The sequence below is a fragment of the Entomohabitans teleogrylli genome (assembly GCF_001484765.1).
Lineage (GTDB): Bacteria > Pseudomonadota > Gammaproteobacteria > Enterobacterales > Enterobacteriaceae > Entomohabitans > Entomohabitans teleogrylli.
The window spans coordinates 631,044-687,376 of record NZ_KQ947376.1 but is presented as its reverse complement, the minus strand read 5'-3'; the positions used below and the strand labels follow the sequence as shown (position 1 = coordinate 687,376).

Annotated in this window: 55 protein-coding genes, 2 pseudogenes and 1 other annotated feature (2 of these 58 cut by a window edge); of the genes and pseudogenes, 27 read left to right on the top strand and 30 right to left on the bottom strand. The window is 54.8% G+C overall.

The genetic code is table 11. The features are described 5' to 3' along the window. On the bottom strand, positions 1 to 1,106 hold the 5' portion of the coding sequence (locus tag AQ981_RS03145; protein WP_058910281.1) for an anthranilate synthase component 1. It extends 457 nt beyond the left edge of the window; the window shows 1,106 of its 1,563 coding nt (coding positions 1–1,106); its start codon is at positions 1,104 to 1,106; its stop codon lies off the left edge, out of view. Between the two features lie 24 nt (positions 1,107 to 1,130). Further along, positions 1,131 to 1,226: a sequence feature (Trp leader region), on the bottom strand. A 158-nt stretch (positions 1,227 to 1,384) separates the two neighbouring features. Here AQ981_RS03145 and rnm point away from each other — a divergent pair. Genes rnm through AQ981_RS03130 form a run of 3 tightly spaced genes read left to right on the top strand, consistent with a single transcriptional unit; the run spans position 1,385 to position 4,849 of the window. Then, positions 1,385 to 2,266 carry an RNase RNM gene (rnm, locus tag AQ981_RS03140; RefSeq protein WP_058910280.1) on the top strand — a complete coding sequence of 294 codons (882 nt, stop codon included), beginning with the start codon at positions 1,385 to 1,387 and terminating at the stop codon, positions 2,264 to 2,266. Next, entirely contained in the window at positions 2,263 to 2,883 is a 621-nt protein-coding gene (locus AQ981_RS03135; RefSeq protein WP_058910279.1) for an L-threonylcarbamoyladenylate synthase, read from the top strand. Before rnm ends, AQ981_RS03135 begins: the two co-directional genes overlap by 4 nt. Positions 2,884 to 2,926: 43 nt before the next feature. Further along, a complete protein-coding gene (locus tag AQ981_RS03130) occupies positions 2,927 to 4,849 on the top strand; it encodes a DUF2207 domain-containing protein (protein ID WP_058910278.1) in 1,923 nt (640 codons plus the stop codon). Positions 4,850 to 4,890: 41 nt separating this feature from the next. Here the strand turns inward: AQ981_RS03130 and AQ981_RS03125 are convergent, their stop codons facing one another. After that, positions 4,891 to 5,445 carry a GNAT family N-acetyltransferase gene (locus AQ981_RS03125; RefSeq protein ID WP_249226254.1) on the bottom strand — a complete coding sequence of 185 codons (555 nt, stop codon included), beginning with the start codon at positions 5,443 to 5,445 and terminating at the stop codon, positions 4,891 to 4,893. Between the two features lie 230 nt (positions 5,446 to 5,675). Between AQ981_RS03125 and rluB the strand changes: the two genes are divergently transcribed. After that, positions 5,676 to 6,551: a 23S rRNA pseudouridine(2605) synthase RluB gene (gene rluB, locus AQ981_RS03120; RefSeq protein ID WP_058910276.1), complete on the top strand. Its 876-nt coding sequence runs from the start codon at positions 5,676 to 5,678 to the stop codon at positions 6,549 to 6,551. A 128-nt stretch (positions 6,552 to 6,679) separates the two neighbouring features. Here rluB and cobO read toward each other — a convergent pair whose 3' ends face one another. Both cobO and AQ981_RS03110 read right to left on the bottom strand, forming a co-directional pair. After that, entirely contained in the window at positions 6,680 to 7,270 is a 591-nt protein-coding gene (cobO, locus tag AQ981_RS03115) for a cob(I)yrinic acid a,c-diamide adenosyltransferase (protein ID WP_058910275.1), read from the bottom strand. Continuing rightward, on the bottom strand, positions 7,267 to 8,028 hold the full coding sequence (locus AQ981_RS03110) for a YciK family oxidoreductase (protein WP_058910274.1): 762 nt from the start codon (positions 8,026 to 8,028) through the stop codon (positions 7,267 to 7,269). The genes cobO and AQ981_RS03110 overlap by 4 nt, the downstream gene beginning before the upstream one ends. A gap of 262 nt (positions 8,029 to 8,290) precedes the next feature. Here AQ981_RS03110 and sohB point away from each other — a divergent pair, with 262 nt between their 5' ends. Further along, entirely contained in the window at positions 8,291 to 9,340 is a 1,050-nt protein-coding gene (sohB, locus tag AQ981_RS03105; protein ID WP_058910273.1) for a protease SohB, read from the top strand. Positions 9,341 to 9,384: 44 nt separating this feature from the next. On the opposite strand, the gene AQ981_RS03100 is transcribed toward sohB, so the two are convergent. Further along, positions 9,385 to 9,636, bottom strand: coding sequence for a YciN family protein (locus AQ981_RS03100; protein WP_058910272.1), 252 nt, complete (start codon positions 9,634 to 9,636; stop codon positions 9,385 to 9,387). A 400-nt stretch (positions 9,637 to 10,036) separates the two neighbouring features. Between AQ981_RS03100 and topA the strand changes: the two genes are divergently transcribed. The 4 genes from topA (at position 10,037) to acnA (ending at position 17,647) form a co-directional block, all read left to right on the top strand. Continuing rightward, positions 10,037 to 12,634: a type I DNA topoisomerase gene (topA, locus tag AQ981_RS03095; RefSeq protein WP_058910271.1), complete on the top strand. Its 2,598-nt coding sequence runs from the start codon at positions 10,037 to 10,039 to the stop codon at positions 12,632 to 12,634. 503 nt (positions 12,635 to 13,137) lie between these two features. Then, the gene (gene cysB, locus AQ981_RS03090; protein WP_058910270.1) at positions 13,138 to 14,112 is read left to right on the top strand and encodes an HTH-type transcriptional regulator CysB; all 975 of its coding nucleotides are present in this window, start codon (positions 13,138 to 13,140) and stop codon (positions 14,110 to 14,112) included. 281 nt (positions 14,113 to 14,393) lie between these two features. Then, positions 14,394 to 14,564, top strand: a complete 171-nt coding sequence (locus tag AQ981_RS26790; protein WP_082683128.1) for a YmiA family putative membrane protein — start codon at positions 14,394 to 14,396, stop codon at positions 14,562 to 14,564. Between the two features lie 410 nt (positions 14,565 to 14,974). After that, entirely contained in the window at positions 14,975 to 17,647 is a 2,673-nt protein-coding gene (gene acnA, locus AQ981_RS03085; protein ID WP_058910269.1) for an aconitate hydratase AcnA, read from the top strand. A gap of 105 nt (positions 17,648 to 17,752) precedes the next feature. Here acnA and ribA read toward each other — a convergent pair whose 3' ends face one another. Continuing rightward, positions 17,753 to 18,343: a GTP cyclohydrolase II gene (gene ribA / locus AQ981_RS03080; RefSeq protein WP_058910268.1), complete on the bottom strand. Its 591-nt coding sequence runs from the start codon at positions 18,341 to 18,343 to the stop codon at positions 17,753 to 17,755. 201 nt (positions 18,344 to 18,544) lie between these two features. Here ribA and pgpB point away from each other — a divergent pair, with 201 nt between their 5' ends. The 5 genes from pgpB (at position 18,545) to yciH (ending at position 22,196) form a co-directional block, all read left to right on the top strand. Further along, positions 18,545 to 19,312, top strand: coding sequence for a phosphatidylglycerophosphatase B (pgpB, locus tag AQ981_RS03075; RefSeq protein ID WP_058910267.1), 768 nt, complete (start codon positions 18,545 to 18,547; stop codon positions 19,310 to 19,312). A gap of 152 nt (positions 19,313 to 19,464) precedes the next feature. After that, the gene (locus tag AQ981_RS03070; protein WP_058910266.1) at positions 19,465 to 19,770 is read left to right on the top strand and encodes a LapA family protein; all 306 of its coding nucleotides are present in this window, start codon (positions 19,465 to 19,467) and stop codon (positions 19,768 to 19,770) included. Between the two features lie 6 nt (positions 19,771 to 19,776). Further along, positions 19,777 to 20,946, top strand: a complete 1,170-nt coding sequence (gene lapB, locus AQ981_RS03065; RefSeq protein WP_058910265.1) for a lipopolysaccharide assembly protein LapB — start codon at positions 19,777 to 19,779, stop codon at positions 20,944 to 20,946. A 192-nt stretch (positions 20,947 to 21,138) separates the two neighbouring features. Next, positions 21,139 to 21,873 (top strand): orotidine-5'-phosphate decarboxylase, encoded by a 735-nt coding sequence (gene pyrF / locus AQ981_RS03060; RefSeq protein WP_058910264.1) that lies wholly within the window; start codon positions 21,139 to 21,141, stop codon positions 21,871 to 21,873. Next, positions 21,870 to 22,196, top strand: coding sequence for a stress response translation initiation inhibitor YciH (gene yciH, locus AQ981_RS03055; protein WP_058910263.1), 327 nt, complete (start codon positions 21,870 to 21,872; stop codon positions 22,194 to 22,196). The genes pyrF and yciH overlap by 4 nt, the downstream gene beginning before the upstream one ends. 178 nt (positions 22,197 to 22,374) lie before the next feature. On the opposite strand, the gene osmB is transcribed toward yciH, so the two are convergent. From osmB to pspF, 12 genes are all read right to left on the bottom strand, one after another. Further along, positions 22,375 to 22,593, bottom strand: a complete 219-nt coding sequence (gene osmB, locus AQ981_RS03050; RefSeq protein WP_058910262.1) for an osmotically-inducible lipoprotein OsmB — start codon at positions 22,591 to 22,593, stop codon at positions 22,375 to 22,377. Positions 22,594 to 22,829: 236 nt separating this feature from the next. Further along, positions 22,830 to 23,588 carry a DNA-binding transcriptional regulator YciT gene (yciT, locus tag AQ981_RS03045; RefSeq protein WP_058910261.1) on the bottom strand — a complete coding sequence of 253 codons (759 nt, stop codon included), beginning with the start codon at positions 23,586 to 23,588 and terminating at the stop codon, positions 22,830 to 22,832. A 161-nt stretch (positions 23,589 to 23,749) separates the two neighbouring features. Beyond that, positions 23,750 to 23,935, bottom strand: a complete 186-nt coding sequence (locus AQ981_RS03040) for a YciZ family protein (protein ID WP_058910260.1) — start codon at positions 23,933 to 23,935, stop codon at positions 23,750 to 23,752. Positions 23,936 to 24,118: 183 nt separating this feature from the next. Then, the gene (locus AQ981_RS03035) at positions 24,119 to 26,053 is read right to left on the bottom strand and encodes an exoribonuclease II (protein ID WP_058910259.1); all 1,935 of its coding nucleotides are present in this window, start codon (positions 26,051 to 26,053) and stop codon (positions 24,119 to 24,121) included. Between the two features lie 100 nt (positions 26,054 to 26,153). Beyond that, positions 26,154 to 27,311 carry a CMD domain-containing protein gene (locus AQ981_RS03030; RefSeq protein WP_058910258.1) on the bottom strand — a complete coding sequence of 386 codons (1,158 nt, stop codon included), beginning with the start codon at positions 27,309 to 27,311 and terminating at the stop codon, positions 26,154 to 26,156. A 174-nt stretch (positions 27,312 to 27,485) separates the two neighbouring features. After that, the gene (gene fabI, locus AQ981_RS03025) at positions 27,486 to 28,274 is read right to left on the bottom strand and encodes an enoyl-ACP reductase FabI (protein ID WP_058910257.1); all 789 of its coding nucleotides are present in this window, start codon (positions 28,272 to 28,274) and stop codon (positions 27,486 to 27,488) included. A gap of 618 nt (positions 28,275 to 28,892) precedes the next feature. Then, on the bottom strand, positions 28,893 to 29,699 hold the full coding sequence (gene sapF, locus AQ981_RS03020) for a putrescine export ABC transporter ATP-binding protein SapF (protein ID WP_058910256.1): 807 nt from the start codon (positions 29,697 to 29,699) through the stop codon (positions 28,893 to 28,895). Between the two features lie 3 nt (positions 29,700 to 29,702). Continuing rightward, positions 29,703 to 30,695: a putrescine export ABC transporter ATP-binding protein SapD gene (gene sapD / locus AQ981_RS03015; RefSeq protein WP_058910255.1), complete on the bottom strand. Its 993-nt coding sequence runs from the start codon at positions 30,693 to 30,695 to the stop codon at positions 29,703 to 29,705. Next, the gene (sapC, locus tag AQ981_RS03010; protein WP_058910254.1) at positions 30,695 to 31,585 is read right to left on the bottom strand and encodes a putrescine export ABC transporter permease SapC; all 891 of its coding nucleotides are present in this window, start codon (positions 31,583 to 31,585) and stop codon (positions 30,695 to 30,697) included. The genes sapD and sapC overlap by 1 nt, the downstream gene beginning before the upstream one ends. Then, entirely contained in the window at positions 31,572 to 32,537 is a 966-nt protein-coding gene (gene sapB / locus AQ981_RS03005; RefSeq protein ID WP_058910253.1) for a putrescine export ABC transporter permease SapB, read from the bottom strand. The genes sapC and sapB overlap by 14 nt, the downstream gene beginning before the upstream one ends. Further along, a complete protein-coding gene (sapA, locus tag AQ981_RS03000) occupies positions 32,534 to 34,174 on the bottom strand; it encodes an ABC transporter substrate-binding protein SapA (RefSeq protein WP_058910252.1) in 1,641 nt (546 codons plus the stop codon). Before sapA ends, sapB begins: the two co-directional genes overlap by 4 nt. Positions 34,175 to 34,298: 124 nt before the next feature. Further along, positions 34,299 to 35,315: a phage shock protein operon transcriptional activator gene (pspF, locus tag AQ981_RS02995; RefSeq protein ID WP_161969152.1), complete on the bottom strand. Its 1,017-nt coding sequence runs from the start codon at positions 35,313 to 35,315 to the stop codon at positions 34,299 to 34,301. A 155-nt stretch (positions 35,316 to 35,470) separates the two neighbouring features. Between pspF and pspA the strand changes: the two genes are divergently transcribed. From pspA to tyrR, 7 genes are all read left to right on the top strand, one after another. Then, positions 35,471 to 36,139, top strand: coding sequence for a phage shock protein PspA (pspA, locus tag AQ981_RS02990; RefSeq protein ID WP_058910335.1), 669 nt, complete (start codon positions 35,471 to 35,473; stop codon positions 36,137 to 36,139). Positions 36,140 to 36,194: 55 nt separating this feature from the next. Beyond that, positions 36,195 to 36,422, top strand: a complete 228-nt coding sequence (gene pspB, locus AQ981_RS02985; RefSeq protein ID WP_058910250.1) for an envelope stress response membrane protein PspB — start codon at positions 36,195 to 36,197, stop codon at positions 36,420 to 36,422. Beyond that, positions 36,422 to 36,781, top strand: coding sequence for an envelope stress response membrane protein PspC (gene pspC, locus AQ981_RS02980; RefSeq protein ID WP_058910249.1), 360 nt, complete (start codon positions 36,422 to 36,424; stop codon positions 36,779 to 36,781). Before pspB ends, pspC begins: the two co-directional genes overlap by 1 nt. A gap of 23 nt (positions 36,782 to 36,804) precedes the next feature. After that, positions 36,805 to 37,029 carry a phage shock protein PspD gene (pspD, locus tag AQ981_RS02975; protein WP_058910248.1) on the top strand — a complete coding sequence of 75 codons (225 nt, stop codon included), beginning with the start codon at positions 36,805 to 36,807 and terminating at the stop codon, positions 37,027 to 37,029. Between the two features lie 97 nt (positions 37,030 to 37,126). Then, positions 37,127 to 38,524 (top strand): YcjX family GTP-binding protein, encoded by a 1,398-nt coding sequence (locus AQ981_RS02970; protein WP_058910247.1) that lies wholly within the window; start codon positions 37,127 to 37,129, stop codon positions 38,522 to 38,524. Continuing rightward, on the top strand, positions 38,521 to 39,579 hold the full coding sequence (locus tag AQ981_RS02965; RefSeq protein WP_058910246.1) for a YcjF family protein: 1,059 nt from the start codon (positions 38,521 to 38,523) through the stop codon (positions 39,577 to 39,579). The genes AQ981_RS02970 and AQ981_RS02965 overlap by 4 nt, the downstream gene beginning before the upstream one ends. Before the next feature lie 128 nt (positions 39,580 to 39,707). After that, positions 39,708 to 41,273, top strand: a complete 1,566-nt coding sequence (gene tyrR, locus AQ981_RS02960) for a transcriptional regulator TyrR (protein ID WP_058910245.1) — start codon at positions 39,708 to 39,710, stop codon at positions 41,271 to 41,273. A 78-nt stretch (positions 41,274 to 41,351) separates the two neighbouring features. Here tyrR and tpx read toward each other — a convergent pair whose 3' ends face one another. Continuing rightward, positions 41,352 to 41,858 carry a thiol peroxidase gene (tpx, locus tag AQ981_RS02955; protein WP_058910244.1) on the bottom strand — a complete coding sequence of 169 codons (507 nt, stop codon included), beginning with the start codon at positions 41,856 to 41,858 and terminating at the stop codon, positions 41,352 to 41,354. Positions 41,859 to 42,072: 214 nt separating this feature from the next. Between tpx and ycjG the strand changes: the two genes are divergently transcribed. Next, complete coding sequence (gene ycjG / locus AQ981_RS02950) at positions 42,073 to 43,041, top strand: L-Ala-D/L-Glu epimerase (RefSeq protein WP_058910243.1); 969 nt, start codon at positions 42,073 to 42,075, stop codon at positions 43,039 to 43,041. Here the strand turns inward: ycjG and mpaA are convergent. Next, positions 43,029 to 43,742, bottom strand: a complete 714-nt coding sequence (mpaA, locus tag AQ981_RS02945) for a murein tripeptide amidase MpaA (RefSeq protein ID WP_058910242.1) — start codon at positions 43,740 to 43,742, stop codon at positions 43,029 to 43,031. The two genes, ycjG and mpaA, sit on opposite strands and share 13 nt — an antisense overlap. 239 nt (positions 43,743 to 43,981) lie before the next feature. Between mpaA and AQ981_RS02940 the strand changes: the two genes are divergently transcribed. Next, positions 43,982 to 45,604, top strand: coding sequence for a peptide ABC transporter substrate-binding protein (locus AQ981_RS02940; protein WP_058910241.1), 1,623 nt, complete (start codon positions 43,982 to 43,984; stop codon positions 45,602 to 45,604). A 115-nt stretch (positions 45,605 to 45,719) separates the two neighbouring features. On the opposite strand, the pseudogene AQ981_RS25650 reads toward AQ981_RS02940, so the two are convergent. The 6 genes and pseudogenes from AQ981_RS25650 to AQ981_RS02915 all read right to left on the bottom strand — a co-directional run. Then, positions 45,720 to 45,895 (bottom strand): annotated as a pseudogene (locus AQ981_RS25650) (oxidoreductase); the annotation flags it as partial. Between the two features lie 6 nt (positions 45,896 to 45,901). Continuing rightward, a pseudogene (locus tag AQ981_RS02935) lies at positions 45,902 to 46,066 on the bottom strand (LysR family transcriptional regulator); the annotation flags it as partial. Between the two features lie 573 nt (positions 46,067 to 46,639). Beyond that, positions 46,640 to 46,873, bottom strand: coding sequence for a hypothetical protein (locus tag AQ981_RS02930; RefSeq protein ID WP_058910239.1), 234 nt, complete (start codon positions 46,871 to 46,873; stop codon positions 46,640 to 46,642). A gap of 364 nt (positions 46,874 to 47,237) precedes the next feature. Beyond that, positions 47,238 to 48,617, bottom strand: a complete 1,380-nt coding sequence (locus tag AQ981_RS02925) for a DASS family sodium-coupled anion symporter (protein WP_058910238.1) — start codon at positions 48,615 to 48,617, stop codon at positions 47,238 to 47,240. Positions 48,618 to 48,901: 284 nt separating this feature from the next. Next, the gene (locus AQ981_RS02920) at positions 48,902 to 49,783 is read right to left on the bottom strand and encodes an oxygenase MpaB family protein (protein ID WP_058910237.1); all 882 of its coding nucleotides are present in this window, start codon (positions 49,781 to 49,783) and stop codon (positions 48,902 to 48,904) included. 48 nt (positions 49,784 to 49,831) lie between these two features. Beyond that, positions 49,832 to 50,308, bottom strand: coding sequence for an Lrp/AsnC family transcriptional regulator (locus tag AQ981_RS02915; RefSeq protein WP_058910236.1), 477 nt, complete (start codon positions 50,306 to 50,308; stop codon positions 49,832 to 49,834). Positions 50,309 to 50,437: 129 nt separating this feature from the next. On the opposite strand from AQ981_RS02915, the gene AQ981_RS02910 reads away from it, so the two are divergent. From AQ981_RS02910 to AQ981_RS27555, 3 genes are all read left to right on the top strand, one after another. After that, a complete protein-coding gene (locus tag AQ981_RS02910) occupies positions 50,438 to 50,851 on the top strand; it encodes a DUF2000 domain-containing protein (protein ID WP_058910235.1) in 414 nt (137 codons plus the stop codon). A 185-nt stretch (positions 50,852 to 51,036) separates the two neighbouring features. After that, positions 51,037 to 52,020 (top strand): zinc transporter ZntB, encoded by a 984-nt coding sequence (gene zntB / locus AQ981_RS02905; RefSeq protein ID WP_058910234.1) that lies wholly within the window; start codon positions 51,037 to 51,039, stop codon positions 52,018 to 52,020. Between the two features lie 104 nt (positions 52,021 to 52,124). Then, positions 52,125 to 52,361: a hypothetical protein gene (locus tag AQ981_RS27555; protein ID WP_071608785.1), complete on the top strand. Its 237-nt coding sequence runs from the start codon at positions 52,125 to 52,127 to the stop codon at positions 52,359 to 52,361. Positions 52,362 to 52,712: 351 nt separating this feature from the next. Here the strand turns inward: AQ981_RS27555 and ttcA are convergent, their stop codons facing one another. Then, positions 52,713 to 53,648 carry a tRNA 2-thiocytidine(32) synthetase TtcA gene (ttcA, locus tag AQ981_RS02900; protein WP_058910233.1) on the bottom strand — a complete coding sequence of 312 codons (936 nt, stop codon included), beginning with the start codon at positions 53,646 to 53,648 and terminating at the stop codon, positions 52,713 to 52,715. 678 nt (positions 53,649 to 54,326) lie between these two features. On the opposite strand from ttcA, the gene AQ981_RS02895 reads away from it, so the two are divergent. Then, positions 54,327 to 54,992 (top strand): helix-turn-helix domain-containing protein, encoded by a 666-nt coding sequence (locus tag AQ981_RS02895; protein WP_058910232.1) that lies wholly within the window; start codon positions 54,327 to 54,329, stop codon positions 54,990 to 54,992. A gap of 131 nt (positions 54,993 to 55,123) precedes the next feature. On the opposite strand, the gene AQ981_RS02890 is transcribed toward AQ981_RS02895, so the two are convergent. From AQ981_RS02890 to nifJ, 3 genes are all read right to left on the bottom strand, one after another. Next, positions 55,124 to 55,336: a KTSC domain-containing protein gene (locus tag AQ981_RS02890; protein ID WP_058910334.1), complete on the bottom strand. Its 213-nt coding sequence runs from the start codon at positions 55,334 to 55,336 to the stop codon at positions 55,124 to 55,126. Positions 55,337 to 55,422: 86 nt separating this feature from the next. Beyond that, positions 55,423 to 56,028: an NADH:ubiquinone reductase (Na(+)-transporting) subunit E gene (nqrE, locus tag AQ981_RS02885; protein ID WP_058910231.1), complete on the bottom strand. Its 606-nt coding sequence runs from the start codon at positions 56,026 to 56,028 to the stop codon at positions 55,423 to 55,425. Between the two features lie 304 nt (positions 56,029 to 56,332). Beyond that, a protein-coding gene (gene nifJ / locus AQ981_RS02880) for a pyruvate:ferredoxin (flavodoxin) oxidoreductase (RefSeq protein WP_058910230.1) crosses the window boundary here: on the bottom strand, position 56,333 shows a 1-nt sliver of it. 3,530 nt of this gene lie beyond the right edge of the window; only 1 of the gene's 3,531 nt is visible here; its start codon lies beyond the right edge, outside the window; its stop codon straddles the right edge of the window (only 1 of its three bases is visible, at position 56,333).

The window sequence follows — 56,333 nt, the reverse complement described above, 5'->3', positions numbered from 1 at the left end:
GCCAGATCGACCAGCATCAGGTGTTCAGAAAGCTCTTTGTGATCGGTGCGCATTTCCAGTTCGATGCGGCTGTCCAGATCGCGGTCCAGGGAGCCATCGGCGCGGCGGCCGCGCGGACGGGTGCCGGCGATGGGGTAGATTTCAATCTGGCGGCTGGTGGCATCATATTTCAGCGAGCTTTCCGGCGAAGCGCCGAACAGCGTGAAATCCTGATCCTGAATAAAGAACATATACGGGCTGGGATTGCTGTTTTTCAGCACTTCATAAGCGGCCAGCGGTGACGGGCAGGGCAGCGAGAAGCGGCGGGAAGGTACCACCTGGAAAATTTCGCCGGCGCGGATGGCTTTCTGCATATTGCGCACCACGGCGCCGTACTCTTCATCACTCTGGTTGCAGTCGCAGCGCATGGCGGCGATTTTTTGCACCGGCAGCGCAGGCGGTTCGCTCAGCAACTGCTGTTTCAGATGGTCGGCGCGCTGCGCAAGGCGCTGTTTCTCTTGCTCATCGGGGGTAAACAGACTCATCTGGATGCGGGTGATTTTTTTCTGATGGTCAATGACCAGCAGGGTTTCCGCGAGGTAGAAGCAATAATCCGGGCAGCGGGTGGTATGCTCCACCGTCGGCAGGTCTTCGAATCCGGCCACCAGGTCATAGGCGAACAGACCGCCGAAGAACATCGCATCCCGCTCGCTTTGCGGTACGTTTACCACGTTTTGCAGCACCCGAAATACGTCGAATACCGACAGGGAACACAGACGAGCGTCTTCATCGAGCAACGCGCTGACCGCCGGGAAACGCAGTATCCGGGCGTCCGGTTGCGGCTGGTTGTCTACGCCGGCGGGCAGCGCCGCATCCAGTAAAGGCAGCAGCGACGCGCCATTGCGGGAAAGTGCTTTGATGGTGACGGTGTCACCCATGGCGGTAATGCGCAGCGCGCTGTCGACCAGCAACAGGCTTTTCAGATTGTCTTTACTGTCGATATCCGCCGATTCCAGTAGCAGCGTGGCAGGGCGATCGGCACAAACCTGGTGAAATAAGGCCGTGGGATTGTCACGGTATGCGGCGTCGCAGGTGAGCAATTCCAGCGTGGGTTTGAATGTCTGCATCTTTTTGGTTCTCGTTTTTTAGCTACAAAAAAGCCCGCATGATGCGGGCCGGGTATCTTATGCTGCAATTAAGCAGGCGTCATCTCACGGCCCATGTCAGGTCGTGCGCCACCAACGGTTCAGAATCATTGCTGCTGTCATGTCAGATACCCCTCATGTGAACTTGCGTACTAGTTAACTGGTTCGAGGGTGGAAAGTCAATAGACATTTTTGATCTTTATCAACAATCGTTATTATGGAGCGTAAATGCTGAATTTTTTTCGCCCACAGGAGCTATTTTGCATCCACTAACCTCAAGGTGTCGCTACGATTTACACAGTCATACAACGGCTTCCGACGGTCTGTTAACTCCACAGCAACTGGTGCTGCGCGCCGTTGAGATGGGGATTTCCACGCTGGCGATTACCGATCACGACACCACCGCCGGGCTGGGACCCGCTCGCGCGGCGATTGTGGAGAACCAGTTGGCGCTGACGCTGGTAGACGGCGTCGAGATATCAACGCTATGGGAAAACCACGAAATCCATATTGTCGGTTTAGCTATCGATACCCGCCATCCGGCGCTGTGCGCGTTACTTGAAGAGCAGTCAGAACGTCGGATACTGCGGGCGCAGATAATTGCCGAACGACTGGAAAAAGCCCGTATACCGGGTGCCTGGGAAGGGGCAGCGCGCTATGCGAACGGCGGTGCGATCACCCGCGGCCATTTTGCCCGCTTCCTGGTGGAAGATGGCCGGGCATCGACCATCGCCGGGGTATTTAAATCTTATCTGGCGAAGGGGAAAACCGGATATGTTCCCCCGCAGTGGTGTACAATAAAACAAGCTATTGATGCTATTCATCATTCCGGCGGCGTAGCGGTACTGGCGCATCCGGGCAGATACCGGTTGAGCGCAAAATGGCTGAAGCGTCTACTGGCCGATTTCGCCGCTGCCCGGGGGGATGCAATGGAAGTGGCGCAGTGTCAGCAGGCGCCGCATGAACGCAGCCAACTGGCGCAACTGGCCAGACAATATCATTTGCTGGCATCGCAGGGCTCTGATTTTCATCAGTCATGCCCGTGGATTGAGTTAGGGCGTAATTTGCGCCTTCCCGACGATCTGACCCCGGTGTGGTCAGCCTGGGAGTCGTCAGCGTCTGTTGAAGAGAGGGGAGCATGAGTCAGTTTTTTTATATTCATCCGGATAACCCGCAGCCGCGGCTCATTAGCCAGGCGGTGGAGATCCTGCGTAAGGGCGGAGTTATCGTCTACCCGACGGATTCCGGCTATGCCCTTGGCTGTAAAGTTGAGGACAAAGCGGCGATGGACCGTATCCGACATATCCGCCAGTTGCCGGACGGCCACAACTTTACCCTGATGTGCCGCGACCTGTCGGAGCTGTCTAATTATTCTTACGTGGACAACGTGGCATTCCGGTTAATCAAAAACAACACCCCGGGAAATTACACTTTTATCCTGAAGGGAACCAAAGAGTTGCCGCGTCGTTTGTTGCAGGAGAAACGTAAAACCATCGGCCTGCGGGTACCGTCTAACCCGATCGCCCTGGCGCTGCTGGAAGCGCTCAATGAACCAATGCTTTCCACATCGTTGATGTTGCCGGGGAGCGAATTTACTGAATCTGACCCGGATGAGATCAAAGAGCGGCTGGAGAAGCAGGTGGATTTGATTATCCACGGCGGGTATCTCGGCCAGCAGCCGACGACAGTGATTGATCTCACTGATGATGCGCCGGTGGTCGTGCGTGAAGGGGTCGGCGACGTCAAACCTTTCTTATAAACCCTGGCCTGCCTGAGGCCGGTATTCCACGGAAGGAATCGCTATGCTGAATTCTCGCGCGCTGTGGCGTGCCGTCATTCTGCTGTGGGTTATCTCTTTTATCCTTTGCAGCGTTGCCCGGGCTCAGTCCCGGGAGGCAACAGCCAATTCTGCACAAGAAGCCATCACGTTATTTGATGTGCAGGCCACTATGCTGCCTGACGGAATGATGGATGTCGTCGAACGTATCTCTCTACAGGTGCGTAATCGACAGATTAACCACGGTTTCTGGCGTTCATTACCGCTGCGCTGGGTACGTCCGGACCGCAAGAGTGCGTTTCTTCACTACCAGGTTGTTGAGGTGCTGCGCAATGGTCAACCAGAGCCCTGGGCGGTACGCCATCGCGGCGCTCACCTGGAGATTATCATTGGTGATGCCGGGCGCTTGCTGGAATATGGCGACCACCAGTACCAGATTCGCTATCGGATCGGAAATCATTTTCTGCGCGCCAGGGGCAGCGATGTTTTGCTGTGGAACGTGACCGGTAATGATTGGGCGTTTCCCATTTATAAGGCGCGTTTTACGCTGCATCTGCCGGATGCTGTTGCCTGGCGCAATAGCGAGGGGCGGGATACGCGCATCGGTGGGATTGAGTTCTTCACCGGTCGCTACGGAGAAAAAGGCCTCCGCGGGCAGGTGCTGGCCGACGGTCGTGTCGAATCGCAAGCTCCGCTGCGCTACAGGGAAGGACTTACAGTTCTCTACAGTTGGCCATTGTCGGTATTGCCGGCGGCGACGGCACCGAAAACCACTTCATTGTTTGGTCATTTATTGATTCCTTCATCATGGCATTCTCTGTTGCCGTGGCTACCTTGTGGATTACTGGCTCTGCTGTGTGTCGGTTTTGCGACGCGCTGGCCGCGCTATACACCCTGTGAGGCGCCGCGGGTTAAAGGGATTGCGGATGAGTTTTCTCCCGGTTTTTTGCGTCTGGCGCATTTCGGTGTTTATGACGAAAAAGCATTCTGTGCCGATATCGTCAATCTGATAATCAAAAAGGTGATTGAGCTGCGGAAAGTAGCAGGCGATGATCAGAAACAGTACCTGGTGTTGTCGCAATGGCAGCCTGCTGCCCTGACCCTGGAAGAGCGCTATCTGAAGGATTTACTGTTTGGTAAAACGGCGACGTTGGCGTTATACGGTAAACGCAATAAAAGTGTCAGAAAGGCATTTTTGAAGATGGCACAGTATGACGAGCAGCGCAGAAAAGGGGATGTTTATCGCAACGGCTGGTTCATATTACTGGCTGCCGGAGCCTCGCTGGCGGCAATCATTATTGCTTTCTGCACAACTGATGGTTGTGATGGTCGCGATATTCTCAAAGATATTCTGGGGTGGCTCTTTTTTATGTTGCCGCTGGGGTTTTGCGCATTTTTTTTGAGTGTTCGGCGCGATGAGAAAAAATCGCTGTATGGCCCTTTGTTGAGGCTGATTTTTATCCCTCTGGCATCGTTTGTCTTTTATATCCTGCTGAGCAACAAACTGAATGATGGTGATGGCCATTACTGGTATATGTCTGCTGGCTATTATGGCGCGCTGATGCTGAGCGGTTACCTGGGCTCTCTTTTCTATGCCTTGATGCCGTTTTATACCCAACAGGGTCAGGCGCGGGCGGCAAGGGCCCGGGGAGTGGCCCACTGGCTTATCAGTCAGGAAAAACTGGCCCGTAAGGGTAAGACGCTGGATGAGTCTTTACTGCCGTGGGCTGTGGCGATCGATAGCGGCAGCCTGTGGGTGCGACATCTTCAGCGACAGTTAAGCGCGGCGATCAGCGTTCCGGAAATCGTCCGTGCGGGCAGCCTGACGTTGCTGATGCATAATTGCCGCGTTCATGGGTCACTGCCAGCGTCGTTCGGCGGCGGCAGTTCTGTTGGCGGGAGCTTCTCTGGCGGCGGCTCCGGTGGTGGTGGAGGCGGTGGCTGGTGAGGTTGTGGCGCGTCGATACCGTTAAGGTGACGTTGTCACAGTCAGCGCGGCGGAGGCAGCGATCGCGGCGAGGTAAATTCGTGATTCAGCAGGCCAAATATCCAGTCGTCCTGCCAGGCGCCATTCAGGAAATAGTTCTGGCGTAGCGTTCCTTCCTGCTGAAAACCACATTTTTCCAGCAGCGCTTTTGACCCCAGGTTGTCACAGGTGACGCTGGCGGTCAGCTTGCGGAATCCATAATGGCTGAAAGCCAGTTCACAAATCGCCATGAGAGACTCATAACCATAACCGCGCTGCTGGAAGGCCGGGCTGAGCAGGAACCCGGTTTCGGCGATGCCGTCGCCGCGGTCAATAAAGCCGGTAACCCCCACCGGTTTGCCGGACTGTTTTTCTCGTAATACCAGGCATAGCCAGTGCTGGCTACCGGGATACCAGGGCGCAAGGCGGCTGTCGAATGCCTCGCGACGGATGGCGTCCGCCGGGCGCAGATCGGCGACATAGCGCATTACATCAGGGTCGAGATTCAGCGCCAGAAAAAACGGCCAGTCGGTTTCGCAAAGCGGCGCGTAGTGAAGGCGTGGCGAGTCGGGGGACATAGTTATTTCCATAATATTGGTGTATTGCTGTCAGACGACGTCTGTGTTGCGTGATTAGTCGCACATTTGCACTAAAATTAGTGTAGTATGTGCGGCCACAAATCATCACGCATGGCGCGTGGTATGACAAACGAATTGCCATGCTGAATATCTTTGATATCAGTGAGTTGTTTTAACTCGCTTTTTAGAATACATCAGACGCCTGTGAAGGCGACACCCGAGGAAGCTCAATGAGCGAAAAGTTACAGAAAGTGCTGGCTCGTGCCGGCCATGGCTCCCGTCGTGAAATCGAAGCAATCATCTCCGCAGGCCGCGTCAGCGTGGACGGAAAAATCGCCACGCTCGGCGATCGCGTTGAGATTACGCCTGCGTTACGCATCCGTATCGATGGTCATCTGATTTCGATCCGCGAAACGGCCGATCAGATTTGCCGGGTACTGGCCTATTATAAGCCGGAAGGCGAGCTGTGTACCCGCAGCGATCCGGAAGGACGGCCAACGGTTTTTGACCGTCTGCCGAAATTACGCGGGGCGCGCTGGATTGCCGTTGGGCGTCTGGACGTGAATACCTGCGGCCTGCTGCTTTTTACCACCGACGGCGAGCTGGCTAACCGCCTGATGCATCCCAGCCGGGAAGTGGAGCGCGAATATGCGGTGCGCGTTTTTGGTCAGGTCGAAGAGAGTAAGATTCAGGAGCTGACCCGTGGGGTTCAGCTTGAAGATGGCCCGGCGGCGTTTAAAACCATTCGCTTCACTGGCGGCGAAGGTATCAACCAATGGTACAACGTGACGCTGACCGAAGGGCGCAACCGGGAGGTTCGCCGTCTGTGGGAAGCGGCGGGGGTTCAGGTAAGCCGTCTGATCCGCGTACGCTACGGTGATATCACGCTGCCGAAAGGGCTGCCGCGCGGCGGCTGGACGGAACTGGATCTGAAAAACACCAACTACCTGCGCGAGTTGGTGGGGTTGCAACCTGAGACCGACAGCAAGGTTGCGGTGGAAAAAGATCGCCGTCGCCTGAAAGCGAATCAGATTCGCCGGGCCGTGAAGCGACACAGTAAAGTGACCAGTTCACGACGCAGCGGCGGTGGCCGTAGCGGAGCCTGACGATTGCCGGGCAGAGCATTAAAAAAGGATGGCTGTGGCCATCCTTTTTTGTCATTTATCGACGGGTTGGAGAAGGGCTCTTTTTACTTCCACGCCGACTTTCAGCCAGTAAACCCGGTAGTGATTGATCAGTAATCAATCCCTTGCTGCGCTTTGATTCCGGCCTCGAAAGCATGTTTTACCGGCCGCAGTTCGCTGACCGTGTCGGCCAGTTCCAGAATATCCCGGTGGCAGCCGCGCCCGGTAATAATCACCGTCTGGTGAACCGGGCGGGATTGCAGCGCGCTCAGTACTTCATCCAGCGGCAGATAGTCATAAGCCACCATATAGGTCAGCTCATCGAGGATTACCATATCGATAGTGGCGTCCGCCAGCATCCGACGGGCGTGCTGCCACACGGCCAGGCAGGCTTCGGTGTCGGTTTGCCGATTCTGGGTTTCCCAGGTAAATCCTGTCGCCATGACCTGAAATTCAACGCCATGCGGCTCAAGTAACTGGCGTTCGCCGTTAGGCCATTGCCCCTTAATAAACTGAATGACAGCGACTTTCTTGCCATGACCCACGGCGCGGGTCGCGGTGCCGAAAGCCGCTGTGGTTTTGCCTTTGCCGTTGCCGGTAAAAACAATAATAATTCCCCGCTCCTGCTGGGCGGCGGCCACCCGCGCATCGACGTTGTCTTTCATCTTTTGCTGGCGCTCGCGGTAACGTTCATCACTCATTCTGCTATCCCCGGTTTACGATTCGGTTGGGCATCAAAACTCATCCCGGTTTTACGGCGGCTATCATCGCCCATTAACCACAGATAAAGCGGCATTAGATCGGCCGGTGTTTTGAGTTTATTGGGGTCTTCCGTCGGGAAGGCGCTGGCGCGCATTTTCGTCCGCGTTCCTCCCGGATTGATGCAGTTAACCCGCAAATTATGTTGCTTATACTCTTCCGCCAGTACCTGCATCATGCCTTCGGTGGCGAATTTTGAGACCGCATAGGCGCCCCAGTTAGCGCGCCCCTGGCGACCGACGCTGGAACTGGTGAACACCAGAGAGCCAGATTCGGATTTCAGTAATAAAGGAAGCAGCGCCTGGGTCAGAAAGAAGGTGATGTTGACATTAACCTGCATGACTTCCTGCCAGCGACGGGGATCCTGCTCGGCCATAGGCGCCACTTCGCCTAATATGCCGGCATTATGTAATACCCCATCCAGCCGGGGAATAAGGCCGGTAAGCCGGGCGCCGAGTTGCTGGCACTCTTCAGCGCTTGCCGTGGCATAGTCGAGAGTAAACCACGGCGGCATATGGCCGCTTTCATTACAAATCTGCTGTGCTACGGCGCGCAACTTCTCCTCGTTACGTCCCAGCAGAACCAGTTGGGCGCCAAAACGGGCGTAGGTTAATGCCGCTTCCCGACCAATACCGTCGCTGGCGCCGGTGACCAGGATAATCCGCTGCTGCAATAAATCGTTTTTAGGTTGGTAATGCACCTTACTCTCCTCGCGCCTGCGTCAGCGCCGCGCAGGCTCTGCGTCTTTTCACTTTTCTGATTCTGGGTTTATGCCTGAAACCAGGGGTGATTTCAATCAGCCGTCGGGTGATGATAGCCCGGGTTAACATTTTGCAAAGATTTCATTACCCGAAGGAAATTCAGGAAAATGGATCGCAGCGTATATAGTTGATGCAGGACGTGCCCGGTACTGCCGGGTATAATCAGGGACATCTTTAATGCTTTAAAAGCAGGGCGGAAACGTGGATTTATTGTCAAATTATGGACTATTCCTGGCCAAACTGGCCGCCGTAGTGGTGGTGATTGGGATCATTGCCGCGATTGTTATTAACCTTTCGCAGCGCAAGAAACAGCGAACCGGGGAACTGAAAGTCACGCGTCTGAGCGAGCAGTACCAGCACATGCGGGACGAGATGCAGGTTTCGCTGCTCGAGCCTCATCAGCAGAAGCTGTGGCATAAAGGCCATAAAAAGAAACTGAAGCTGGAGGCGAAAGAGGCGAAAGCCCGGGCGCGGCGGGGAGATACCAGCAGCTCGGTGAAGCCAAAACTGTATGTGCTCGATTTTAAAGGCAGTATGGACGCCCACGAGGTGAATTCGCTGCGCGAGGAGATCACGGCGGTACTGGCGGTGGTCGGTACGGAGGATGAAGTCCTGCTGCGTCTGGAAAGCCCGGGCGGCGTAGTACACGGCTATGGGCTGGCGGCATCTCAGCTCCAGCGTCTGCGCGAACGTAATATTCGGTTAACGGTTGCGGTAGATAAAGTGGCAGCCAGCGGTGGCTACATGATGGCCTGCGTGGCGAACACTATCATTGCGGCGCCATTCTCCATTATTGGCTCTATCGGCGTGGTGGCGCAGATCCCGAACTTCAACCGTTTGCTCAAGCGCAATGATATCGATATCGAATTACATACCGCGGGTCAATATAAACGCACCCTGACGCTGTTTGGTGAAAATACTCAGGAAGGGCGTGAAAAATTCCGCGAAGATCTCAACGATACGCATCTGTTGTTTAAGCAATTTGTTCACGCTATGCGACCGGCGCTGGATATCGACGCTGTCGCCACCGGCGAACACTGGTACGGTACTCAGGCTAGTGATAAAGGTCTGGTGGATGAGATTGGCACCAGCGATGACTGGCTGCTGGCTCGGATCCAGAGCCATGAAGCAATCGGCGTTCGCTACATCCCTCGCAAAGGTGTCGTGGATCGCGTTACCGGCAGCGCGGCGAAAAGCGTCGATCGTCTGCTGTTGCGCTGGTGGCAGCGCGGTCAGAATCCGCTGGTCTGAATGTTAATGTGCCGCCCGCGGGCGGCACATTACGTTCAGGTGAACTATTCTTCGAGGTGATATTTCTCGGACAGTACGTGAGCCAGATATTTGAACAAATTAAAGACCTGGGTACTTTTGGGGGTTGGCAGGCCCTGCGCGTCCAGAAAGTATTCGCCGCGGAAAATGAGCACACCGTTTTTTTGCTCCACGCTGGTGGCTTCAATACCTGTCATATAGTCTTCGTGTTCCCGCAGTAACTGGTTGGCTTCCGCCAGCAGGGATTGTCGATCGATAGGTTGGGTTTCTGCGCGCATAAAATTCTCCTTACAAACGGCCATAGTTTACGTGGCGCCGTGCGGTAAGCGCAAATTTTCAAAGGGCTTTGTTTGCGTAGACCATTGTAAACCATGGTGGCGAGAATCACTTTTGCATGCTAATAAAGTTGCGTATCGAATTTTATCAGGTAGAGTGTGACGCTTTCGCAGATCTGGCAACAGAATTGCTTGACATTCAACCGTAAATCGTCGTGTCGTTACGCGTTGTCGTACAATTCGCCGCCCGTCTGTGTGGTGCTGACGCCATCAGCATTCGTCGGGTGGGGCTTGATATCCCTGTGTAGTGCCGCAATTATAAAAGCGGCTCGTCGTCCGAAGGGATTCAGTTCAAACGTGGCGCGACGTATTCCAGGAAGAATTACATTAGGTAAAGGTGAAAATGGGTAAAGCTCTCGTCATTGTTGAGTCCCCGGCAAAAGCCAAAACGATCAACAAATATCTCGGTAGTGACTACGTGGTGAAATCCAGCGTCGGTCATATCCGCGATCTGCCGACCAGTGGGTCGGTACAAAAAAAGAGCGCTGACTCAGCATCCTCAGGTAAAGCCAAAAAGGCTAAAAAAGATGAACGTAGCGCCCTGGTGAATCGCATGGGCATCGACCCATGGCATCACTGGGACGCGCACTATGAAGTACTGCCTGGTAAAGAAAAGGTGGTATCCGAACTCAAAGCATTGGCTGAAAAAGCCGATCACATCTACCTCGCAACCGACCTTGACCGCGAAGGGGAGGCCATTGCCTGGCACCTGCGGGAAGTGATCGGCGGTGATGAGAAACGCTATAGTCGCGTTGTTTTCAACGAAATTACCAAAAATGCCATTCGTCAGGCGTTTGAGCAGCCTGGCGAACTGAATATCGATCGCGTTAACGCGCAGCAGGCGCGCCGTTTTATGGATCGCGTGGTGGGGTACATGGTTTCCCCGCTATTGTGGAAAAAGATTGCCCGCGGCCTGTCCGCTGGCCGGGTGCAGTCGGTTGCTGTTCGCCTGGTGGTTGAGCGCGAGCGTGAAATCAAAGCCTTTGTTCCGGAAGAGTACTGGGAAGTGGGCGCGACGCTGGCTACGCCATCCGGTGATTCGTTACCGGTAGAGGTGACGCATCAGAAAGATAAACCGTTCCGTCCCGGCAATCGCGAAGAGACTATGGCGGCGGTCAGTCTGCTGGAAAAAGCGCGCTATAGCGTTCTTGAACGGGAAGATAAACCGACTTCCAGCAAACCGGGGGCGCCGTTTATCACCTCGACGCTGCAGCAGGCCGCCAGTACCCGCCTGGGCTATGGCGTCAAGAAAACCATGATGCTGGCGCAGCGCCTGTATGAGGCGGGCTACATCACGTATATGCGTACTGACTCCACTAACCTGAGCCAGGATGCCCTGAATATGGTGCGCGGTTATATTGAAGGCCAGTTCGGCGAAAAATATCTGCCGGGCAGCGCGAATCAATACGCCAGTAAAGACAACTCTCAGGAAGCGCATGAGGCGATCCGTCCTTCGGATGTGAGCGTCGAGGCGGAATCCCTGAAAGACATGGAAACCGATGCCCAGAAACTCTATCAGCTTATCTGGCGTCAGTTTGTCGCCTGTCAGATGACGCCGGCGCGTTACGACTCCACCACGCTGACCGTCGAGGCCGGGGATTTTCGCCTCAAGGCGCGCGGGCGTATTCTGCGTTTTGACGGCTGGACCCGGGTCATGCCGGCGCTGCGTAAAGGCGATGAGGATCGTATTCTGCCGTCGGTCAGCCAGGGCGATGAGCTTTCCCTGATTGATCTTATGCCGGAGCAGCATTTCACCAAGCCGGCCGCGCGCTTCAGCGAAGCATCGCTGGTTAAAGAGCTGGAAAAACGTGGTATTGGTCGCCCGTCGACCTATGCGTCGATCATTTCCACCATTCAGGATCGCGGTTATGTGCGGGTCGAAAACCGCCGTTTCTATGCTGAGAAGATGGGGGAAATTGTTACCGATCGCCTGGAAGAAAACTTCCGTGAGTTGATGAATTACGATTTCACCGCGCAGATGGAAGATAGTCTGGATCAGGTTGCCAGCCACGAGAAAGAGTGGAAAGGGGTACTGGATAACTTCTTCAGCGATTTTGTCCGCCAACTGGAAACCGCAGAGAAAGATCCGGATGAAGGCGGGATGCGTCCGAATCAGATGGTGTTGACCAGTATTGATTGCCCGACCTGCGGGCGCAAGATGGGCATCCGCACCGCCAGCACCGGGGTATTCCTCGGCTGCTCCGGATATGCGCTGTCGCCGAAGGAGCGCTGCAAGACCACCATCAATCTGGTGCCGGAAAATGAAGTCCTCAATGTACTTGAAGGGGATGATGCGGAAACCAACGCGCTGCGCGCCAAACGTCGTTGTCCGAAGTGCGGCACGGCGATGGACAGTTACCTGATCGATCCGAAGCGTAAACTGCACGTCTGCGGTAATAACCCGAGCTGTGATGGTTATGAAATCGAAGAAGGTGAGTTCCGCATTAAAGGGTATGACGGTCCGGTGGTTGAGTGTGAGAAATGTGGTTCGGAAATGCACCTCAAAATGGGGCGTTTTGGTAAATACATGGCTTGTACCAACGACGAGTGTAAAAACACCCGCAAAATTCTGCGCAATGGCGAAGTAGCGCCGCCGAAAGAGGATCCGGTTCCGCTGCCTGAACTGCCTTGCGAGAAATCTGACGCCTATTTCGTTCTGCGTGATGGTGCGGCCGGGGTATTCCTGGCGGCGAACACTTTCCCGAAATCCCGCGAGACCCGTGCGCCGCTGGTGGAGGAATTGCAGCGTTTCCGGGATCGTTTACCGGAGAAGTTGCGTTACCTGGCGGATGCACCGGCGGCAGATCCGCAGGGTAATAAGGCCATGGTACGCTTTAGCCGCAAAACGAAGCAGCAGTATGTGGCGTCTGAATCGAACGGTAAAGCCACTGGCTGGTCGATGTTTTACATTGACGGCAAATGGGTTGAAGCCAAAAAGTAAGCCTTTCCTTCCTCTCTTCAGGGCCGGTTAACGCCGGCCTCAGATGCAGACGAAGGAGGAAAAGCGTGGTTTTTCCTCCTTTGTGGTCATGAGCCGAAAATCGGTCGATTGCGCGCGTTTGTTATCGGGTGAAAGCGGCAAGTTCGGCGATAAGATATGTCATCAATCACAGGCCGGTTAACACCGGCCTTTTACCGTTTATAACAATAATATTATTTTTTCTTCCCACCTATACTTATAAGCTATAAGTGATATAGTGACTATCGTCGCTATCGTAATAAGCATAATCATTTAGCTAAAACCGCGGCGGCACACATCGTATGCCGGGCGTTCGTCCTTCAGGGATGAATCGCTTGCCGGTTACGGTTTGCTGTTCATATAGCCCTGTTACAGGCTGTGTGCCGGGACGTCGGCCAGGACGTCGTCCGACAGGTTAAACCGTATATTATTCAATCGCCTTAGATCCGGTTCTCTGGCTGATTTTTCACCCCGGATGGTATGTCATGAAACTACAGCAGTTGCGCTATATCGTTGAAGTGGTCAACCACAATCTGAACGTTTCTTCCACGGCGGAAGGGTTGTATACCTCTCAGCCTGGCATCAGTAAACAGGTTCGAATGCTGGAGGACGAACTGGGGATCCAGATCTTCGCCCGCAGCGGCAAGCATCTCACCCAGGTGACGCCCGCCGGCCAGGAAATCATCCGTATCGCCCGGGAAGTGCTTTCAAAAGTTGATGCCATCAAATCGGTGGCCGGAGAGCACACCTGGCCAGATCGCGGATCGCTGTATGTCGCGACCACGCATACTCAGGCGCGTTATGCGCTACCGGGGGTAATTAAAGGGTTCATTGAACGCTACCCGCGGGTGTCATTGCATATGCATCAGGGCTCGCCGACGCAGATTGCCGAGGCGGTCTCAAAAGGGAATGCCGACTTTGCGATTGCTACAGAAGCCCTGCATCTGTATGACGACCTGGTCATGCTTCCTTGTTACCACTGGAATCGCTCAGTCGTGGTAACGCCGGATCACCCGCTGGCGTCAAAAAACTCACTGACGATTGAAGAGTTGGCCCAGTATCCGCTGGTGACCTACACCTTTGGCTTTACCGGCCGCTCAGAACTGGATACCGCGTTTAATCGGGCGGGCCTGACGCCGCGCATTGTCTTTACGGCTACCGACGCTGATGTCATCAAGACCTATGTGCGTCTCGGGTTGGGGGTAGGTGTGATAGCCAGTATGGCGGTGGATCCAGTGTCCGATCCCGACCTGGTACGCATTGATACTAATGATATCTTCAGCCACAGCACCACGAAAATCGGTTTCCGGCGTAGTACCTTCCTGCGTAGCTATATGTATGACTTTATTCAGCGTTTTGCGCCGCATCTGACCCGTGATGTGGTGGACACTGCGGTGGCCCTGCGCTCGAATGAAGACATTGAGGCAATGTTTAAAGACATTAAGTTACCCGCCAAATAATTCAGCCCGATATCGGCGTGCTGCGCCGATATCATTCATGCAATGAATTTCATATTATTATTTAATGTACATTTGTATGTGTCTTGTCTATTAATAGATAAGTTACTCTCTTATTGCTGATTATTTTTCTGGATTATCGATTTCTGAGGTATAGTATATATTCCTGATCAGGCACGTCTGCCGGAGACTATTTAAGCGATAGCATCCGTTAACTGACTTATTGCCAGGCAGATCGGGGATGGAAAGACCAGGTCATAAGCAAAAGAAATCGGTGGGCTCTCATGAGTGATAAGATTAATCTTGGTATTTATATTTCCGCGAATAAGTCTGAGAACGCGGGTAGCGGTGAGCCAGACTATGCGCTGCGTCGTAAGGCGTGGATCGGTGTCTTCGTGATTTCTGGCCTGTTCTGGTGCGCGGTTGCTTTGGTTCTGTGGAGTATTTTTAGCTGAGCCCGGTGTTTTATGACAACTGATACCTTCAGTCATCAGGAAATATCAACTCTTTACTAAGTTACTTTTACCCTTAATAACATAATGGTTATCATTGATGCTGGATGTTAATACAACAAATTCTTCGCCAGCAAATATTATGTTTCCTGGTCACGTATATTTACATCCAGTCGATAATTTATACATCAGTTAATAATTAAACAAATCTATTTACCTGAATTATTATTCATTCAGCTCCTGCATATTTCTCCTCGCCATAGACATAATAGTCATTTAAAAAAACTGTGAATTTATCATTTTGAGTTGTTACCGAAATGTTGTGTTAATTTTATGTTATCTTTAAAGGTAACCATGAGATCGATCGGGAAAAGTCTCTGCCCGAAAAAGTTTGTCATTTGGAAGGAGGAGCTATGTCATTGACCTTACACGAGCTCAGCAAGGATACCCTGCAGGCTCATCACCAGACCTGGCATTTTTACAGTCTACCGAAAGCGTCCCGTCAACTGGGAGATATCGCCAGGCTGCCGAAGTCACTTAAGGTGCTGATGGAAAACTTGCTGCGCTGGCAGGATGGCGAGTCTGTAACCGAAGAGGACATCCAGGCGCTGGCAGGATGGTTGCATACCGCCCATGCCGACAAAGAGATAGCCTACCGTCCGGCCAGAGTTCTGATGCAGGATTTTACCGGGGTGCCCGCCGTGGTGGACCTGGCGGCAATGCGCGAAGCGGTGAAGCGACTCGGTGGCGAAGTGGCGAAGGTCAACCCGCTTTCTCCCGTCGACCTGGTCATTGACCACTCGGTGACGGTCGATCATTTCGGCGATGATGACGCCTTTGAGGAGAACGTCAGGCTGGAGATGGAGCGTAACCACGAGCGCTATGTTTTTTTACGCTGGGGCCAGCAGGCGTTCAGTCAGTTCCGGGTAGTTCCCCCGGGAACCGGGATCTGCCACCAGGTAAACCTCGAATATCTGGGCAAGGCGGTATGGAGTGAGGAGGTTAACGGCGAGTTGACCGCCTGGCCGGATACGCTGGTCGGTACCGACTCCCATACCACGATGATCAACGGCCTGGGCGTACTGGGGTGGGGTGTTGGCGGTATCGAGGCGGAAGCGGCCATGCTGGGTCAACCGGTATCCATGCTGATCCCGGATGTAGTGGGTTTTAAACTGACCGGGAAATTACGTGAAGGGATCACCGCCACCGACCTGGTGCTGACGGTGACGCAAATGCTGCGGAAACATGGCGTAGTGGGTAAATTTGTCGAGTTTTATGGTGATGGTCTGGATTCCCTGCCGCTGGCCGATCGCGCCACCATTGCCAATATGGCGCCGGAATATGGCGCGACCTGCGGGTTCTTCCCGGTGGATGCGGTCACCCTCGACTATATGCGCCTCAGCGGGCGCAGCGAACAGCAGATTGCGCTGGTGGAGGCCTATACCAAAGCGCAGGGGATGTGGCGTCATCCGGGGGATGAGCCGGTATTTACCAGTACGCTGGCGCTGGATATGGGGGAGGTCGGGGCCAGTCTGGCCGGGCCGAAGCGCCCCCAGGACCGCGTGGCGCTGGGCAATGTGCCGCAGGCGTTTGCAGCCAGTAATGCGCTGGAACTTAATCACGCGCAGAAAGACCGCAAACCTGTAGGTTATGATCTCAACGGCCAGCATGAAGAGCTGCCGGATGGCGCCGTGGTGATTGCGGCGATAACCTCCTGTACTAATACCTCGAATCCCAGCGTGTTGATGGCAGCGGGTTTGCTGGCGAAAAAAGCGGTCACGCTGGGCCTGCGCCCGGCGCCGTGGGTGAAAGCGTCTCTGGCGCCGGGCTCGAAAGTGGTCTCTGACTATCTGGCGAAGGCGGGGTTAACGCCATACCTCGATGAACTGGGTTTTAATCTGGTCGGTTACGGCTGTACCACGTGTATCGGTAATTCAGGCCCGCTGCCGGAGCCGATTGAAAACGCTATCCGTCAGGGCGATTTGACTGTCGGGGCGGTGTTATCCGGCAACCGTAATTTTGAAGGGCGCATTCACCCGCTGGTTAAAACTAACTGGCTGGCTTCTCCGCCGCTGGTGGTGGCCTACGCGCTGGCGGGAAACATGAATATCGATCTCACCCGCGAACCGCTGGGCCATGACCGTCAGGGGAACCCGGTGTATTTGAAGGATATCTGGCCCTCAACGGCGGAAATCAGCGCTGCGGTTGCCCAGGTCTCGACGGCAATGTTTGATAAGGAGTACGCGGAAGTCTTTACCGGTACCCCAGAGTGGCAGGCGATTGAAGTCAACCGCTCTGCCACTTATGACTGGCAGGATGACTCCACTTACATCCGGCTATCGCCGTTTTTTGATGAGATGGGGAAAAACCCCGATCCGGTGGTAGATATTCACGGCGCCCGGGTGCTGGCGATGCTCGGGGATTCAGTCACAACCGACCATATCTCCCCGGCGGGCAGTATTAAAGCGGAAAGCCCGGCGGGGCGCTATTTGCAAAATCACGGCGTTGAGCGCAAAGATTTCAACTCTTATGGTTCGCGTCGCGGTAATCACGAAGTGATGATGCGCGGTACCTTTGCCAACATCCGCATTCGTAATGAGATGGTGCCCGGAGTGGAAGGGGGGATGACTCGCCTGCTGCCGGGGGATGAAGTGATGTCTATTTACGATGCGGCAATGCGCTATAAAGAGCAGCAAACGCCGCTGGCGGTCATTGCCGGCAAAGAGTACGGATCGGGCTCCAGCCGCGACTGGGCGGCGAAAGGACCGCGTCTGCTTGGGGTTCGGGTGGTGATTGCCGAGTCGTTCGAGCGTATACACCGCTCCAACCTGATCGGTATGGGGATTTTACCGCTGGAGTTCCCGCAAGGCGCCAGCCGTAAAACTCTGAACCTGACCGGTGAAGAGACCATTGATATCAGCGGCCTGCAGGCGCTTCAGCCGGGGGGAACGGTGGATGTTACATTTACTCGCCCGGATGGTCGTCAGGAGGTCGTCGGTTGTCGCTGCCGGATTGATACGGCAACAGAGCTGACCTACTACCGTAACGACGGCATTTTGCACTATGTGATCCGCAACATGCTGTGATATCTGGACGGCGCAACAGCAAACGCCCCGCGATTGGGGCGTTTTGCCTGATTGTCTATGTAGTCTGTTAAGGGCCGCGGTTTGCGGCAGGGAATTCGCAGCAGATTATTTCGCCAGCAGATGGCCCATTTTAGCCGCTTTGGTGTCCAGATAGTGCTCGTTGTTTGGGTTACGTCCGACAATCAGCGGCACGCGTTCGACAATGTTAATTCCCGCCTCGCTGAGAATTTCAACTTTCTTCGGGTTATTGGTCAGCAGGCGAACGGCGTCAATATCCAGCAATTTGAACATATCCGCGCACAGAGTGAAATCTCGTTCATCGGCGGCGAAGCCGAGCTGGTGATTGGCTTCCACTGTGTCGTAGCCCTGATCCTGTAGCGCATAAGCGCGTATTTTATTCAAAAGCCCAATGTTGCGGCCTTCCTGACGGTGATACAGCAATACGCCGCGGCCTTCTTCCGCGATATGCGTCAGGGCGGCTTCAAGCTGAAATCCGCAGTCGCAGCGCAGGCTGAACAGCGCATCGCCGGTCAGACATTCAGAATGTACGCGCGCCAGAACCGGTGCTGCTCCCGTAATATCGCCAAATATCAGCGCGACATGATCCTGTCCGGTTGCCAGTTCTTCAAACCCCACCATCAGGAAATCGCCCCATGGGGTTGGCAGTTTGGCTTCTGCCACACGTTTTAGCTGCATGTGATTCTCCAGGTACTGATTTTTTGTAGCCAGCATTTTCTGGCTTTATGTCATATGATTATGCGCCATTTTGCCACAAGGCGGCGAATAACGCCTAATTGGTCAGGCGGATTGATGTGTTTTACGGCACTTATCAGGCTCTCGTCGTGAAATTCGCGGCGTTTGGGTTATGCTTAACGGTCCATTTCTACAGGAGTTATCATGGTTGCCATTGCCAGGCGTACGCTGTTCGGCGCGCTGTTACTGCTCATTATGCCGTTTATGGTCTGGTTTTCCGGCTGGCAGTGGCAGCCGGGCGAAAATCCGTGGTGGCTCAGAGCGATGTTCTGGGTCACAGAGACGGTCACCACCCCGTGGGGACTCATTACCCATATTATCCTTTTTGCCTGGTTTTTATGGTGCCTGCGCTTTCGTCTTAAACCGGCGTTGGGGCTGTTTGCCATTCTGGCGCTGGCGATCCTTGCCGGGCAGGGGGTGAAATCTGTCATCAAAGATACCGTACAGGAACCGCGCCCCTATGTTGTCTGGCTGGAAGAAGAGCACCATATTCCGGTGGAGGCGTTCTATAGTTTAAAGCGCCAGGCGCGAGCGGAACTGGTAAAAAAACAGCTTGCCGAACAGCAGAATATTGCCGGCTGGCTTAAACAACACTGGCAAATGGAGACGGGCTTTGCGTTTCCTTCCGGGCACACCATGTTTGCCGCCAGTTGGGCCTTACTCGGCGTTGGGCTGTTGTGGCCGCGCCGCCGTACGGTGACCATCGTTGTGCTGCTGGCGTGGGCCGTTGGGGTGATGGGGAGTCGCCTGGTGCTGGGGATGCACTGGCCGCAGGATTTAATTGTCGCTACCGGTATCTCCTGGCTGCTGGTGACGCTGGCCTGCTGGCTGGCACAGAAATGGTGTGGTCCACTGGCACCACCACCGTCGGAAGAGCGCGAGATCGAACAGCGCGAGGAAAACCAGGGGTAAGGCGCTTGTATTCAGACAAAGTTAGCCCCATTACTGGAGGATTGTTGGCGCTTTCTCGTTTCCCGATTGCCGGGGAAGTGGTAATTTATAAGACCGGAAACAACGTGTCGAACATCCATTAATTCGCCTGAAACCACATAACGGGAAGTAATGTGAAATATTTACTCATTTTCATACTGGTACTCGCAATTTTTGTCATTTCAGTGACGCTGGGAGCGCAAAACGATCAGGTGGTGAATTTTAACTATCTGTTGGCCCAGGGCGAATACCGGGTATCCACCCTGCTGGCGGTGCTGTTTGGCGCCGGTTTTATCCTGGGCTGGCTGATTTGCGGCCTGTTCTGGCTGCGGGTGCGTGTGTCGCTCGCCCGTTCCGAGCGCCGCGTAAAACGCCTTGAACAGCAACTGCTGCCTGAGCCTTCGGCAATGGCGCCAGGTGTCCCGGCGACGAGGGAATAATCCTTTATGCTGGAGTTGTTGTTTCTGCTGTTACCCGTAGCCGCTGCTTATGGCTGGTATATGGGGCGCAGAAGTGCTCATCAGGATAAGCAGCAGGAAGCGAATCGCCTCTCCAGGGACTATGTCGCTGGGGTTAACTTTTTGCTGTCTAACCAGCAGGATAAAGCCGTCGATCTGTTTCTGGATATGCTCAAAGAGGATACCGGTACCGTCGAGGCGCACCTGACGCTGGGTAATCTGTTCCGTTCCCGGGGGGAGGTGGATCGCGCGATTCGTATTCACCAGTCGCTGATGGAAAGCGCCTCCCTGACCTGGGATCAGAAGCTGTTAGCCATACAACAACTGGGCCGTGACTATATGGCCGCCGGGCTTTACGATCGGGCGGAAGACATGTTCAGCCAACTGGTGGATGAAACGGACTTCCGGCTCGGCGCGTTGCAGCAATTGTTGTTAATTCACCAGGCCACCAGTGACTGGCAAAAAGCCATCGACGTAGCGGAAAAGCTGGTCAAACTCGGCAAAGAAAAACAGCGCGTCGAGATCGCCCATTTTTACTGCGAACTGGCGCTGCAGGCGATGGGCAATGACGATCCTGATAAAGCGATGACGCTACTGAAGAAAGGGGCGGCGGCGGATCGCAACAGCGCCCGCGTCTCCATTATGATGGGGCGTATCTTTATCGAGAAAGGCGAATTCGCCAGAGCGCAAGAAACCCTCGAACGGGTCATTGAGCAGGATAGTGAGCTGGTCGGTGAAACCCTGGAAATGCTCCACAGCTGTTACCAGCAACTGAACAAACCTGACGAATGGGCCGCGTTTTTACAGCGCTGTGTGGAAGAAAATGCCGGCGCTACCGCGGAATTGATGCTGGCGGAAATCATTGAGAAACGTGAGGGCCAGGAGGCGGCGCAGGTGTATGTGACCCGGCAGTTGCAGCGTCACCCGACCATGCGGGTATTCCATCGCCTGATCGATTACCATCTGCAGGAAGCAGAGGCCGGGCGCGCGAAAGACAGCCTGATGGCGTTACGGGATATGGTTGGCGAACAGATGCGAACTAAACCGCGCTACCGCTGCCAGAAGTGTGGTTTTACGGCCTTCACCCTGTACTGGCATTGTCCGTCGTGCCGCGCCTGGTCGACGATTAAACCGATCCGCGGGTTGGATGGGCAATAATCGCGGTATTTTTAAAAAAAACTGATTTTAGTTACAACATACTTAATGAATTTTGACATTAAAACGTTAGCCCCGACGCCGGACGGGTCACTCAGGGGAGGATTGCGCCTGTTCATTTCTCCGGGAGGCAGGTAGAATGCCTGCCGTTTGCCTGACGCGCCGCCAGGTCCCACCCGTATAGAAGGAAGAGCCATGAAGCCTGCCGAGAATTGCCATACCGCTGTCACTGATTCCCCGGTTATTGTTGCGCTGGATTATGACAACAGGGATAAGGCGCTGGCCTTTGTGGATCTTATTGACCCGCGCGACTGTCGCCTGAAAGTCGGCAAAGAGATGTTTACTCTGTTTGGCCCGCAGTTGGTTCGTGATTTGCAGCAGCGCGGCTTTGAGGTTTTTCTTGACCTAAAATTTCACGATATCCCGAACACCGCGGCCCGCGCGGTTGCCGCAGCGGCGGAGCTGGGAGTATGGATGGTTAACGTCCATGCCAGCGGCGGGGCACGTATGATGTCTGCGGCGCGGGCCGCGCTGGACTGTTTTGGCCGTGATGCGCCGCTGCTGATTGCCGTCACGGTGCTGACCAGTATGGAAGCCAGCGATCTGCAAGGGTTGGGTATTAGCGCCACGCCGGCAGAGTACGCTGAGCGCCTGGCGCGATTGACACAGTCCTGCGGTCTGGATGGCGTGGTCTGTTCCGCTCAGGAAGCGGTGAGCTTTAAAAGCGCTCTTGGGCAGGATTTTAAACTGGTCACCCCGGGGATTCGCCCGGCAGGGGCCGACGCCGGCGATCAGCGCCGCATCATGACGCCGCAGCAGGCGCAGGCCGCGGGTGTCGATTATATGGTGATTGGCCGACCGATCACTCAGGCAGACAATCCGGCGCAAACGCTGCGCGACATTCGCGCCTCACTTCGGGAGGCATCATGAACGATAATAACAGCCGTCTGGTCTATTCCACCGACAGCGGCAGAATTAAGCCCGCAGAAGAACAGCCTCAGCGCCCGAAAGGCGATGGCATTGTGCGCATTCAGCGCCAGACCAGCGGGCGTAAAGGTAAGGGTGTATGCCTGATTACCGGTATTGATCTGGATGATGCGGCGCTGGTAGCGCTGGCAGCCGAACTGAAGAAGAAATGTGGTTGCGGTGGTTCGCTCAAGGATGGCGTGATTGAGATTCAGGGGGATAAGCGGGAATTGTTGAAAACGCTGCTGGAAGCCAAAGGAATGAAAGTAAAACTGGCTGGTGGCTGACCGGTCGGTAATTTTGCTCGTGGCTGAAGGCCCTCATTGCCGACCGACATTTTTCTGCCCGCCATTAAAAAGCCCAAAAACAGTGTTTTTGGGCTTTTTAACAATCTGCGGCCACATGCGGGTATGGCCTTTTATTGGGTGAACTGCCGTAGTCAGACCTGTTTTTTAACGTGTTATATTATTTTCCAACCTGGTGGCCGATGATACCACCGACCGCGGCCCCACCCAGGGTACCCAGGGTACTTCCATCGGTCAGTACGGCGCCGCCGATGGCGCCGGCACCAGCGCCGATAGCTGTGTTACGGTCGCGTTTTGACCAGTTTGAACAGGCGCTCAGCGATGTTGCCAGTATGACAGCCATTACCGCGGCCGCTATTTTTTTGTTATTCATCTTCATAGTACTTTCTCCTGAATTATTGATTCACAGAAAGACATTTCTCGTTAAGTATAGAAGGTTATCTGCTACTTCTCGTGAAATTCCGTGAAACGACGCTACGATATAAGACACATCAAATCACGCAGGTGATAGTCACTTCCTGTTATATCGCTATTAATAATTTTAAATACTTGGCAAAAGGGTGACAGGTAAATAGTCTGAATTGGATGCTGAGAAAACTCTGAAGAATAAACCCCTCAGGCGAGGGGCCAGGACGGAACGATATTAACCTGCACGCCCTGGGATTCGAGGGTGCGGCGGGCGCTGTCTTCCAGACCGTCATCGGTAATCACCCGGCTGAAAGCGGAGACCGGCCCCAGCGTGTAGGGGTGCATCGCGCCAAACTTACTGCTGTCGGTCAGGACAATCGCCTGGCTGCCTTTTTCAAGAATGGCGTTGGCGACATCGGTGCGCATCATATCACGCCCGGTAAATCCGGTTTCCGGCTGCCAGCCATCAATACCGATAAACGCCTTGCTGAAATGGACCTGCTGAATGTACTGGCGGGTCAACGGACCGACCATACTTTCGCTCTTTTTCTGGTAGATCCCCCCCAACAGAATGACTTCGCACCGGGTATCTTTTAACTGATGGGCGATATAGCTGCTGACGGTGATGAGCGTGACATTCTTTTGCTCCGCGAGGGTACGCGCCAGCAGGGCGTTACAACTGCCATTTTCAATAAATACCGTTTCGTCATCATCAACCAGCGAAGCAGCAAATTCAGCGAGCTGGCGCTTCACGGCGTAGTTATTCATCATCCGCGTTTCGACGTCGTCACTGTCGAGCGGTACGGCATAACCGTGGGTCCGTTTCAGAAAATGGCGTTTTTCGAGTTGATTGAGATCCTGTCGGATAGTGACTTCGGAGACCCCGGTCAGTTTCGCGAGTTCAACCACGCTCATGCGGCCCCGATCAATGACCATCTGCAGAATTATTTGTTGTCTGGAATTCATATCGACTCGTTTTGGGCGGTAATCATTAATGCCTTGCGGGTTAATCCGCAATTTACAGCGCCCAATAGTAACATTTTGCGAGGGCGTTTTACCAGGCGACGGCGGGCAAATGGGATTTAGCATTCCTGCGCCGCACGATACCGGGTAAAACGCCGGAGTGACTAAATTTCCCAGGGCGATTTCTGCTGGTCGTTGCCATTAGCCGTAGCATCATTGCCGGCAAGGGCCAGAAGTTCGGATTTAAGAATTTCCAGATTATTAATGGCGGAGGGATAATCTCCGGCAACCAGAATATCCAGGACGGTATCAATCCGGCTGGCGAGCTGCTGAGCGTCCAGAGTTGGCATCGTTTTTCCTTTCAGGTTGTACAGTTAATACATAATGCAAGAAATTCCGCTAAAAGAGAATTATCCGCTGCGTGAGAATATCGCTTCCCGATCAACAAATTGGTACTAGCACATAAACAAATATTCTATCGGCGGTGGCGCGGGGGTGAGAAAAGACGGCGCGTAATGCGCCGTCGAAAAGGATTATTCAACCGGACGGGCAATGATGCTGCGGGTTTCCATACGTACTTCGGCAATGGTGACATCAATGACGTCTGTGACCTTGTAACGGACTTCGCCTTTAATCTGCACAGTGCCATTTTCCTGGCTGCAGACCAGCTCATCGCGTACCGCGTGAATAAACGGCGCCGGGATAAACGCGACGGCGCCGTTATCCACCAGGCGAACGCGCATCCCGCCGCGGCTGACATCAATAATCTCTGCCGCGAAGCGGGTGTCGGTGCCGGCTTTGTCCTTCAGGAAGCGGGCATACAGCCAGTCGCCGACATCGCGTTCCGCCATACGGTTCAGGCGGCGGCGTTCCGCCATCTGCACGGTGACCTCGTCCGCCGGACGGGTGGTGGCGGCAGATTTGACAATCGCTTTCAGTAAACGGTGGTTAATCATGTCGCCGTATTTACGGATGGGCGATGTCCAGGTGGCATAGGCCTCAAGGCCAAGGCCGAAATGGGCGCCGGGTTCGGTGCTGATTTCCGCAAAAGACTGGAAGCGGCGAATCCGGCTGTCGAGGAACTCCGTCGGTTGGGCGTCCAGTTCGCGGCGCAGTTTACAGAAGCCAGGCAGGGTCAGGACTTCCTGTGCGTCAATGTGCATGCCATGAGTCTGCAGCAGATTAGCCAGTTGTTCGATGTTGGCGGGATCGAAGCCGGTGTGGACATTGTAGATGCCAAAGCCGAGTTTATCGCGCAACACCCGGGCCGCACAGACGTTTGCGGCGATCATTGACTCTTCGACAATGCGGTTTGCGATACGCCGCGGTTCGGCGATGATATCGAGGACTTCACCTTTGTCGCCGAGAATAAACCGATAGTCCGGGCGGTCTTTAAATACCAGCGCATGTTTCTGACGCCATTCACCGCGCAACTGGCAGACACGTTGCAGCAGGCGAATCTGGCGGGCGATTTGCTCGCTATCCGGTTGCCACTGGCCTTTCTGCTCCAGCCAGTCGGAAACGTCGTCATAAGCCAGTTTGGCTTTGGACTCAATGATCGCGGTAAAGAAATGAATCTCGTCGCTAATATTGCCATCCTGCGCGATGGTCATGCGGCAGGCCAGAACCGGACGCTGCTCATGAGGACGCAGAGAACACAGATCGTCGGACAGCTCGCGCGGCAGCATCGGGATGTTGAAGCCGGGCAGGTAGTTGGTAAAGGCGCGCACCCGGGCAATATTGTCCAGTTTGCTGCCCTCAGCAATCCAGGCGGTGGGATCGGCGATCGCCACGGTCAACAGCAGGCTGCCGTCTGCGGCTTCTTCAACATACAGCGCATCATCCATATCTTTGGTGCTGGCGCTGTCTATGGTGACGAAATCCAGGGCGGTTAAATCTTCGCGCGTCAGCCCCTCATCCAGCATCTCGGTGGCCACGCCGTCCGGCGCTTCACGCTCCAGATTGTGGCGCGCCAGGGTGACCCACCAGGGTGCTAAATGATCGTCGCCAAAGGTAATAAACTGAGTTAATTCAGCAAAGAAGCCGCGATCGCCTTTCAGCGGATGGCGGCGCATCTCTGCCACAGCCCAGTCGCCATCGTTAAATTCATGGGTCAGGCTACGAACCGGGCGGCAGGGGATAGCCTCTTTCAGTAGCGGATGGTCCGGCACAATGGAGAGGCGATCGTCTTTTTTGTGTACGCGGCCAACAAAGCGGGTAAGAAACGGCTCAACAAGCTCTTCGGGCTCTGCGCTCTCGCGATCTTTTTCGCTATGGATGACGGCAACGATCTTATCGCCGTGCATCACTTTCTTCATCTGCGGAGGGGGAATGAAATAGCTTTTATTGGCATCCACCTCCAGAAAACCAAAACCTTTCTCGGTGCCTTTAACGACCCCCTCAGCACGGGGAGTCTGGGAATGTAATTGCTGTTTAAGCTGCGCAAGCAGCGGATTATCCTGGAACATATCGTTGAGTTTTCGTGGCCTAAGAGCGGCTGACAGTTTTACGCGAATCCGCCGGTTGCAGCAAGCTCTCTTTGCCTGGCGGCGGCGGACAGCGAGGAGGTTATGCGCAATATCCCAGACCGCTCTTCAATCGGTTTATCCAGCCAGTCAGCGCGCTACAGGCCAGTAATGACAGCGTCGTGTCGGCGTCTATCCCCTGTTCGCTAAAGGGTTTTAACTGTGGCGGCCCGAAGCGATCGGGGGTACGAATAAATATCTGTAGCGCTGGTATCAGCGCCTGTTCCCGGGGGGAGTGGTGGCACCATGCCATCAGGGCGCGCTCGCCGTTGCGCATCGCCTCCGGCAACCCAGGGTCTCCCGGCCATGCCCTGGTCAACTGGTAAAAACAATCGGCGCTGCCGTTGATACGGCTGGTGAGTAACATTACCGTCTGATGCAGCGTCCCATGAGGGGCACTGAATTGACTTTGGGTCAGGAGATCGGCGAACAGAGTTAGCGCTGGCGCATTCAGCGCCAGTAAGTCGCTTAATGGACTCAGCAGAGGATGGCCATCGGTCTGGCGAATTGCCGCCAGTTGCGCGTCACTGAGGTAGCCGGGGGCGGGTTTCTCCAGCGTCGGCGTCCAGTGTGGAACGGGGGCGGCAAAGCATTCTGCCGATGCATCCTGCCGGGTCTCCATACCCGGTAACCAACGGGCCGGCTGGTCGGAGAGCGCCTGAGCAACCGCCACCAGCCGCGCCTGAAAGCCAATAAAACCGATAATCTGGTGAAATGTGACAATATCTTCATCGGACAGCCCAACCTCAACCAGTTGCTGCGTTGCGCCCGGCGTTATCAGGGTTGGCTGACTGGCAAGCTGACGCGCGTACTGGGTGATTTGCGTCAGCCGCCGGTTGCTTTCGCGGGACGAATCAGGGCCGGGCTCCGGCGCCAGCCGGGCGGCATAATGATTACACAGCCGCTGAACGCCATAAACCTGAGCGACGGTTAACGCGGTACTCAGGCGGTCGTAGCTGCTCAGTGTATGCAGGCGATCGGTGGTAACCCGGGCCGGGAAAAACTGTTCGGCTAACGAACGGGCGCAGGCCAGCCAGTGGCGATGTGCCGAGGCAAGCGGCGCGGGAAATGCGCTATCCAGCATTAAGCGATCTTCAACCAGAGCCGCTTCGGGAGCTAACGGGAGGACTTCTGCGTGGCAAAGACTGGACTGGGTTTCGTGGTACCAGTGGCCTTTACCGGCAACGCGGCGTTGTTCCATAGGCATTCTCCGGGCATAAAAAAGACCCGTGTTTCAGCGGATCGGGACAGTAGAGCTATCCTGGCGTATGGGGCGGCGTAAGTGAAAGAATGGGCGGTGATAATAAAGATCGGAAAGCTATAACGCAGCAAAGAAAGGTATTCCCCGGGGCCAGATACCCCGGGGAGGGGGAGATTATTTCAGTTCCAGCTCGTTCATCGCCGCGATATTGAAACCGCCGTCGACGTGTACGACTTCGCCGCAGATACCGGCGGAAAGATCGGAGCACAGGAAAGCGGCTGTGTTACCCACATCCTCAATGGTCACGGTACGGCGAATCGGCGTAACCGCTTCGCAGTGGGCCAGCATTTTACGGAAATCTTTAATACCAGAGGCCGCCAGTGTGCGGATCGGACCGGCAGAGATGGCGTTAACGCGTACGCCTTCCGGACCCATGGCATTGGCCATATAGCGTACGTTGGCTTCCAGAGAGGCTTTGGCTAATCCCATTACGTTGTAGTTGGGGATTGCACGCTCGGCGCCCAGGTAGGAGAGCGTCAGCAGCGCGGAGTTCGGGTTGAGCATCGCGCGACAGGCTTTCGCCATGGCGACAAAGCTATAGGAGCTGATATCGTGGGCAATTTTGAAGCCTTCACGAGTCACGGCATTAACATAGTCGCCGTCCAGTTGGTCGCCAGGCGCGAAGCCAATGGAGTGAACGAAACCGTCAAATTTCGGCCAGACTTTTGCCAGTTCAGCAAACATGTTTTCAATACTGGCATCTTCCGCAACATCGCACGGCAATATAATGCTGGAATCCAGCTCAGCGGCAAACTCATCGACGCGGCCTTTCAGTTTTTCGGTCTGATAGGTGAATGCCAGCTCGGCGCCTTCGCGGCGCATCGCCTGCGCAATGCCGAAGGCGATGGAGCGGTTGCTGGCAACGCCAGTTACCAGAATGCGCTTACCGGTAAGAAAACCCATAGCTTTAATCCTTATTAGTTGGTACTGATTTACGCCCGTCATTCCAGGCGCAGACGCCCTGGCATGTTACCTTTCAGCAAGGCGGGCCGGGCGGACATAGCGTAATTTGAAGTCATTCAAAACCAATTGAAAATTATATCCCACCCGACCAGGGGAGTGTCACGTTATTTTTCGGCTTGCCGCGCGCCGGCGCGAGTGACTGGCGCGGAATTAAACGACATGACTGGTTGGGGATAATAAAAGGTTTCCGGCGGCAGGGAAAGGCTTTCAACCGTCATCGCAGGACTGACCAGAGTGCCGGCAAACGAAGAAAACCCGGCTAAGCGCCGGGCCACCAAAGTGCTATCATCATTTATGTTATTGGTGTTACCTGACGGGTGTTGGAGTGTTGGCGTTGTCAGGCCTCCCGGAGACGGGAGAAAACAAGGCATATATACACCTCATCATTCAGACAGTATTGCCGTCCGGCAATGAGGTGCTGCAAGCGGTTGAGCTATAGGGTTATTCTCCACCGTGCCAGATGACGTTATCCGCTTCCTGAATGGTTATCAAGAGGGAAAAGGGAGCAATCTCTCGGCTTCGCGACTATTGTCACAAAGCCAGTTGGTGGCTTTCGCGTTAGCGGTCTTTGCGCCACGCGTCGGCGGTCAGGGCTTCGCCAAAATGGCCGGCGATCAGGCGCTTTGTTAGCTCGTGCAACGGTGAAGCGAGGACATCCGCAGTGCTGCCGCGCTCCACCACTTCCCCCTGGTGCATCACCAGCACCTGATCGCTGATATGCTTCATCATACCGATGTGCTGGGTAACGTAGATGTAGGCAATTCCCTGTTTTTCCTGGAGCTCCAGCATCAGATTGACCAGTTGCGAGCGCATCGACATATCCAGCGAGGCCAGCGCTTCATCGGCAATGATCACCTGGGGACGTAAAATCAGCGCCCGGGCCAGTCCAAGACGCTGTTTTTGCCCCGGCGCCAGCATATGCGGGTAATAACTGGCGTGATCCGGCAACAGGCCGACCAGGCGCAGGGTTTCGAGGATGCGCGTTTTACGCGCCGCGGCGTCCAGCTCGGTATTGAGGCGCAGCGGGAAATCGAGGATTTGCGATACCCGCTGGCGTGGGTTCAGGGAGGTGCTGGGATCCTGAAAGATCATACGGATGCGCTGGCTGCGAAACGAATAATCCCCGAAATGCAGAGGATGATCGTCTATCGCCAGTTCCCCGGTGGTGGGTTCTATCATCCCGGCGAGCATTTTGGCCAGCGTTGATTTCCCGGAGCCATTCTCGCCAATGATGGCCAGCGTTTGCCCCTCCCGCAAGGTAAAACTCAGCGGTTTTACCGCCTCCAGCGTCTGGCGGTGAAACCAGCCGGTCCGGTAACGAAAGGTTTTGCTCAGATTGCGGACCTCAAGCAGCGTTTCCACCATGATTTACTCTCTCTCGATATTCAGCGGAAAGTGGCAGGCATACAGGTGATTTTTTGCGCCAGTCAGCCGGGGAGTCTCAATACATTTCCGCTGCGCATACGGGCAGCGTGGACCAAGCCGGCAACCTATAGGTAACTGCTCCAGTAGTGGAATAGCGCCAGGCAGCGTGTTTAAGCGGCTCTTGTGCGGCATCGCGCTGCCAAAATCCGGTATTGCCCTGATCAGTGCCTGGGTGTAAGGGTGATGCGGCGAGACGATCAGCTCTTCGCTGGGGCCGGTTTCCACGGTCTGTCCGCAGTACATAACGTTAATACGATCCGCCCACTGGGTGAGCATCTGCAGGTCGTGACTGATCAGCAGAATTGTGGTGCTGTTATTCTGGTTCAGGCGGCTCAATAGCCGGAAAATCTGCGCCTGGGTGGTTGGCTCCATGGCGTTGGTCGGCTCATCGGCAATTAACAGGCGCGGTTGGTTGGCCAGGGCGATGGCGATCATCACTTTCTGGCATTCGCCTTCGGTTAGCTCATAGGGAAAACTGCGCATGGTGTCTTTATGATCTTTGATGCCTACCCGATGCAGCAGCTCAATAGCCCGCCGACGCCGCCAGCCGAAACGCTGCCACCAGCGGCCTTTCCAGGTCCAGCGTGGGATGTTCTGCATTAACTGGCGGCCAATGGTTTCCGAAGGATCCAGACAGGACTGCGGCTCCTGGAAAATCATTGAGACGTTGTGGCCCATTAACCGGCGCCGCTCCCGGGCGGTTAAGCGCAGTATGTCGATATCGTCAAAACGCATACGGTCCGCGGTGACGCGCCAGTTATCTTTGCGCACGCCGCAAATGGCCTTTGCTATCAGGCTTTTACCGGAGCCGGACTCGCCGACCAGCCCGCGAATTTCGCCTTCATTCAGGGTCAGACTGACCCGGTCGACGGCTTTCACCCAGCCTTCGGCGGTCATAAACTCGATAGTCAGATTACGAATGTCGAGTAACGGCATTATTCCACCCCCGCCACGATGGCGCGGCGGATCCCGTCGCCGAGCAGGTTAACCAGCAACACGCTAACCATAATAGCCACTCCCGGTAGCATGACGGTCCACGGCGCGACGTAAATCAGCTCCAGCGCGTCGCCGAGCATTGAGCCCCATTCCGGCGAAGGTAACTGAGCGCCGAGATCGAGAAACCCCAGCGCGGCGATATCAAGGATAGCCATTGACAGGGCGCGGGTGATCTCGGTGACCAGCACGGAGGTGGTGTTGGGCAGCACCGCGAACCACAGGATATTCAGGGTTGAAGCGCCGTCAAGCCGGGCGGCTACCACGTACTCTTTTTCCAGTTCATCGTGGACCATGGTATACACCGAGCGCACCAGGCGCGGCAGCAGCGCCAGCCAGACGGCGAACATCGCGTGCGCCAGGCTGGGGCCAGCGAAGGCGACGACAATAATTGCCAGCAGCAGGGAAGGAATCGACAGCAGGGTATCGAGAATATGGTTCAGCACCGCCGAGCGCAACCCGTGGCTGGCGCCGGCGATAACCCCGAGAATCAGGCCAAATACCGTAGCACCCAATGTCACAATGAACGCGCCGCCGACGGTCGGCGCCGCGCCGCTCAACAAACGGCTGAGCACGTCGCGCCCGAGATCGTCGGTGCCGAGGAAAAACGACACATCGCCATAGCGGGACCAGGACGGCGGTAACAGTTGATAACCGAGGAATTGCTGGTCAATTCCGTAGGGGGACAACAGGCCGCCAAACAGGCATAAGATAACCAGCGCGCCGCAGCCATACAGGCCGATCATCGCGGAGGTGTCGCCGTAGAACTTGCGCCATGTGGTGCGCAGCGTACCGGGCGGACGCTTTTCGCTGTAGACGCTATCGTAAGGCATACCATTCCTTATGTTTTAACGGATTCGCCAACGCGCCCATGATGTCGGAGAGCACGTTGACGCAGATAACCAGTGAGCCGATAACCATCACGCCAGCGGAAATGGCGGCATAATCCTGCTGGCGGATAGCGTGGATCATCCAGCGCCCCAGTCCCGGCCAGCTAAAGACCATTTCAGTGATCATCGCCAGCGTCAGCATCGTAGAAAACTGCAGACCCAGGCGCGGGATAACCGGCGGCAGAGCGTTATGCAGGACATGGCGATGCAGGACGGTGAAGCGCGACAGCCCGCGGGTTGCGGCAGCCTTGATATAGTTTTGATCGAAGACGTCAATGGTGGACAGGCGCATCAGGCGAATGACTTCGGTCGTGGGGGCCACGGCCAGCGCCAGTACCGGCAACACCATATGGCGCACCGCGCTGAGGATCATCTCATGGCGGTATGGCGAGTCAGACAGCCAGGCGTCGATGAGCGCAAAACCCGTGACCGGCTTTACCTCGTACAGCAGGTCAAAACGCCCGGAAACCGGCAGCCAGCCGAGCGTCAGGGAGAAAAACAGGGTCAGCAGCAGCGCCAGCCAGAAGACCGGAATTGAAAAACCGATCAGCGACAGGGTGCTGATCACCTGATCCTGCCATTTATTGCGCATAATTCCGGCCAGCATACCCACCGGGATACCGATAATTAATGCCAGTCCAAAAGAGAGAATACACAGCTCCATAGTGGCGGGAAACACTTCGCGTAACTGCTGGCTGATTGGCTGACCGTTGATGCTGGAGACGCCGAAGTCCCAGCGCAGGACGCCCTCGAACCAGAATACCAGCGCGTTCCAGAACGACGCGCCCTGCAGCGGCGCATGGGGCGTGAAATAACTCAGGCTGAAACCGACAAAGCCCAGAAAAACCAGGGTGATCAGCAATAGCAGCAGGCGGCGCAGGGTAAAAATAATCATGGTTTTTTCACCTCATCGTCTTCCCGCGACACGCCGGCAAAAGAAGCATTCCCGAACGGACTGAAAACCAGGCCTTTAATATCATAGCGGTAGGCCAACAGGCGCAGGGAAGAGGCCAGCGGTAATACCGGTAGCTCGGCGGCCAGTACCTGTTGGGCTCGATCGTAAGCGTCAATCCTGGCGGACAGTTGCTGGGAGCGCAGCGCTTTTTGCAGCAGATCGTCAAACTGTTCGTTGCACCAGTGGGCATAGTTGGTCTGCGAGTTGATAGCGGCGCAACTGAGCAGCGGACGGAAGAAACTGTCCGGATCGTTACTGTCGGTGGCCCAACCGGTGAGGGTCAGGTCGTGATTCATCTCCATCAGACGCGCTTCCTGAAAGCGGCCTTCAACGGGCATGATGAGCACTTTCACACCAATCTGCGCCATATCCGCCTGGATTAGCTCGGCGGTTTTTAGCGGACTGGGGTTCCAGGGCTGCGAGGCGGTAGGCACCCACAGGCGCAGGGTCAGGTTTTCAATCCCCAGCGCCTTAAGTTGTTCCCGGGCGCGCGGCGGGTCATATTCCGTCACTTTGGCATCATTATCATAAGCCCAGGATGCGCGCGGCAGAATAGACGCCGCAGTCTCGGCGGTGCCGTAATAGATGGACTGCATCAGCCGCTGGTTGTTGATAGCCAGCGCCAGCGCATGGCGCACCGCCGGATTATCCAGCGGCGCTTTATTGGTGTTGAACGCCAGATAGGCGATATTCATGCCGGGCCGCAGTGACAGACGCAGGCGTGGATCGTCACGCAGAATGGTTAACTGGCTGGCGGCGGGCCAGGCCAGCACATCGCATTCGCCGGTAAGCAGTTTGGACAGCCTGCCGGTGCCTCCGGAACCGAGGTCGATCACCACCTGCGGCATATGCGGCACGCCGCGCCAGTAACCAGGATGGCGCGCCAGGCGGACATATTGCCCGGCGCGGTATTCGCTAAGCTGGAAAGGGCCGGTGCCGACCGGATTGCGGTCCAGCAGCTCCTGGCGCCCCTGGCGGGTCAACTGGTTGGCATATTCCTCCGACATCACTGACGCATAGTGAGTGGCCAGGTGCCAGAGAAATGAGGCATCTGGCTTATTGAGGCGAAATTCGACAGTGTGATTATCCAGCTTACGCACATCTTTTACGGCATCAGCAAACTGCAGGCTATCAAAATAGGGGTAGTTGCCGCCGTTAACCTCATGCCAGGGATCGTCACGATTGAAAATACGCTGAAAACTGAATACGACATCGTCGGCATTCAGCGGGCGAGAAGGTTTGAACCAGCGGGTGGACTGAAACTGAACGTCCCTGCGCAGCCGGAAGCGATAGGTGGCGCCGTTATCAAGGACTTCCCAGCTTTGCGCCAGTTCCGGGTTCAGACGATAGGTATAAGGGTCTACATCCAGTAACCGATCATACAACTGGGCGGCGAGGGTATCGACAACCAGGCCGCCGCTGGCCATTTGCGGGTTGAAGGTGTTGACCTGACCGTTGACGCAATAAACAAAGCCGCTCTGACGGATATCCCGGGGTTTTTCCGGCGCAGCGGCGGCCTGAGCCAGCCCGTGCAGCCCCCCGAGGGTCAAAAGCAGGGAATAAAAAAGGTTGCGCATAAGTTATTGGCTTTTCTTTTGCAATACACAGAGTGTATCGCACTCTGTCCTGGTTCCCAACGCGGCGGACAACGTTTGGCTGTTTTATCGACCGCAGCGTGGCTGGCTATCGACAGAATGCGGATCAGGCATCGTGAATCGCCAGCGCATGTTTTTTCAGCATAGCGCGCATCTGGTGATAGGTCAGTCCCAGTAGTTCCGCGGCGCGCTTCTGGTTATAGCGTGCCTGGGATAATGCGGCTTCCAGCAAATCCCGCTCGCGATTATGTTGCCACTGGCGCAAATCCAGCGGCAGGGCCGGTAGCGCGCCCGGCGGCGCGCCAGCGTCGGCACGCCCGGCAGCGGGCAGCGGGGCGCGGCGAAACGGATCGATAATAATGTTATCAATCTCGCGCTCATCGGTACCGTGGCGGTATATTGAACGTTCCACTACATTCTTGAGTTCGCGAATATTACCCGGCCAGCCATAGCTCAACAGCGCGTCGCGGGCGCTGGCGCTGAAGCCGGGAAATAGCGGGAGACCCAGCTCCCGGCACATCTGAATGGCGAATTGCTCCGCCAGCAGTAAAATGTCGTTGCGCCGTTCGCGCAGCGGCGGGAGTTGCACGACATCAAATGCCAGCCTGTCGAGCAGGTCAGCGCGGAATTTACCTTCTTCCGCCAGCGCCGGCAAATTGGCGTTAGTGGCGCAGACCAGGCGGACATTGACCTGTAGCGCCTGACTACCGCCAACCCGCTCCAGTTCGCCATATTCAATAACCCGCAGCAGCTTTTCCTGCACCAGGGTACTGGCGGTCGCCAGTTCATCCAGGAACAGCGTACCGCCGTCGGCGCGCTCGAAGCGCCCGGGATGGCGTTTCTGAGCGCCGGTAAAGGCGCCTGCCTCATGGCCGAAAAGCTCTGAATCCAGCAGGTTTTCATTGAGCGCCGCGCAGTTCAGCGAGATGAAAGGCCCCTGCCAGCGGCGGGAGAGAAAGTGCAAGCGGTTGGCAATTAACTCCTTGCCGGTGCCGCGTTCGCCGATAACCAGCACCGGTTTATTGAGCGGTGCAAGGCGGGAAACCTGCTCGATGACTTCCAGAAAGGCGTTATCTTCGCCCAGTAAATTATCTTTGTATTCCATCATGATGAAAATAACCAGAAGATAGTGATAATCACCACTCTACCTGTAAATGGCGGTGAGGTAAAATTAAACAATCCCTTTTTATTCAATTAATTAAAAAATTGGCACGCAATTTGTATTAAAGAACCTGCAAGGGGGATAGCCCCGCGATGAGTTTAATTGAGGATGACATTATGGGTATTTTTTCTCGCTTTGCCGATATCGTAAACGCCAACATCAATGCACTGCTGGAGAAAGCGGAGGATCCGCAAAAGCTGGTGCGCCTGATGATTCAGGAGATGGAAGATACGCTGGTGGAAGTTCGCTCCACCTCCGCCCGCGCGCTGGCGGAAAAGAAACAGCTGACGCGCCGCATTGAGCAGGCTCTGGCCCAGCAGGCCGAATGGCAGGAAAAAGCGGAGCTGGCGCTGCGTAAAGATAAAGAAGATCTGGCACGTTCAGCGCTGATCGAAAAACAGAAGCTGACCACCCTGATCGCTTCTCTGGAAAACGAAGCCGCGACGCTGGACGAAACCCTGGAGCGGATGCGCAGAGAGATTGGCGAACTGGAAAACAAGCTGACTGAAACCCGCGCTCGCCAGCAGGCGCTGACTCTGCGCCACCAGGCCGCGTCTTCATCCCGCGATGTGCGCCGCCAGCTGGACAGCGGTAAACTGGATGAAGCCATGGCGCGTTTTGAATCATTTGAGCGCCGTATCGACCATATGGAAGCTGAAGCTGAAAGTCAGCGCTTTGGTAAAAAACCAGGCCTCGACCAGCAGTTCGCCGAGCTGAAAGCTGATGATGAGATCAGCGAGCAACTGGCGGCGCTGAAGGCCAAAATGCAGCGCGACGGCGAGTAACGATCTGGCGGCGCGGCTGGCGCCGCTGCTTTCACTGTAAGGAGTACACAAGTACATGAGCGCGATTTTTCTGGCTATTCCGCTATCCATTTTTATGCTGTTCGTCGCCCCCATCTGGTTGTGGCTGCATTACAGCAATCGGGCGGATCGCGGGTCGCAACTGTCGGCATCAGACCAGCAGCGTTTACAGCAACTCACGGAAGAAGCCCAGCGTATGCGCGAGCGTATTGCCACGCTGGAGCAGATCCTTGATGCGGAACATCCCAACTGGAGGAACCATTAATGACAGGAAGACTGGGTAACCGGAAGCTGTGGCGTATTCCTCAGAAGGGGATGCTGAAAGGGGTATGCGCCGGTATTGCCGACTATCTGGATGTACCGGTAAAACTGGTGCGTCTGATCGTGATACTGTCGCTGTTTTTCGGACTGTTTTTCTTCACTATCGTCGCCTATATCGTGCTGACGTTTGCGCTGGACCCGATGCCGGATGCGGAGATGAATGCATCCGCTCAGCCCAACACGCGCCAGCGTCTGGAGGCGGTAGATGATATCCTGGCGGCCAGCGAGTCCCGATTGCGTTCGATGGAGCGCTATATCACGTCGGATACTTTCACGCTGCGTAGCCGCTTTCGCCAACTTTGAATACGGTCAGTTAAGGAGTCGGCATGGTTGTTGAAAACCGCTTTATTCGTACCGCGCGCAAGGCAAAACCGGCGGCGGCGATGGCCGGGAGGTTGTTAATCATTGCCGCCCTGCGCTATGGTCCGGCAGGCGTTGCCGGATGGGCGGTAAAATCGGTAGCGCGTCGGCCAGTGAAATGGGCGCTGGCCGTGGCGCTGGAACCCATCTTATCGCGACTGGCGCGCCGTCTGTCGCGCCGCTTTCAGTAACGCGCCGGGCGCAGAGCCTGGCGCTTTCCCTTTGTGCCGCACATCCCTCTATAATAGCCGCAGGCAGGATTAAGATAAGCGCTGACACAGGACGGTTATGAAGCGAATCAAAACTGAACTACAGGCCCTGGTGAACCGGGGCGTCGATCGTCATTTGCGCATTGCGGTGACTGGCCTGAGCCGCAGCGGCAAGACGGCATTTATCACCGCCATGGTGAATCAGTTATTATCGGTACATAGCGGCGCGCGTTTGCCGTTGCTGAATGCGGTGCGCGAAGAACGTCTGCTGGGGGTGAAGCGAATTCCCCAGCGCGATCTGGGGATCCCCCGTTTCACTTATGATGAAGGTATGGCGCAACTGTACGGCGATCCGCCGGCCTGGCCGACGCCGACCCGCGGGGTAAGCGAAATTCGCCTCGCGCTGCGCTACCGTTCGTCGGATTCCCTGATGCGGCACTTCCGCGAGACCTCCACGCTCTACCTGGAAATTGTCGATTACCCGGGCGAATGGCTGCTCGATTTACCGATGCTGGCGCAAAATTACCTCACCTGGTCACGGCAGATGACCGGGCTGCTGCACGGTATGCGCGGCGAGTGGGCAGCGCAGTGGCGCAGCCTGTGCGCCGGGCTGGATCCGCTGGCGCCGGCGGATGAAAACCGTCTTGCCGAAATTGCCGAGGCATGGACCGATTATCTACTGCGCTGTAAGCGTGAAGGGCTGCATTTTATTCAACCGGGCCGTTTTGTATTACCGGGCGATCTGGCCGGCGCGCCAGCATTGCAATTTTTTCCGTGGCCGGAGGTCGATGAAGTCGGCGAATCACGCCTTGCCCAGGCGGATAAAAACTCGAATATCGGTATGCTGCGGGCGCGTTATGACTACTATTGCGACAAAGTAGTCAAAGGATTCTATAAAGACCATTTTTTACGATTCGACCGCCAGATTGTGCTGGTGGACTGCCTGCAGCCGCTGAATAGCGGCCCACAGGCATTTAACGATATGCGTCTGGCGCTGACTCAGCTGATGCAGAGTTTTCATTACGGCCAGCGCACGTTGTTCCGGCGTCTGTTCTCCCCGGTTATTGATAAGCTCTTGTTTGCCGCCACTAAAGCGGATCACATCACTGCCGATCAGCACGCCAACCTGGTGTCGCTGTTGCAGCAGCTTATTCAGGACGCCTGGCAAAATGCGGCGTTTGAAGGGATCGATATGGATTGTATGGGGCTGGCGTCGGTACAGGCGACAGAGAGCGGGTTGGTGGATGTGAATGGTGAAAAAATTCCCGCTCTGCGCGGCCACCGCCTGAGCGACAATCAGCCGATTACCGTATACCCGGGCGAGGTGCCGCCGCGGTTGCCGGGCAGCGCGTTCTGGGAAAGCCAGGGTTTTCAGTTTGAGGCCTTCAGGCCGCGGGTGATGGATGTCGATCGCCCGTTACCGCATATCCGGATGGATGCGGCGCTGGAGTTTTTAATGGGAGATAAACTGCGATGAATGAACCGCTGAAACCGCGCATTGATTTTGCCCAGCCTCTGGAGGCGGAGCACGAGGAACACTACCGGGCGGCGCAGGCGTTCGACGAACAGCGCGAGACGGCGTTTATGCCGGTGGTTGAAAGCGAAGAGTCTCAGGACGGCGTGGCTGAAGTGGCCGTTGAGCAGGCGCTGCGCCCGAAACGCAGCCTGTGGCGGCGCATGGTCGGCGCCGGGCTGGGGTTGTTCGGTATCAGCGTGGTCGCTCAGGGCGTTCAGTGGGCCCATCAGGCCTGGGTGACTCAGGACTGGATTGCCCTGGGCGGCTGTGTGGCCGGCGGGCTGATTGTGGCGGCGGGCGTCGGTTCGGTGGCCGGCGAATGGCGTCGGCTGTGGCGCCTGCGTCAGCGTGCTTCCGAGCGTGACGAAGCCCTGGATTTGTTGCACAGCCACGGTATTGGCCAGGCGCGGGCATTTTGTGAAAAGCTTGCCCGCCAGGCGGGGCTGGATAACGGGCATCCGGCGCTACAACGCTGGCATGCGGCAATCCACGAAACTCAAAACGATCGTGAAGTGGTGGCGCTGTATGCGCGTATCGTGCAGCCGGTAATGGACAACCAGGCGCGTCGGGAGATCAACCGTTCCGCGGCGGAATCCACCCTGATGATTGCTGTCAGCCCGCTGGCGCTGGTTGATATGGCGTTTATCGCCTGGCGCAATTTACGCCTGATCAACCGTATCGCCACGTTGTATGGTATTGAGCTGGGTTATTACAGCCGCATCCGTTTGTTCCGACTGGTACTGGTCAACATTGCCTTTGCCGGCGCCAGCGAACTGGTGCGTGAAATCGGCATGGACTGGATGTCCCAGGATCTGGCGGCGCGGGTTTCAGCCCGGGCGGCGCAGGGGCTCGGCGCCGGTTTGCTGACCGCGCGTCTGGGGATTAAAGCCATGGAGTTATGCCGGCCGCTACCGTGGCTGGAGGACGATAAACCACGCCTGGGGGATTTCCGCCGCCAGTTAGTCGGCCAGCTCAAAGAGACCCTGCAGAAGAGCAAAAACAAAGCCGCATCCTAGTCCCGGCGTGCGGCGTGTCCATTTTTCCGCCGCACTGTCAATGAATGTTGACAGATCGCTTCTTGCCGCGCGGTAACTGGGGTATGATGCCTGCCTGTGAATAGCTTCCCGGTAAGTGAAGGTTTCTCATGCGTCTCGAAGTTTTTTGTCAGGATCGTCTTGGTCTCACCCGTGAACTCCTCGATCTACTGGTTCTACGCAGTATTGACCTGCGGGGCATTGAGATAGACCCTGTCGGGCGAATTTACCTCAATTTTGCCTCGCTGGATTTTAGCGCTTTCAGCAATCTGATGGCGGAAATCCGTCGTATTCCTGGCGTCACCGATGTCCGGACCGTTCCGTGGATGCCGTCAGAGCGGGAGCATCGCGCCCTGAGCGCGCTGCTGGAAGCGCTGCCGGAGCCGGTTTTTTCCCTCGACATGAAGAGCAAACTGGAGCTGGCTAACCCGGCAAGTTGCCTGCTGTTTGGCGCCAGTGAAGAGCGGTTGCGCAATCATAATGCCGGTAGCCTGATCGGTGATTTCAATTTTCTGCGCTGGCTGGAAAGCGAGCCGCAAGCCTCCCACACCGAACATGTAGTCATTAATAATCAAAATTTTCTGATGGAAATCACACCGGTACATCTGGAAGGAGAAGCCGGTAAACCGGTACTGGCCGGCGCTGTGGTGATGCTGCGTTCGACGGTGAGAATGGGGCGCCAGCTGCAGAATATTTCCGCCCAGGATGTATCGGCCTTCAGCCAGATTGTTGCCGTCAGTCCGGCAATGCGTCATGTGGTGGAGCAGGCGCGCAAACTGGCAATGCTCAATGCGCCGCTGTTGATCGTCGGCGATACCGGTACGGGTAAAGATCTGCTGGCGCATGCCTGCCACCTGGCAAGTCCGCGGGCTCAGAAACCTTATCTGGCCCTTAACTGCGCCTCGATTCCGGAAGACGCGGTGGAGAGCGAACTGTTCGGCCACGCCCCCGGCGCCTGGGCGAATGCTCAGGAGGGGAAAAAGGGCTTCTTCGAACAGGCCAATGGCGGCTCTGTGTTACTGGATGAAATTGGCGAGATGTCGCCGCGCATGCAGGCCAAACTGCTGCGCTTCCTCAATGACGGTACATTCCGCCGGGTAGGCGAAGAGCATGAGGTGCATGTGGATGTGCGGGTTATCTGCGCCACCCAGAAAAATCTGGTGGAGCTGGTGCAGAAGGGACTGTTCCGCGAAGATCTCTATTATCGCCTCAACGTACTGACCCTGAACCTGCCGCCGCTGCGCGATCGTCCGCAGGATATTATGCCGCTGACGGAAATGTTTATTGCCCGCTTCGCTGATGAGCAGGGGGTTCCTCGCCCGAAGCTTGCCACCGATCTCAATGCGATGCTGACTCGCTATGCCTGGCCGGGAAATGTCCGGCAGTTAAAAAATGCGCTTTACCGGGCGCTGGCCCAGCACGAAGGTTATGAGCTACGGCCGCAGGACATTTTGTTGCCTGATTTTGACGCGGCAGCGCTACCGCCCGGAGAAGAGACGATGGAAGGCTCGCTGGACGATATTACCCGGCGCTTTGAACGTTCGGTTCTGACCCATCTTTACCGCTCTTATCCCAGTACCCGCAAACTGGCGAAACGCCTTGGGGTATCACATACCGCGATTGCTAATAAATTGCGCGAGTACGGGCTTAGCCACCGCAAATCGGAAGAGTCGTAATACCACGGAGACAGGGAAGTAACACGGCAGGATATTCAGGCCCCCGGACGGGGGCCAGTCAGCGAGTAACGCGCTTTGTTACCCTTTCAGCGCCGCCAGCGCAGCGTCATAATCAGGCTCCTGAGTGATTTCATTCACCAGTTGGCCGTAGATGACTTCATCTTTCTCATTCAGAACCAGCACCGCGCGAGCCGCCAGGCCCTTCAGCGCCCCGTCGGCAATGGCAACGCCATAATCCTGCAGGAAGGACGGACTGCGCAGAGTGGACAGGGTGGTCACATTGCTCAGGCCTTCAGCGCCGCAGAAGCGTGACTGGGCGAAAGGCAGGTCCGCGGAGATGCACAGTACAGCCGTGTTCTCCAGTTCTGACGCCAGTTGGTTGAACTTACGAACAGAAGCGGCGCAGACGCCGGTATCAATGCTCGGGAAAATGTTCAGTACTTTACGTTTCCCGGCAAATTGAGTCAGCGACACGTCGGAAAGGTCTTTCGCGACCAGGGTAAACGGCTGCGCCTGGCTGGCGGTTTTCGGGAACTGGCCGGCGACGGAGACAGGGTTACCCTGAAAATGAACGGTTTGTGACATGGTTATCTTCCTGTTTACATATAGTTAACGCACGTCCCTAGTCTATGCCATCATGAAGCGCCTGGATATAAAAAAGTGTCTGTCTTTAATATATTGTTATCACTTTACTTTTTATTGATCGCTAAAATGTTGCGCGCAGAGATATCCCCGGGGACCGCCGGCACATCCGCTGTGCTGACGTATACTGACCGCAGGCCGATCATCAGGAGTTACCATGAGAACAGTCAGAGTCTATCCGGAATCATGGCCGCTGCATTCGCCATTTGTCATTTCGCGCGGTAGCCGCAGTGAAGCGCGGGTCGTGGTGGTGGAAATTGAACAGGAGGGGGTCAGGGGGACGGGGGAATGTACGCCTTACCCGCGCTATGGCGAAAGCGTGGATTCCGTCCTCGCTCAGATAGCCAGCGTGCTGCCGCAACTGGAAAAAGGCGCCACGCGTCAGGAGGTTCAGCAACTGCTTCCCGCCGGTGCAGCGCGCAACGCTGTGGACTGCGCCCTGTGGGATTATGAGGCACGACGTCAGGGAATGAGCGTGCACGAACTGCTGGAAGCGCGGTTGCCGGAAAGTGTCGTCACGGCGCAAACGGTGACGATCGGCGAGCCGCAGGAAATGGCGCGTATGGCGCAGGTGTTATGGGAGAAGGGCGCCCGCTTGCTGAAAATTAAACTCGACGATCGCCTGATCGCCGAACGGTTGGTGGCCATTCGCAGCGCGGTGCCGGAGGCCACGTTGATTGTCGATGCCAACGAATCCTGGCACGGGGAAGGGCTGGCGGCGCGCTGCCAGCTCCTGGCCGATCTTGGTGTCGCCATGCTTGAGCAGCCGCTACCCGCCAGCGATGATGCGGCGCTGGAAAATTTTATTCACCCGCTTCCGGTCTGCGCGGACGAAAGCTGCCATACCCGCAGCAGTCTCAAAGGGCTGACCGGACGCTATGAGATGGTTAACCTCAAGCTGGATAAGACCGGTGGTCTGACAGAAGCGCTGGCGCTGGCCCAGGCCGCCCGCGAGCAGGGGTTTGGCCTGATGCTCGGCTGTATGCTGTGTACCTCGCGGGCGATTGCGGCAGCCCTGCCGTTGGCCGGCGAAGTGTTGTATGCCGATCTCGATGGCCCCACCTGGCTGGCGGTTGACGTGGAGCCGGGACTACGATTCGACATTGGGCGGCTCTACCCGGACTGATGCCAGCACAGCAGTTGCAGCATTGGCTCCAGGTAGCGCTCCATGGCTTCATCGGCGGAGATCGGCGGAAGCTCTGCGGTGATGCAGGGTAAACCGATCTCGCCACACCAGCTACCAAAAGAGCCGGGCGTCGCGTATCCCACGCTGGTCACCAGCGGCAGATGAAAGGCGTTTGCCATCCATTTTCCCAGCGCGCTACTGTGCGGATCTTCAATACAGGCCAACGGGTCGTGAAATGACACCACCCAGGCCGGGTCGAGTTGATGAATCAGGTGGCACAGGGCGCGCGTCTCCGGCTCAGAACCCGGCGCATGGCCGGTAGAGAGCAGCACATCGCGCTCGCTGGCGTAGCTGGTCCAGCGGTAGACGGTTTCGCCGGCCTGCCAGTTGGCGCTGGGAAAGTTGCGGTTCAGGTCGACGCCATGAGCATTGGCGCGTAGCCCCAACTGGCAACCATCCGGATTGACGGCGATCACCACGTGATGGCGGCGATATTCTGGCAACAGAGTGCGCAAGGCGCAGGACAGCGCCACCATCGCGGCATTTTCGTCACCATGGGTGCCGGCAATAATCAACCCGCTGCCCGGTTCCTCCACGGGAGCGGGAAACCAGAGCAGTGGGGCCCCCAGCGCTGATTGACCATATTGTTGTGGATGAACCGGAAGCGGGCCGCGCTGCGTTCGGGGGCGGAAAGGGACCATGGCGCACCTTAAATGTCGGCAAGAATGCTTCATTAAAGCAGCCCGGACAGCAGATTGCATGCGGATATTGTGCTACGGATGTCGGCGGTGCAGGCCGGGAATCGTGATATATTTGTCGGGCTTGTCTGAGCTGAGCGCGATATACAACAGATAACGAATAAAACATGTCGGGTGCGCCAGGCATTTGGCCCCGGAGCAGGCGGCAACTTATTGATGAACAATCATATTCAGGATAGTCCATGAGAAAAAGCGTTCTTTATACCTGTCTGGCGCTCCTGTTGGGCAGCGCGACCCCGGCATTCGTACATGCGGCGGACGTGCCGCCCGGAACGCTGCTGTCGGATCGTCAGGAACTGGTTCGCCATCTTAAAGATGAGCCCGCATCGCTCGATCCGGCCAAAGCTGTCGGTCTGCCGGAAATTCAGGTCATTCGCGATCTGTTTGAGGGGCTGGTAAACCAGAATGAGAAAGGCGAACTGGTGCCCGGCGTCGCGACAAAGTGGCAGAGCAATGATAATCGTAACTGGACCTTTACTCTGCGTGATAATGCGCGCTGGTCGGACGGTTCGTCGGTGACCGCTCATGATTTTGTTTATAGCTGGCGGCGGCTGGTGGATCCACAGGTCAGTTCCTCATTCTCCTGGTTTGCCGCGCTGGCGGGGATTAACAATGCCCAGGACATAATTGATGGTAAATTGCCGGTGGATAAGCTCGGCGTGACGGCGGTGAATGACACCACACTGCGCGTTCAACTGGACAGGCCGGTTCCCTGGTTCCCGAGCCTGGCGGCCAACTTCGCGCTGTATCCGGTGCCGGAAACGGCGATAGCGGAATCCGGCGCCGAATGGACGAAGCCCGGCCATCTGGTAGGCAACGGCGCTTTTGTACTGCGTGAGAGAGTGGTGAATGAAAAGCTGGTGCTGGAGCCCAATAAACATTACTGGGATAGCGCTAAAACAGTGCTCAGCCGGGTCACTTTCCTGCCGATTAATCAGGAATCCGCCGCCACCAAGCGTTATCTGGCGGGTGATCTGGATATTACCGAATCTTTCCCCAAGAACCTCTATCAGAAATTGCTGAAGGATATCCCCGACCAGGTTTACACGCCGCCACAACTGGGCACTTATTATTATGCGTTTAATACCCAAAAGGGTCCGACAGCCGATCAGCGGGTGCGACTGGCGCTGAGCCTGACTATTGATAGAGTGCTGATGGCGGAGAAAGTGCTGGGAACCGGCGAAAAACCCGCCTGGCGCTTCACTCCGGACGTGACTGCCGGCTTTACGCCGGAACCGTCGCTGTTTGAGGATATGACCCAGCAAGAGCGCAACGCTCAGGCGAAGACGCTGCTGGCGGCTGCCGGGTATGGCCCGCAGAAGCCGCTTAAGCTCACGCTGCTGTACAATACCTCAGAGAATCACCAGAAAATCGCGATTGCCGTTGCTTCGATGTGGCGTCAGAACCTGGGGGCGGAGGTTAAACTGCAAAACCAGGAGTGGAAAACCTATATTGACAGCCGCAATAGTGGAAACTTTGATGTGATCCGCGCCTCATGGGTGGGCGACTACAATGAGCCATCAACGTTTCTGTCACTGCTGACGTCCAGCCACAGCGGTAATATTTCACGTTTCAGCGATCCGGCCTATGACAAGCTGCTCCAGCAGGCCAGCCAGGAGACCAGCAATAAAGCGCGCAATAAAGATTACAATGAGGCGGAGAAAATCCTTGCGCAGCAGGCGCCGATCGCCCCTGTGTACCAGTACACTAACGGACGGTTGATCAAACCATGGTTGAAGGGATATCCGATCGAAAACCCGGAGGATGTGGCTTATAGCCGAACGATGTACATTATTAAGCACTGACGCGGACCGGTTGCCTGCCGATGTCAGGTGACCATCGCTAAACCCGGGGCTGGCGCGGCTTACAGCGTCAGTTTCTCCTGCTGACCATCTTCCTGGCTGAAACCCCATCATGCGATTATGCGCCAAACGCGCCGTCTATGGTGTGTATTGCGTCCGTCACCAACGAAGCTTCCGGGCCTGCCAGCCATGCGAGTATGCCCGCCACTTTCTTCCGAACGTACATGTCGTTTAATGGCCATAAAGCTGTGCATCAGTTGCTTCATGGGGGCCACTTTCCGGGTTGGCGTTGGTATAGCCGTTGAATATCTTGCGCAGTCGCTTCAGCGCCCCGCTGATGGTGGGCTGCCCCGGATGCAGGATCTCTGCGGTACGGGTGATGCTGGTTTCCCGGTATAACACCAGAAATACCGTCAGTAGATTCAAATTTATCCGACGGAAATCATTTTCGATGATTTCCTTCATCATGATAATTAATTTGAGCGTTATTCCAGTCAGAAGCCGAGTGAACGTCACTCTGATAAATCAACTATGTAATGAATATCACCGGATAGACGACGGTGTTACTTTTTAGTCCCGGAAGATGAAATTCACATTCCGGCAGCGAATATATACCCAGACCATCTCCGGTCAGCGGTTCCTGATGAGAGCCGCCATCTGATTTCTTTATCTATACATCGCTGGTCGTGTGTACTCCCGACGATATTATTGTGATTGATACCGGGAGCAGTAACGGTTGCGGTAATAATCTATTATTTCATCAGTTAAAAACGTGCTATCTGGAGAATTTTCTGGCATCAGGTATTAAAAATATCCGGGAGTGCGAAATGATAAACAGCAGATTGCTCACTTTGGTTTTTGGCGCGATGGGTCAGCAGAGCGACTCAGGGGAGAGTATAACATCGTATACCAGCCAGGTCTGTGCGATGGCGCCAATAGCTATGAAATGACCAGTTATAATAGTCTGTTGGTTTTGGCGTGTTCAACGTTTCGCTAAAACCGCTAACTGAAACCCCCCGGCAATACCGGGGGAAAGTATTAATCATCTTTATTAATTATGGATAAGAAGGAACCAATTAGCGGGAGGCTGAGCAGGAATTTTTCAACTTGCTTACCGATATTCAGGAATCCATCCACCATATCTTGCTGAGAGGTTCTTTCAGGCGGAACACCTGCCATATTAGCGAGTTTAGTCGCAAAAATAGCAAATATATGTTGAATATTACCTGCGCCGTTCACGCATTCCATTTCAGACTGAGATAACTGTCTCATATAAAATCCTTATTTTAATATTTCATTTGATAAATTCAACTGGCCGTATGAAGCATGCGGCCGGGCATATTCTACAGATAAAAGGATGTAAAAGAAAAGCTTTATCATACAGCGCATTATTTTCTTTCATTATTATTTGGTAAGCTGTTTAATTAAAATGATGAATGGGTTTCGGCTATTTATAAATGGGGGTGTTTGTCTCTGTGAGTGATATTTATCATCGGTGATCCCACAGGGGAGAATCACTATTTATTTTACAGAAAAATGATAAAACCAAGGGCATTCGATTGTCTTGTTAACGGGGGATAATGCGGGTGGGAATGAGACGTAAAAATAGCCCCGGTTTCCCGGGGCATATTTGGTATCAGTGCCAGAAGAACCAGGCGAAACCGGATACAACGGCGATACTGACCAGGTTAAGCACGAAGCCCACCCGGACCATCTCTTTTTGCTTGATGTGACCGGAGCCGTAAACAATGGCATTTGGCGGCGTGGCGACCGGCAGCATAAAGGCGCAGGAAGCGCCGAAACCGATGATCAGCGTCAGCAGTGCTTCCGGCATCCCCAGCGCCTGGGCGACGGTGGCGAAAATCGGCACCAGCAGCGCGGCGCTGGCGGTATTACTGGTAAATTCCGTCAGGAAGATGATGAATGTCGCTACCGCCACCATAATGATGAACCAGTGACTGGCGCCAAACACATCGGCAATGCCGTTGGCCATGATGACGCTGGCGCCGGAGCCCTGAAGGATAATACTCAGCGTCAGACCGCCGCCAAACAGCATCAGTACGCCCCATTCAGTGTTGTCCTGAATCTGGTTCCAGCTTGCAACGCCGCTGGCGCCGATCAGTACTGCCGCGGTGATAGCCACCAGCGAGTCAAACTGTGAAATGCCACCAAAGAATTCGCTGATTGGGTTACTGAAAATCCAGCACACCACGGTTAACGCGAAGATACCCATGGTGATCAGACGCATCGGCGTCCATTCCATTTTCTCGACGGAAATCTCCACCTGATAGTTCAGGTTGGGGCGGAGCATCAGATACATCATTCCGACCATCAGCGGCATCATCACCAGCATGACCGGAATACCAAACTTCATCCAGGTGAAGAAGTCGATACCCAACTGCGCGGCGGCAATGGCGTTAGGCGGGCTGCCCACCAGGGTTCCCAGACCGCCGATACTGGCGCTATAGGCAATGCCCAGCAGGATAAAGACGAAGGTGTTTCTTTCACGCTCGCGATCGAGGTTAGAAAGGATCCCCAGCGCCAGAGGCAGCATCATTGCCGCCGTCGCAGTATTACTGATCCACATTGACAGACCGGCGGTAACGCCAAACAGGACCATGACCGCTACCGACATCTTGCCTTTCGCCAGCAGCAGCAGGCGGTTGGCGATCAGGCGATCCAGCCCCTGAACGTGTAGCGCGGTCGCCAGCGCAAAGCCGCCAAAGAACAGGAAGATAATGGGGTTAGAAAACGATTTTAACGCGTTACTGGCATCAAGGATGCCAAACAAAATCGCCAGAATAGGAATTAATAAGGCAGTGATCGTGACATGAATGGCTTCTGTCAGCCATAACACGCCGATAAAGACCATCAGTGCCAGCCCGGTGTTAGCTTTCTCGTCATAGGGGAGAAAATTAAGCAGTAAAATCAGCAAAACAACATCGACGGCAAGAATCATCAGGCCGCGGCGTGAGGGGGGACTAATCATTGCATTAGCCAGAGGGGTTACTTCCATGACGCTCTCCTGTCTTATTGTATCTGTTTGTTAACATCCGAAACAGTGTGTTAACTATACCGACTACCGACAGTCATAAAACAGCCCGGTGCCAAAAACGAGAGGCCAGCAGCCGGTTTTAGGGGTGAGGGAGTTAAAAAATGTGCAGTATGTCATCCTTTTTCCCGCTACTGATATATCATACAAAATCATCATAACAAGATGAAAAGCCACAATATATGGCTTAATACCAGGATTTTTCCCTGACAACGGGAAGATATTGCGTCAGGAATATTTAGCAATCGTTACCGTATGACGGGGGTGATTCCCATCCGCCGACAGGCGCGGTGATAAGCGCCATTCTGTACAGCCCAGCGCAATACGCCTGCGACAGCGTGGATGGTCTGTCGGGACAGGCGCCGCCGCAAGGGAGACGCCTTTAGTCCCGCCATCTCTTGCGCCCAGCGAGGTAAAAGATCGCTGGCCGCCAGCATAAAAGCTTTGGTAACCGGTCGCGCGGCGGCAACGGGCGCCGGCGCGTTAAGCAATAACTGCATCACTTCCCGGGTGCGTTCATCGCAACGCAACTGTGGCCGTAACTGCGTAAAATAGTCCGCTACTTCGGCACGCGACCTGGGGACATCCCGGGCGCCGAGGGCAATCGCCACTCTGGCGGAGTCGCGCAAATAGCTATCCTGTTCCTGCAGGCTCAGGTCAGGGTTGCAATAACGCAGGTGGGCGCTCAGGAAACTGCTCACTTCCGCAACGTGCACCCAGGTGAGCAACTGTGGGTCGTTTGCGGAGTAGGCGACGCCCTGGTTATCCACGCCAGTGACGCGATCGTGGATGGCTCTGACCTGGCGAATCAGCATTTGCGCATCGGCGCGGGTGCCAAAGGTCGTGACGGCGATAAACTGACTGGTGCGACGCAGGCGTCCGGTCATATCGTGGCGAAAATTTGAATGATCCCAGACGCCGGCCAGCGCCAGCGGGTGCAGCATCTGCAGTAATAACGCGCTGATACCGCCGCACAGCATGGCGGTGAAATCGCTATTAACCCGCCAGACAATACCGTTCGGGGGATACAGACCGGGTTCGCCGGGCGGGGCATCGAGCACAAAATTACCTAAGCCGACGCCGCTGATACTGTGGACACTGTTGGCGATTTTTTGCCGGAGACTGTTCATCATCCCTTACCGTGGCTGCTTGTGTGCTGAAAAGGCTATCATACCAGGTCAGCCATTCAGTGCCAGATCGACGGGCAGCCCGGAAAGGGGTTTGATCTCTTTGAGAACAAACATGGTTTCCATTTCTTTGATACCCGGTAAACGGCGAACCACCTTCATCGCAAAATCGGAGTAGGCTTCCAGATCGCGACATACCACCTGGAGTAAAAAATCAGCGCTGCCGCCGGTGGCGTAACAGGCAATCACCTGACGTAACTGGCGGACTTCGCTTTCAAAACGTCCGGCCTGTTGTTCGTTATGGCTGTCAATTTTGACGCGAATAAAGGCCAGAATGCCGAGACCCAGTTTTTCACGATCTACCCGGGCGTGGTAGCCGCTAATCACGCCGGACTCCTCCAGTTGCTTGACGCGCCGCCAGCAGGGCGTGGCGGACATCGCTACCCGTTCGGCGAGTTGTTGATTGGTCAGACGGGCATCGTTCTGTAACTCGCTCAGTAACAGAATATCGTTCCTCTGTGCTTTCATGAATTTTTATTCCTTTCTCTGGCTTTCTTCAGGATTGATTTTCCTTTTTACGCCCCTTTTCCGGGAAATGAAAAAAATATTTCCACTGCGCTCATGACACACTGTTGGCACTGAGACAAGGAGATGAAAATGAGTGATTATGCTGTTGCGATTATTGTCAATCCGTCAATGCCGGCGGGGCTGGTGGCTAATACCGTGGGAACCATCGCCGCGGGGCTGGGAGCTCGCTTTCCGGAGCTGTTAGGGGGAGAGGCCAGCGATAAAACCGGGTTGCGTTTCAGCGTCAGCTCCCGGTTACCGATGCCGGTATTGCAGGCTACCGATGACGAGTTACAGGTGTTGTTCGGCAAAGCTGGAGGGTCTGATGAGCAGAAGGTTATCGTGCCATTCCCGACCTTTACGCGCAGCCTGCACCAGTTTGAAGACTATCAACAGCGCCTGCCGGAAACCGTCCTTGCGGAACAAACGCTGGATGGCATTGGCCTGTGCGGGCCGCGTAAATGGGTGAAGTCGTTGACCGGCTCGCTGAAGCTGCTGCGCTAGTTTATTGCCGGTGACCGTGAGGGGGTCTACGGTTGTCGGTTCCCGCCAGCGCCGCAGGACCTCCTGCGCGCTTAACGGTATGGATTCTCCGGCGCCTTTTACTGAGGAATTTCATATGACTTGCGTTGATTAACCTTTGCAGATAGCTAGACTGACATCATGAACAGTAACCAGGAGGTCATGCTGTGGATGTCATTAAAGGGGCTGAATTGAATGTTCCCGATGCGGTTTTCGCATTGCAACTGGATGGCAAAGGGGGCGTGACGCCCATTGAAGATGATGCGCTGATCGATCAGGCGCATCCCTGCTGGCTACATCTCAATTATACCCAGAGCGCCAGCGCAGAGTGGCTGGCGAAGACGCCGCTGATTCCTGACTCGGTACGCGATGCGCTGGCAGGGGACAGTACCCGGCCGCGGGTTAATCGGATGGGGGAAGGGACGCTGTTAACCCTGCGCTGTATTAACGGCAGCACCGATGAGCGTCCGGATCAACTGGTGGCCATGCGGCTGTATATGGACGAGCGGATGATTATTTCCACCCGTCAGCGCCAGGTGCTGGCGCTGGATGATGTGATTGCCGATCTAAATGCCGGCACCGGTCCGCTGGATTGCGGCGGCTGGCTGGTGGATGTTTGCGATGCATTAACCGATCACGCCAGCGAATTCATTGAATCTTTGCACGATAAAATTATCGATTTAGAGGATAACCTGATGGATCAGCAGATTCCGCCGCGCGGGTATCTGGCGCTGATTCGCAAACAGCTTATCGTCATGCGCCGTTATATGGCGCCCCAGCGTGATGTTTATGCCCGGCTGGCCAGCGAACGACTGAGCTGGATGAGCGACGATCAGCGGCGGCGGATGCAGGATATCGCTGACCGGCTGGGGCGCGGGCTGGATGAGATTGATGCCTGTATTTCGCGTACCGCCATTATGTCAGACGAGATAACCCAGGTGATGCAGGAGTCTCTGACCCGACGGACCTATACCATGTCGCTGATGGCGATGGTTTTTTTACCTACCACTTTTCTGACCGGACTGTTTGGCGTTAATCTGGGGGGAATCCCCGGTGGCGGCTGGAATTTTGGCTTCAGCCTGTTTTGCATAATGTTGGTAGTATTGATTGGCGGTGTTATCTGGTGGTTGCATCGTAGTAAATGGTTGTAAAAATTACGTTTTAACCAACCGCCCCGGCGGGAAAAACGGCTGCAACTTTGAGCGATATCAATAAAAAAAGCCGCCGTCAGGTGCAATATCGATCCCGCAGGTGAATGCAACGTCAAGCGATGGGCGTTGCGCTCCATATTGTCTTACTTCCTTTTTTGAATTACTGCATAGCACAATTGATTCGTACGACGCCGGCTCAACAGCCGGCTTTTTTTGCCTGTTATCTGGCCGTTTCATGGTCGAAATCTGAATGCTGCCGTCAATCAGCACATAAATATGCTGGATGCGTGATGCTGTCTGGTGAACAAATGATCGTAATTTTCATCACCAGCCAGAACTGATGGTACATTTTGCACAATACACGGATGAACATTCATTAAAGGGCGGCTTCATATGCTTAAAATAATCAGAGTCTGGATCATTCTCCCGGCAATTTTAATTGCCGGTTCACTGCTGGGGGCGCCAGTGTTTTGCTGACCGCCTGGTATTCCGCTCCTGAGCGTATCTCGGTGCCGCTGGTGATTATCCTGTGTTTTCTCGGGGCAGTGAAATTGTGCGACGCTATTTTTTGCTTTTTATTTGTCAGCAAAAAGTAGCCGAAAACGCTTACCGGGCAGATAAACAGCCTGGCGGTTAAAAGCGGGTAAGCATGCGCATATCGCCCCCGGAAGGAGCGCGATATGCGCGGCGGGTTATTTAATCTCAATAACGTCCAGACGCTCCAGCGGCGCCGGATGGTCATCATCTTCCGCCTGCCAGCCGCTCGGCTGTAACGGAATCTCCTGACGATCGAATGCCAGATCGCCTCCGTCAACAACTGCGCTGCCGTGCTGTATGGCGGCGAAATCAAACAGGGTGGTGTCGCACAAATGCGAGGGGACCACGTTTTGCATAGCGCTGAACATGGTTTCGATCCGCCCCGGATAGCGCTTATCCCAGTCGCGCAACATGTCGGCGATAACCTGGCGCTGTAGATTGGGCTGCGAGCCGCACAGGTTGCAGGGGATGATCGGAAACCCTTTGGCCTGGGCAAAACGCTCAATATCTTTTTCCCGGCAGTAGGCCAGCGGGCGAATCACGATGTGTTTGCCGTCATCGCTCATCAGTTTTGGCGGCATACCTTTCATCTTGCCGCCGTAAAACATATTCAGGAACAGCGTTTGCAGAATATCGTCGCGGTGGTGCCCCAGCGCAATTTTGGTGGCGCCCAGTTCGCTGGCGGTGCGATAAAGAATACCGCGCCGCAGGCGGGAACACAGCGAGCAGGTGGTTTTCCCCTCGGGGATTTTCTCTTTCACAATGCCGTAGGTATTTTCCTCAACGATTTTGTACTCCACGCCAAGGTTATCCAGATACTGCGGTAAAATATGCTCCGGGAAGCCGGGCTGCTTCTGATCGAGATTAACCGCCACCAGGCTGAAGGAGATCGGCGCGCTGTGTTGCAGATTGCGCAGAATTTCCAGCATGGTGTAACTGTCCTTACCGCCGGACAAACACACCATGATGTGATCGCCTTCTTCAATCATATTAAAGTCGGCAATGGCTTCGCCGACGTTGCGTCGCAAGCGTTTGTGAAGCTTATTCAGATTGTAGTGTTCTTTTCTGCTAATATCTTGATTATCTGGCATTATTTACTGTCTCGGAACCTCGGTGGACATAAAGAAGCGCTGTTATCGTATCAGTTTAGCGTCCGCAACCCGGACATGCTCGCTGGTTGTCGGTTTAACCGGCGCCCGCCCGCAGGCAAAAGTCTGTGGGCGTATGGTACGGATTACGGCGGCGAATTCCAGCGAGTTTTGCTGATTAGCGCTGTCCTGAGGCAAAAACACCGCTCAGACCCAAAGGCCAGGCGCTGCTGAAAAATCCTGGTGTTGTTTGGGCGTCGGTAATGGTTTTTATGTTTGATTTTGATTTCAGGGTGTGCCTCAGCAGATAGTCTCAGGGCGTTATGCCGGACTGCCGGAAAAATAGGGCGCTGGCATGTCAATTTTTTGTTGCGCAAGTTAACCTTATTTATTTGCAAGCTCTTTTCATTGAGATCACATCTGTTTTTATTTTGTTATATAGCAGGTGGCGATTTTTATAATAATAAATATTAACTAAACCAGTCGTGTAAATTTTTAATAAGAACTTACACCTAAGAATTTTCTATTTGTCCGGAATTGAAGTTAGGTAAAATTTGAACATCTGGTCAGGAATGATGATAAGGTTTTTGCCATCAAGCGGAACTTAAATTTACCACCAGGTCATCGGCATATAAACAGATTATTACTGTGCCTGTATCCTGGCGTCAAAGGAGACTAATAATGACTTTGCATCCCGATAATAACCCTCAGGAATGTAATGAATTAAAGGTAGTTCTTATCACGCATGATAGTTTTTTCGCGCTGGCGGTGGAACACGTACTGAATTCATTGATGCCTGAGATTTTATCCCGACGCTCTGATTTTTGTAATCTGATTCATTATAAAAATTTGTTCGACATGGACGTCACTACTGTCTCCCGGGGTGAGAAAGTGTTGGTTATTACTGATTATGATGTACGTATGGACAGCAATCTGCATATTTTAGATGTAATGAAAAATATGGCTATTTTTCAGTCGGTTATGCTGGTTACCGATCGCCGTGAAATGGTATTCGACCCCCGTTACTGTCTACATAAAGACATGCCGATAGAAAATATAAAAAGAAAATTGCTGGATTTTATTGTTAAAGCCATTAACAATGAACATGATAATAATAAAGCGCTTTTCTCAGATTTCACCAGTCGGGAACGTGAAATCATTCGCCTGATTCTGAAAGGAAAACGCATTAATGATATTGCCCAGAAATTACAGCTAAGCCCTAAAACCGTTTATACCCATCGCGCCAGAGTGTTTAGTAAATTAGGTGTTCATAGCCTGCAGGGGATGCATAGTTTACAGCAGGGAACAGGAGGGGGAGTAAATTTAAACTTCCAGAACGGGACTTGATTATATAGCTGGCGAGATATTTATTCGCGTATTATTCCCCCTGCGGGCGACCAATTTTTCCTTAAATAAAAGCGCCAGGCATTTGATTCGTGATTAATAAATCCAGGGGGGACGTCTTCGATGACAGGATACTACCCCAGCTGGCGTTCGGGATACTTGCCTTTGATAACACCATCATAAAAACGCCCTTTGGACACCACCCGCAGGAAGTCGTGGAATACCCGTTCCGGGACCTGGCGATATTCCCAGAGGCTTTTATCGAGAAAATAGACCTCCAGAGTGCTGGTTCTGGGGTTGTAAGCAACAGAAGCGATTCGCGATGATTTGACCGGCTGGTGGCGCATCGGCAGTTTTCCATAGTGGATGAGCAGGGTAGCGATAATCATCCACTATGGATATTCGCTGGCGCAATATGCTGCTGATAACTTTTTTACAGCGTAATACCGGAAAAGGACATAAAGCCCAGCGACATCAGGCCCGCGGTCATAAACACACTGCCGAGCCCTTTCAGTCCGTCGGGCATTTTCGAATATTTCATCTTCTCTCTGATGCCTGCCATGGCGACAATCGCCAGCAACCACCCCAGTCCACATCCGGTGCCGTAAGTGAACGATTCGCTGAATGTGTATTCGCGCTGGACCATAAAAATGGTCGCGCCAAAGATAGCGCAATGAATCGTCAGCAGGGGAAGAAAGGCGCCCAGCGCATGGTGTAACGCCGGCATAAACCGATCGGTGACCATTTCGAGGATCTGAACCAGCGCCGCCAGTACGCCAATAAAGGTGATGAAATCAAGAAAGCTGAGATCGACGCCATCAATCAGGGCATTTTCACGCAGTACCAAAGTATAAATGAGATTGTTCACCGGGGTGGCAATGGCCAGTAGGGCCGTAACGGTAAGTCCAAGCCGGAAAGCAGTATCAATCTTTTTTGAGATGGCAAGGAAAGTGCACATACCAAGGAAAAAATTTAACGCCATATTTTCGACGAAGACGGCCCGAATAAAAATATTCAGGTGGTTTTCGAACACATTCATCTCCTCTTTTGGTTGTAACAATTTATATCTAAATTTTATTGTTTGTAACCGACTGGCGTAAGTGTCGATGTTGCAGGGCGTGATCGGGATAACTAAATTTCGGTTTTTATAGCGGTAATAGCTCGATAAAAGCGATTTAAATTTGAGCGAATTGCATCGTAAGCCGGAGATCGGGCTGTTGTGCCGAAGGCGTCTGGTACGGAAGAACGAGGCAGAGGTGGCGACAGGGCTGGTGAAGCGGCAATATTCCGGGAAAGAATGCTGGTCACGTACAGTGACCAGCATCAACCTTGTTTACGGCGGGT

What these genes read in the sequence shown, in the direction of transcription:
- AQ981_RS03135 (WP_058910279.1), top strand. Translation starts at nt 2,263, where the DNA reads ATGAGTCAGTTTTTTTATATTCATCCGGATAACCCGCAGCCGCGGCTC.
- AQ981_RS03130 (WP_058910278.1), top strand. Translation starts at nt 2,927, where the DNA reads ATGCTGAATTCTCGCGCGCTGTGGCGTGCCGTCATTCTGCTGTGGGTT.
- AQ981_RS03125 (WP_249226254.1), bottom strand. Translation starts at nt 5,445, where the DNA reads ATGTCCCCCGACTCGCCACGCCTTCACTACGCGCCGCTTTGCGAAACC.
- rluB (WP_058910276.1), top strand. Translation starts at nt 5,676, where the DNA reads ATGAGCGAAAAGTTACAGAAAGTGCTGGCTCGTGCCGGCCATGGCTCC.
- cobO (WP_058910275.1), bottom strand. Translation starts at nt 7,270, where the DNA reads ATGAGTGATGAACGTTACCGCGAGCGCCAGCAAAAGATGAAAGACAAC.
- AQ981_RS03100 (WP_058910272.1), bottom strand. Translation starts at nt 9,636, where the DNA reads ATGCGCGCAGAAACCCAACCTATCGATCGACAATCCCTGCTGGCGGAA.
- topA (WP_058910271.1), top strand. Translation starts at nt 10,037, where the DNA reads ATGGGTAAAGCTCTCGTCATTGTTGAGTCCCCGGCAAAAGCCAAAACG.
- cysB (WP_058910270.1), top strand. Translation starts at nt 13,138, where the DNA reads ATGAAACTACAGCAGTTGCGCTATATCGTTGAAGTGGTCAACCACAAT.
- AQ981_RS26790 (WP_082683128.1), top strand. Translation starts at nt 14,394, where the DNA reads ATGAGTGATAAGATTAATCTTGGTATTTATATTTCCGCGAATAAGTCT.
- acnA (WP_058910269.1), top strand. Translation starts at nt 14,975, where the DNA reads ATGTCATTGACCTTACACGAGCTCAGCAAGGATACCCTGCAGGCTCAT.
- ribA (WP_058910268.1), bottom strand. Translation starts at nt 18,343, where the DNA reads ATGCAGCTAAAACGTGTGGCAGAAGCCAAACTGCCAACCCCATGGGGC.
- pgpB (WP_058910267.1), top strand. Translation starts at nt 18,545, where the DNA reads ATGGTTGCCATTGCCAGGCGTACGCTGTTCGGCGCGCTGTTACTGCTC.
- lapB (WP_058910265.1), top strand. Translation starts at nt 19,777, where the DNA reads ATGCTGGAGTTGTTGTTTCTGCTGTTACCCGTAGCCGCTGCTTATGGC.
- pyrF (WP_058910264.1), top strand. Translation starts at nt 21,139, where the DNA reads ATGAAGCCTGCCGAGAATTGCCATACCGCTGTCACTGATTCCCCGGTT.
- yciH (WP_058910263.1), top strand. Translation starts at nt 21,870, where the DNA reads ATGAACGATAATAACAGCCGTCTGGTCTATTCCACCGACAGCGGCAGA.
- osmB (WP_058910262.1), bottom strand. Translation starts at nt 22,593, where the DNA reads ATGAAGATGAATAACAAAAAAATAGCGGCCGCGGTAATGGCTGTCATA.
- yciT (WP_058910261.1), bottom strand. Translation starts at nt 23,588, where the DNA reads ATGAATTCCAGACAACAAATAATTCTGCAGATGGTCATTGATCGGGGC.
- AQ981_RS03040 (WP_058910260.1), bottom strand. Translation starts at nt 23,935, where the DNA reads ATGCCAACTCTGGACGCTCAGCAGCTCGCCAGCCGGATTGATACCGTC.
- AQ981_RS03035 (WP_058910259.1), bottom strand. Translation starts at nt 26,053, where the DNA reads ATGTTCCAGGATAATCCGCTGCTTGCGCAGCTTAAACAGCAATTACAT.
- AQ981_RS03030 (WP_058910258.1), bottom strand. Translation starts at nt 27,311, where the DNA reads ATGGAACAACGCCGCGTTGCCGGTAAAGGCCACTGGTACCACGAAACC.
- fabI (WP_058910257.1), bottom strand. Translation starts at nt 28,274, where the DNA reads ATGGGTTTTCTTACCGGTAAGCGCATTCTGGTAACTGGCGTTGCCAGC.
- sapF (WP_058910256.1), bottom strand. Translation starts at nt 29,699, where the DNA reads ATGGTGGAAACGCTGCTTGAGGTCCGCAATCTGAGCAAAACCTTTCGT.
- sapD (WP_058910255.1), bottom strand. Translation starts at nt 30,695, where the DNA reads ATGCCGTTACTCGACATTCGTAATCTGACTATCGAGTTTATGACCGCC.
- sapC (WP_058910254.1), bottom strand. Translation starts at nt 31,585, where the DNA reads ATGCCTTACGATAGCGTCTACAGCGAAAAGCGTCCGCCCGGTACGCTG.
- sapB (WP_058910253.1), bottom strand. Translation starts at nt 32,537, where the DNA reads ATGATTATTTTTACCCTGCGCCGCCTGCTGCTATTGCTGATCACCCTG.
- sapA (WP_058910252.1), bottom strand. Translation starts at nt 34,174, where the DNA reads ATGCGCAACCTTTTTTATTCCCTGCTTTTGACCCTCGGGGGGCTGCAC.
- pspA (WP_058910335.1), top strand. Translation starts at nt 35,471, where the DNA reads ATGGGTATTTTTTCTCGCTTTGCCGATATCGTAAACGCCAACATCAAT.
- pspB (WP_058910250.1), top strand. Translation starts at nt 36,195, where the DNA reads ATGAGCGCGATTTTTCTGGCTATTCCGCTATCCATTTTTATGCTGTTC.
- pspC (WP_058910249.1), top strand. Translation starts at nt 36,422, where the DNA reads ATGACAGGAAGACTGGGTAACCGGAAGCTGTGGCGTATTCCTCAGAAG.
- pspD (WP_058910248.1), top strand. Translation starts at nt 36,805, where the DNA reads ATGGTTGTTGAAAACCGCTTTATTCGTACCGCGCGCAAGGCAAAACCG.
- AQ981_RS02970 (WP_058910247.1), top strand. Translation starts at nt 37,127, where the DNA reads ATGAAGCGAATCAAAACTGAACTACAGGCCCTGGTGAACCGGGGCGTC.
- AQ981_RS02965 (WP_058910246.1), top strand. Translation starts at nt 38,521, where the DNA reads ATGAATGAACCGCTGAAACCGCGCATTGATTTTGCCCAGCCTCTGGAG.
- tyrR (WP_058910245.1), top strand. Translation starts at nt 39,708, where the DNA reads ATGCGTCTCGAAGTTTTTTGTCAGGATCGTCTTGGTCTCACCCGTGAA.
- tpx (WP_058910244.1), bottom strand. Translation starts at nt 41,858, where the DNA reads ATGTCACAAACCGTTCATTTTCAGGGTAACCCTGTCTCCGTCGCCGGC.
- ycjG (WP_058910243.1), top strand. Translation starts at nt 42,073, where the DNA reads ATGAGAACAGTCAGAGTCTATCCGGAATCATGGCCGCTGCATTCGCCA.
- mpaA (WP_058910242.1), bottom strand. Translation starts at nt 43,742, where the DNA reads ATGGTCCCTTTCCGCCCCCGAACGCAGCGCGGCCCGCTTCCGGTTCAT.
- AQ981_RS02940 (WP_058910241.1), top strand. Translation starts at nt 43,982, where the DNA reads ATGAGAAAAAGCGTTCTTTATACCTGTCTGGCGCTCCTGTTGGGCAGC.
- AQ981_RS02930 (WP_058910239.1), bottom strand. Translation starts at nt 46,873, where the DNA reads ATGAGACAGTTATCTCAGTCTGAAATGGAATGCGTGAACGGCGCAGGT.
- AQ981_RS02925 (WP_058910238.1), bottom strand. Translation starts at nt 48,617, where the DNA reads ATGGAAGTAACCCCTCTGGCTAATGCAATGATTAGTCCCCCCTCACGC.
- AQ981_RS02920 (WP_058910237.1), bottom strand. Translation starts at nt 49,783, where the DNA reads ATGAACAGTCTCCGGCAAAAAATCGCCAACAGTGTCCACAGTATCAGC.
- AQ981_RS02915 (WP_058910236.1), bottom strand. Translation starts at nt 50,308, where the DNA reads ATGAAAGCACAGAGGAACGATATTCTGTTACTGAGCGAGTTACAGAAC.
- AQ981_RS02910 (WP_058910235.1), top strand. Translation starts at nt 50,438, where the DNA reads ATGAGTGATTATGCTGTTGCGATTATTGTCAATCCGTCAATGCCGGCG.
- AQ981_RS27555 (WP_071608785.1), top strand. Translation starts at nt 52,125, where the DNA reads ATGCAACGTCAAGCGATGGGCGTTGCGCTCCATATTGTCTTACTTCCT.
- ttcA (WP_058910233.1), bottom strand. Translation starts at nt 53,648, where the DNA reads ATGCCAGATAATCAAGATATTAGCAGAAAAGAACACTACAATCTGAAT.
- AQ981_RS02895 (WP_058910232.1), top strand. Translation starts at nt 54,327, where the DNA reads ATGACTTTGCATCCCGATAATAACCCTCAGGAATGTAATGAATTAAAG.
- AQ981_RS02890 (WP_058910334.1), bottom strand. Translation starts at nt 55,336, where the DNA reads ATGCGCCACCAGCCGGTCAAATCATCGCGAATCGCTTCTGTTGCTTAC.
- nqrE (WP_058910231.1), bottom strand. Translation starts at nt 56,028, where the DNA reads ATGAATGTGTTCGAAAACCACCTGAATATTTTTATTCGGGCCGTCTTC.